This is a genomic window from Enterobacter sp. ENT03 (genome assembly GCF_019218745.1).
Lineage (GTDB): Bacteria > Pseudomonadota > Gammaproteobacteria > Enterobacterales > Enterobacteriaceae > Enterobacter_D.
Genome location: NZ_JAHUXA010000010.1, coordinates 1 through 57,671 on the forward strand (window position 1 = coordinate 1; position 57,671 = coordinate 57,671).

51 protein-coding genes, 1 pseudogene and 1 riboswitch (1 of these 53 running past the window's edge) are annotated in these 57,671 nt (G+C 55.1%); of the genes and pseudogenes, 25 read left to right on the forward strand and 27 right to left on the reverse strand.

All coding sequences use genetic code 11. The annotated features are described in order from the left end of the window. Positions 1-320: 320 nt before the first annotated feature. Together murI and btuB are read right to left on the reverse strand one after the other, a co-directional pair. Entirely contained in the window at positions 321-1,202 is an 882-nt protein-coding gene (gene murI / locus KW828_RS13535) for a glutamate racemase (protein ID WP_218336844.1), read from the reverse strand. After that, positions 1,147-2,997 (reverse strand): TonB-dependent vitamin B12 receptor BtuB, encoded by a 1,851-nt coding sequence (gene btuB / locus KW828_RS13540; protein WP_218336845.1) that lies wholly within the window; start codon positions 2,995-2,997, stop codon positions 1,147-1,149. Before btuB ends, murI begins: the two co-directional genes overlap by 56 nt. A gap of 65 nt (positions 2,998-3,062) precedes the next feature. Continuing rightward, a riboswitch (cobalamin riboswitch) is annotated at positions 3,063-3,238 on the reverse strand. A 116-nt stretch (positions 3,239-3,354) separates the two neighbouring features. Between btuB and trmA the strand changes: the two genes are divergently transcribed. Then, a complete protein-coding gene (trmA, locus tag KW828_RS13545; protein ID WP_218336846.1) occupies positions 3,355-4,455 on the forward strand; it encodes a tRNA (uridine(54)-C5)-methyltransferase TrmA in 1,101 nt (366 codons plus the stop codon). A gap of 5 nt (positions 4,456-4,460) precedes the next feature. Here the strand turns inward: trmA and KW828_RS13550 are convergent, their stop codons facing one another. Both KW828_RS13550 and fabR read right to left on the reverse strand, forming a co-directional pair. Continuing rightward, positions 4,461-4,820 (reverse strand): YijD family membrane protein, encoded by a 360-nt coding sequence (locus KW828_RS13550; RefSeq protein ID WP_218336847.1) that lies wholly within the window; start codon positions 4,818-4,820, stop codon positions 4,461-4,463. A gap of 10 nt (positions 4,821-4,830) precedes the next feature. Further along, a complete protein-coding gene (gene fabR, locus KW828_RS13555) occupies positions 4,831-5,469 on the reverse strand; it encodes an HTH-type transcriptional repressor FabR (protein ID WP_218336848.1) in 639 nt (212 codons plus the stop codon). A 196-nt stretch (positions 5,470-5,665) separates the two neighbouring features. Between fabR and sthA the strand changes: the two genes are divergently transcribed. Next, positions 5,666-7,066, forward strand: coding sequence for a Si-specific NAD(P)(+) transhydrogenase (gene sthA, locus KW828_RS13560; protein WP_218336849.1), 1,401 nt, complete (start codon positions 5,666-5,668; stop codon positions 7,064-7,066). Here the strand turns inward: sthA and oxyR are convergent. The 4 genes from oxyR to argC all read right to left on the reverse strand — a co-directional run bounded on the left by oxyR (position 7,049) and on the right by argC (position 11,640). Next, the gene (gene oxyR / locus KW828_RS13565; RefSeq protein ID WP_218336850.1) at positions 7,049-7,966 is read right to left on the reverse strand and encodes a DNA-binding transcriptional regulator OxyR; all 918 of its coding nucleotides are present in this window, start codon (positions 7,964-7,966) and stop codon (positions 7,049-7,051) included. The two genes, sthA and oxyR, sit on opposite strands and share 18 nt — an antisense overlap. Positions 7,967-8,361: 395 nt before the next feature. Next, a complete protein-coding gene (gene argH / locus KW828_RS13570; protein WP_218336851.1) occupies positions 8,362-9,735 on the reverse strand; it encodes an argininosuccinate lyase in 1,374 nt (457 codons plus the stop codon). Between the two features lie 116 nt (positions 9,736-9,851). Then, positions 9,852-10,628, reverse strand: a complete 777-nt coding sequence (gene argB / locus KW828_RS13575) for an acetylglutamate kinase (RefSeq protein WP_099458830.1) — start codon at positions 10,626-10,628, stop codon at positions 9,852-9,854. 7 nt (positions 10,629-10,635) lie between these two features. Beyond that, positions 10,636-11,640: an N-acetyl-gamma-glutamyl-phosphate reductase gene (gene argC, locus KW828_RS13580; protein ID WP_129364083.1), complete on the reverse strand. Its 1,005-nt coding sequence runs from the start codon at positions 11,638-11,640 to the stop codon at positions 10,636-10,638. A gap of 88 nt (positions 11,641-11,728) precedes the next feature. Here argC and argE point away from each other — a divergent pair, with 88 nt between their 5' ends. The 3 genes from argE to KW828_RS13595 all read left to right on the forward strand — a co-directional run bounded on the left by argE (position 11,729) and on the right by KW828_RS13595 (position 16,866). Continuing rightward, complete coding sequence (argE, locus tag KW828_RS13585) at positions 11,729-12,880, forward strand: acetylornithine deacetylase (RefSeq protein WP_088222121.1); 1,152 nt, start codon at positions 11,729-11,731, stop codon at positions 12,878-12,880. A 412-nt stretch (positions 12,881-13,292) separates the two neighbouring features. Continuing rightward, a complete protein-coding gene (ppc, locus tag KW828_RS13590; RefSeq protein ID WP_218336852.1) occupies positions 13,293-15,944 on the forward strand; it encodes a phosphoenolpyruvate carboxylase in 2,652 nt (883 codons plus the stop codon). Positions 15,945-16,005: 61 nt separating this feature from the next. Then, positions 16,006-16,866 (forward strand): AraC family transcriptional regulator, encoded by an 861-nt coding sequence (locus tag KW828_RS13595; RefSeq protein WP_218336853.1) that lies wholly within the window; start codon positions 16,006-16,008, stop codon positions 16,864-16,866. On the opposite strand, the gene KW828_RS13600 is transcribed toward KW828_RS13595, so the two are convergent. Genes KW828_RS13600 through KW828_RS13620 form a run of 5 tightly spaced genes read right to left on the reverse strand, consistent with a single transcriptional unit; the run spans position 16,853 to position 21,779 of the window. After that, complete coding sequence (locus tag KW828_RS13600; RefSeq protein WP_218336854.1) at positions 16,853-17,206, reverse strand: PTS fructose-like transporter subunit IIB; 354 nt, start codon at positions 17,204-17,206, stop codon at positions 16,853-16,855. The two genes, KW828_RS13595 and KW828_RS13600, sit on opposite strands and share 14 nt — an antisense overlap. A 5-nt stretch (positions 17,207-17,211) precedes the next feature. Then, a complete protein-coding gene (locus KW828_RS13605) occupies positions 17,212-18,096 on the reverse strand; it encodes a [formate-C-acetyltransferase]-activating enzyme (RefSeq protein ID WP_218336855.1) in 885 nt (294 codons plus the stop codon). Further along, the gene (locus KW828_RS13610) at positions 18,062-20,359 is read right to left on the reverse strand and encodes a formate C-acetyltransferase (RefSeq protein WP_218336856.1); all 2,298 of its coding nucleotides are present in this window, start codon (positions 20,357-20,359) and stop codon (positions 18,062-18,064) included. Before KW828_RS13610 ends, KW828_RS13605 begins: the two co-directional genes overlap by 35 nt. 52 nt (positions 20,360-20,411) lie before the next feature. Beyond that, positions 20,412-20,732 (reverse strand): PTS fructose-like transporter subunit IIB, encoded by a 321-nt coding sequence (locus KW828_RS13615; protein WP_218336857.1) that lies wholly within the window; start codon positions 20,730-20,732, stop codon positions 20,412-20,414. Positions 20,733-20,747: 15 nt separating this feature from the next. Then, positions 20,748-21,779: a PTS fructose transporter subunit EIIC gene (locus KW828_RS13620; RefSeq protein ID WP_256350171.1), complete on the reverse strand. Its 1,032-nt coding sequence runs from the start codon at positions 21,777-21,779 to the stop codon at positions 20,748-20,750. Between the two features lie 354 nt (positions 21,780-22,133). Here KW828_RS13620 and ptsP point away from each other — a divergent pair, with 354 nt between their 5' ends. From ptsP to KW828_RS13640, 4 genes are all read left to right on the forward strand, one after another. Continuing rightward, positions 22,134-24,635 (forward strand): phosphoenolpyruvate--protein phosphotransferase, encoded by a 2,502-nt coding sequence (gene ptsP / locus KW828_RS13625; RefSeq protein WP_218336858.1) that lies wholly within the window; start codon positions 22,134-22,136, stop codon positions 24,633-24,635. A gap of 17 nt (positions 24,636-24,652) precedes the next feature. After that, a complete protein-coding gene (gene fsa, locus KW828_RS13630; RefSeq protein ID WP_218336859.1) occupies positions 24,653-25,315 on the forward strand; it encodes a fructose-6-phosphate aldolase in 663 nt (220 codons plus the stop codon). Between the two features lie 11 nt (positions 25,316-25,326). Continuing rightward, complete coding sequence (locus KW828_RS13635; protein WP_218336860.1) at positions 25,327-26,430, forward strand: glycerol dehydrogenase; 1,104 nt, start codon at positions 25,327-25,329, stop codon at positions 26,428-26,430. Positions 26,431-26,623: 193 nt separating this feature from the next. Next, complete coding sequence (locus KW828_RS13640; RefSeq protein ID WP_218336861.1) at positions 26,624-28,357, forward strand: phosphoethanolamine transferase CptA; 1,734 nt, start codon at positions 26,624-26,626, stop codon at positions 28,355-28,357. Between the two features lie 37 nt (positions 28,358-28,394). On the opposite strand, the gene metF is transcribed toward KW828_RS13640, so the two are convergent. From metF to metB, 3 genes are all read right to left on the reverse strand, one after another. Further along, positions 28,395-29,285 carry a methylenetetrahydrofolate reductase gene (metF, locus tag KW828_RS13645; RefSeq protein ID WP_218336862.1) on the reverse strand — a complete coding sequence of 297 codons (891 nt, stop codon included), beginning with the start codon at positions 29,283-29,285 and terminating at the stop codon, positions 28,395-28,397. Positions 29,286-29,482: 197 nt separating this feature from the next. Next, positions 29,483-31,915 (reverse strand): bifunctional aspartate kinase/homoserine dehydrogenase II, encoded by a 2,433-nt coding sequence (locus KW828_RS13650; RefSeq protein ID WP_218336863.1) that lies wholly within the window; start codon positions 31,913-31,915, stop codon positions 29,483-29,485. 2 nt (positions 31,916-31,917) lie between these two features. Then, on the reverse strand, positions 31,918-33,078 hold the full coding sequence (metB, locus tag KW828_RS13655; RefSeq protein WP_088222128.1) for a cystathionine gamma-synthase: 1,161 nt from the start codon (positions 33,076-33,078) through the stop codon (positions 31,918-31,920). Between the two features lie 276 nt (positions 33,079-33,354). Between metB and metJ the strand changes: the two genes are divergently transcribed. From metJ to KW828_RS13670, 3 genes and pseudogenes are all read left to right on the forward strand, one after another. Beyond that, a complete protein-coding gene (metJ, locus tag KW828_RS13660; protein WP_072571323.1) occupies positions 33,355-33,672 on the forward strand; it encodes a met regulon transcriptional regulator MetJ in 318 nt (105 codons plus the stop codon). 59 nt (positions 33,673-33,731) lie between these two features. Continuing rightward, positions 33,732-34,347 (forward strand): annotated as a pseudogene (locus KW828_RS13665) (YiiX family permuted papain-like enzyme). A gap of 6 nt (positions 34,348-34,353) precedes the next feature. Then, positions 34,354-35,037 carry a TIGR02117 family protein gene (locus KW828_RS13670; RefSeq protein ID WP_218336864.1) on the forward strand — a complete coding sequence of 228 codons (684 nt, stop codon included), beginning with the start codon at positions 34,354-34,356 and terminating at the stop codon, positions 35,035-35,037. 164 nt (positions 35,038-35,201) lie between these two features. Here the strand turns inward: KW828_RS13670 and KW828_RS13675 are convergent, their stop codons facing one another. From KW828_RS13675 to rpmE, 3 genes are all read right to left on the reverse strand, one after another. After that, the gene (locus KW828_RS13675; RefSeq protein ID WP_218336865.1) at positions 35,202-36,626 is read right to left on the reverse strand and encodes an MFS transporter; all 1,425 of its coding nucleotides are present in this window, start codon (positions 36,624-36,626) and stop codon (positions 35,202-35,204) included. A 79-nt stretch (positions 36,627-36,705) separates the two neighbouring features. Further along, entirely contained in the window at positions 36,706-37,386 is a 681-nt protein-coding gene (locus tag KW828_RS13680) for an oligogalacturonate-specific porin KdgM family protein (RefSeq protein WP_218336866.1), read from the reverse strand. Positions 37,387-37,838: 452 nt separating this feature from the next. Next, positions 37,839-38,054 (reverse strand): 50S ribosomal protein L31, encoded by a 216-nt coding sequence (gene rpmE / locus KW828_RS13685; protein WP_218336867.1) that lies wholly within the window; start codon positions 38,052-38,054, stop codon positions 37,839-37,841. Between the two features lie 211 nt (positions 38,055-38,265). On the opposite strand from rpmE, the gene priA reads away from it, so the two are divergent. The 7 genes from priA (at position 38,266) to rraA (ending at position 46,273) form a co-directional block, all read left to right on the forward strand. Beyond that, positions 38,266-40,461, forward strand: coding sequence for a primosomal protein N' (gene priA, locus KW828_RS13690; protein ID WP_218336868.1), 2,196 nt, complete (start codon positions 38,266-38,268; stop codon positions 40,459-40,461). Positions 40,462-40,609: 148 nt separating this feature from the next. Next, positions 40,610-41,635, forward strand: a complete 1,026-nt coding sequence (cytR, locus tag KW828_RS13695) for a DNA-binding transcriptional regulator CytR (protein ID WP_218336964.1) — start codon at positions 40,610-40,612, stop codon at positions 41,633-41,635. Between the two features lie 92 nt (positions 41,636-41,727). Then, entirely contained in the window at positions 41,728-42,735 is a 1,008-nt protein-coding gene (ftsN, locus tag KW828_RS13700) for a cell division protein FtsN (RefSeq protein ID WP_218336869.1), read from the forward strand. Between the two features lie 90 nt (positions 42,736-42,825). After that, the gene (hslV, locus tag KW828_RS13705) at positions 42,826-43,356 is read left to right on the forward strand and encodes an ATP-dependent protease subunit HslV (protein ID WP_072571328.1); all 531 of its coding nucleotides are present in this window, start codon (positions 42,826-42,828) and stop codon (positions 43,354-43,356) included. 9 nt (positions 43,357-43,365) lie between these two features. Further along, positions 43,366-44,697 (forward strand): HslU--HslV peptidase ATPase subunit, encoded by a 1,332-nt coding sequence (hslU, locus tag KW828_RS13710; RefSeq protein WP_088222133.1) that lies wholly within the window; start codon positions 43,366-43,368, stop codon positions 44,695-44,697. A 68-nt stretch (positions 44,698-44,765) separates the two neighbouring features. Beyond that, complete coding sequence (menA, locus tag KW828_RS13715; RefSeq protein ID WP_218336870.1) at positions 44,766-45,695, forward strand: 1,4-dihydroxy-2-naphthoate polyprenyltransferase; 930 nt, start codon at positions 44,766-44,768, stop codon at positions 45,693-45,695. Positions 45,696-45,787: 92 nt separating this feature from the next. Further along, on the forward strand, positions 45,788-46,273 hold the full coding sequence (rraA, locus tag KW828_RS13720; RefSeq protein WP_218336871.1) for a ribonuclease E activity regulator RraA: 486 nt from the start codon (positions 45,788-45,790) through the stop codon (positions 46,271-46,273). Positions 46,274-46,311: 38 nt separating this feature from the next. Here the strand turns inward: rraA and KW828_RS13725 are convergent, their stop codons facing one another. The 3 genes from KW828_RS13725 to zapB all read right to left on the reverse strand — a co-directional run bounded on the left by KW828_RS13725 (position 46,312) and on the right by zapB (position 47,706). Then, a complete protein-coding gene (locus tag KW828_RS13725) occupies positions 46,312-46,707 on the reverse strand; it encodes a hypothetical protein (RefSeq protein WP_218336872.1) in 396 nt (131 codons plus the stop codon). Then, positions 46,704-47,372 carry a hypothetical protein gene (locus KW828_RS13730; RefSeq protein ID WP_218336873.1) on the reverse strand — a complete coding sequence of 223 codons (669 nt, stop codon included), beginning with the start codon at positions 47,370-47,372 and terminating at the stop codon, positions 46,704-46,706. Before KW828_RS13730 ends, KW828_RS13725 begins: the two co-directional genes overlap by 4 nt. An 88-nt stretch (positions 47,373-47,460) precedes the next feature. Beyond that, positions 47,461-47,706, reverse strand: coding sequence for a septal ring assembly protein ZapB (zapB, locus tag KW828_RS13735; protein ID WP_088222135.1), 246 nt, complete (start codon positions 47,704-47,706; stop codon positions 47,461-47,463). A 392-nt stretch (positions 47,707-48,098) separates the two neighbouring features. Here zapB and KW828_RS13740 point away from each other — a divergent pair, with 392 nt between their 5' ends. From KW828_RS13740 to fpr, 4 genes are all read left to right on the forward strand, one after another. Then, positions 48,099-48,950 carry an MIP/aquaporin family protein gene (locus tag KW828_RS13740; RefSeq protein WP_218336874.1) on the forward strand — a complete coding sequence of 284 codons (852 nt, stop codon included), beginning with the start codon at positions 48,099-48,101 and terminating at the stop codon, positions 48,948-48,950. Between the two features lie 23 nt (positions 48,951-48,973). Then, complete coding sequence (gene glpK, locus KW828_RS13745) at positions 48,974-50,482, forward strand: glycerol kinase GlpK (RefSeq protein ID WP_129364092.1); 1,509 nt, start codon at positions 48,974-48,976, stop codon at positions 50,480-50,482. 158 nt (positions 50,483-50,640) lie between these two features. Next, positions 50,641-51,651 (forward strand): class II fructose-bisphosphatase, encoded by a 1,011-nt coding sequence (glpX, locus tag KW828_RS13750; protein ID WP_218336875.1) that lies wholly within the window; start codon positions 50,641-50,643, stop codon positions 51,649-51,651. A gap of 96 nt (positions 51,652-51,747) precedes the next feature. Next, positions 51,748-52,494 carry a ferredoxin--NADP(+) reductase gene (gene fpr / locus KW828_RS13755; RefSeq protein ID WP_129364094.1) on the forward strand — a complete coding sequence of 249 codons (747 nt, stop codon included), beginning with the start codon at positions 51,748-51,750 and terminating at the stop codon, positions 52,492-52,494. Here fpr and KW828_RS13760 read toward each other — a convergent pair whose 3' ends face one another. Continuing rightward, positions 52,495-52,914: a DUF805 domain-containing protein gene (locus KW828_RS13760; RefSeq protein ID WP_218336876.1), complete on the reverse strand. Its 420-nt coding sequence runs from the start codon at positions 52,912-52,914 to the stop codon at positions 52,495-52,497. It abuts the gene before it with no gap. 167 nt (positions 52,915-53,081) lie between these two features. Here KW828_RS13760 and KW828_RS13765 point away from each other — a divergent pair, with 167 nt between their 5' ends. Together KW828_RS13765 and tpiA are read left to right on the forward strand one after the other, a co-directional pair. Beyond that, positions 53,082-53,627, forward strand: coding sequence for a DUF1454 family protein (locus tag KW828_RS13765; protein WP_371316127.1), 546 nt, complete (start codon positions 53,082-53,084; stop codon positions 53,625-53,627). Positions 53,628-53,733: 106 nt separating this feature from the next. Further along, positions 53,734-54,501, forward strand: coding sequence for a triose-phosphate isomerase (gene tpiA, locus KW828_RS13770; RefSeq protein ID WP_218336878.1), 768 nt, complete (start codon positions 53,734-53,736; stop codon positions 54,499-54,501). 82 nt (positions 54,502-54,583) lie between these two features. Here the strand turns inward: tpiA and KW828_RS13775 are convergent, their stop codons facing one another. From KW828_RS13775 to KW828_RS13790, 4 genes are all read right to left on the reverse strand, one after another. Beyond that, positions 54,584-55,888, reverse strand: coding sequence for an SLC13 family permease (locus KW828_RS13775; RefSeq protein ID WP_218336879.1), 1,305 nt, complete (start codon positions 55,886-55,888; stop codon positions 54,584-54,586). Positions 55,889-55,962: 74 nt separating this feature from the next. Then, positions 55,963-56,700 (reverse strand): CDP-diacylglycerol diphosphatase, encoded by a 738-nt coding sequence (locus tag KW828_RS13780; protein WP_218336880.1) that lies wholly within the window; start codon positions 56,698-56,700, stop codon positions 55,963-55,965. 52 nt (positions 56,701-56,752) lie between these two features. Continuing rightward, on the reverse strand, positions 56,753-57,595 hold the full coding sequence (locus KW828_RS13785) for a hypothetical protein (protein WP_218336881.1): 843 nt from the start codon (positions 57,593-57,595) through the stop codon (positions 56,753-56,755). A 10-nt stretch (positions 57,596-57,605) separates the two neighbouring features. Then, positions 57,606-57,671 carry the 3' portion of an oxidoreductase gene (locus tag KW828_RS13790; protein WP_218336965.1) on the reverse strand. The gene runs 972 nt beyond the window's last position, so only the last 66 of its 1,038 coding nucleotides appear in the window; its start codon lies beyond the right edge, outside the window; the stop codon is at positions 57,606-57,608.

Below are 57,671 nucleotides of genomic sequence, written 5' to 3' on the forward strand. Positions count from 1 at the left end.
GAATTACGTATGTTCACTCCAGAGACTTGGTATTCATTTAGCGTCCGAGGACGTTTAAGAATCCATGTCCTTGAGTGCCCACACAGATTGTCTGATAAATTGTTAAAGAGCAGTTGCGACGCGCTTTGGCGCTGTGTCGCGAGGTCCCGTATATTACGTTTTCCCCGTTCAGAGTCAAGCGATTATTTTGCTTTTCTCTGCCGGTCATTCCCGGAGGAAGACCTCCTGACCCGGTGGCCTGTAAGCCGTTGTTCCGTGTCAGTGGAGGCGCATTATAGGGAGTTATTCCGGGCTGACAACCCCTAATTTCAAAAAATTTATCAACCGTCTCTTTTTTGGTCGAAATCGTTCTGGACCGGCAGTTTTTCGAGCATTCTGAAGCCGTAACGCTGCAAAACGGGCAATAACTGTACAGCTTCAGGCGTGGCCTCCATACAAAATGCGATATTTTCATCCGCAGATTTTGCGTCCGGCGCGTCATGCTCTAATAACCAGGCTGTGCGGCGAGCAATAGCAGCCCCGGAATCCACCAGTCGCGTGCCATCCGGTAATACCTGCAGCAGCTCTTCGCGCAGTAGCGGGAAATGCGTACAACCTAACACCACGGTATCCGGCGGCTCTGGCATCCGCAGCCACGGGCGCAGAATACGCTTCAGGTTTTCAAGCGGAACCGGCTGACCGTGCAGCTTTGCCTCAGCCAGTTCGACCAGCTCCGACGATCCCAGCATCTCTATATGGCATTCATTTGCGAAACGCTGGATGAGTTCATGCGTATAAGGACGCTTTACCGTACCGCGCGTGGCCAGTAAACCCACGATGCCATTGGCCGTCAGTCGCGCCGCAGGTTTGATGGCGGGAACAACGCCCACAACCGGGAACTGAAACTTTTCACGCAGAGCAGGAAGGGAAACTGTGCTGGCGGTATTGCAGGCAATGACAGCCATAGCCAGGGGGTAGCGCGCCTGAACGGCAGAGACAATGTTCAGCACTCGCTCGACGATAAAGGTTTCGCTTTTTTCCCCATAAGGAAAAGCGACGTTATCGAAAGCATAAATGTAATGCAGATCCGGCAGCAATTGCCGGATCTCATCATAGACCGATAACCCACCGACGCCGGAGTCAAACACCAGCACGGTAGGTTTGAGGTCAGAAGGTGTAGCTGCCAGACAAGTTGTATTCTCGCCCTGCAGTTTGATAGCCATAAACTGTCTCGTAATCTTTATCGAACAGGTTAGCTATTTTACCACGAACTGTCAGGTGTGAGGTGACAGGATATGAAACGGCCACATCCCACAGGCTTACACCGCCCATTTTCACACGTTCTGTCGAATAGGTATTCGGATCTACGGCTACGTCATAGCGAGTGCCTAAATAACGGTAAGCCAGGTTCCAGTCGAGATCCCAAACCTGCCAGTCAAGTTGATATTTAACCTGCTGCTTAGAGCGGCGGGCCAACACTTCGTTAGTTTTCGCATTGCGTGGATCAACATAATCATAGGAAATCTGATGCGCTACCGGACCGGTGTCGAACTGTGCCGTGGCCTCGACGCCTTTGATGCGGGCTTCGTTCACATTGTAGAAGCGATAATTAGCGTCATAGCCGATCAGGTTATCAATGTCGTTACGATAACCCGTCACACGCCAGTTCACCGGGCCTGTTAAGCCTTCAAAACCGCCTTCCCACTGTTTGCTCTCTTCAGGCTTAAGGTTCGGGTTACCATAATTTTCGCTGTGGATCTGACTCATGGTCGGTGCTTTGTAAGCAGTACCATAAGACCCGAGAATGCGATAACCCTCGACGAACTCCCAGGCAGCGCTGGTTTGCCAGGTGCTATGATTGCCAAAGTTGGAGTTATCATCATTACGGGCAGCGGCTTCCAGCGTGACACTATTAAGCTGCTGCATAGCCGAAAGGAACACACCGGTGTTGTGCTGATCGTAACCATTTGTCATCGATCCCGTACCGGCTTCAGTTTTTTGCTTCTGCCAATCCAGGCCCGCGCCAATATTACCGTGGCCAACTTCAACCGTATTCAGCCACTGAGCGGTGTACTGCTTCACATCGTCAGTCGTTGCAGAAGAAGAATAGCGACCTTTGGTCGGATCATAGTTCTGATCTTTGCTGCGACCGTAACCAGCTACCAGCTGAGATTTGAAAATGCCCTGGTTATAACGCAATCCTGTATCCCAGTTCTGGCTATAGAGTTGGCGAGTATCCGGCCGTCCATCGATCATGAAGTTTGCATCATAGTGATCATAACCGTCATACGCTGAGCGATTGTCATAACCGAAGCCACGGAAGAAACCGCTCACGCTATCGCTAATCTGCTGCTCCACCGAACCATACAGCGATTTACTCATAAAACCGTCACGGTCCGGCTGGCGCGGTGCATCTTTTGCACCAATATCAAAACCGCGGGTATAGGTGTAGTTACCTGCCATCGTGATTTTGGTTTTATCCAATACCTGCTGGAAGGAACCCTCATAGGATTGATAACCCTTCGATCCGACTCCCGCCGTAATTTCTGCGCCCGGCTTATCACGGCCAGTAATGATGTTGATCACTCCGCCTATCGCGTCGGAACCATACAACGCCGAACGAGGGCCCCGGATATACTCGATGCGCTGAATCAATGAAGTAGGAATTTGACTCAGATCGGGAACGTTACTGATACCCGCGTTGTTCAGAGGAATGCCATCAATCAACACCAACACATGGCGGGATTCAGTGCCGCGAATAAAGGTAGAAGAAGTCGCCCCCAAACCGCCGCTTTGCGCGATGTCCACACCAGGCAGACGTGACATAATTTCAACAACGCTTTTTGACTGCCAGCGATCAATATCTTCCCGCGTCACCACTGACGTGGGTGCCAGAACGGTATTAGCAGGTTGCTCAAAACGGTTTGCAGTCACCACCAACGAGTCAGCGCTACCCTGCGCCCAGCCCGAAAATGCCGTGACGGACAATACCGTCAACAGCGATACTTTTTTAATCATTGTTAAAGCATCCATAAAATAAGAAGGATGCCGCAGGCTTCATCTATAGCACGCGATGATGAAACCAAATGCGACGTGATCCCGGCAGGTCTTCGGGCTCGAAGTACAACAGATGATGACTTCCCACCTTACGGCAGTGTCTGCTTTCGCTATCACCTTTAACTTCTTACCGCTGCGCGTCAGCTCCAGATTTGCACTGGATTCCCTTTTAACTCAGGAGACCGGAAACCGGATGCTACATTTAGTTACATATAGATGTCCAGACTGCTAATTAAGAAATCCAAAAACGCCAGGGCTGGACAATACGCGCACAATCCCTACAATCCCCGCGTAATTCCTTCTTACTCAGGACGCACCATGACCCCAGAACACCTCCCGACAGAACAGTACGACGCGCAACTGGCTGAAAAAGTCGTCCGACTGCAAAGTATGATGACGCCCTTTGCCGCGCCGCTTCCGGAGGTGTTCCGTTCCCCGGTCAGCCATTACCGCATGCGTGCCGAATTCCGCATCTGGCATGACGGTGACGACCTGTATCACATCATCTTCGACCAGCAGACGAAAAACCGTATTCGCGTCGACAGCTTCCCGGCGGCCAGCGAACTGATTAACCATCTGATGCGCGCCATGATGGACGGGGTACGGCAAACGCCGGTGCTGCGCCATAAGCTGTTCCAGATCGATTATCTCACCACCCTCAGCAACCAGGCCGTGGTGTCGCTGCTCTACCATAAGAAGCTGGATGATGCCTGGCGCGAGCAGGCCGAAGCCCTGCGCGATGCGCTACGGGCGCAAAACCTGAACGTGCACATTATTGGTCGCGCCACTAAAACGAAAATCGCGCTGGATCAGGATTACATCGACGAGCGGCTGCCCGTCGCCGGTAAAGAGATGATCTATCGTCAGGTGGAGAACAGCTTCACGCAGCCCAATGCGGCGATGAATATTCAGATGCTGGAATGGGCGCTGAACGCCACCAAAAATTCGACGGGGGATTTGCTGGAGCTGTACTGCGGAAATGGCAACTTCTCGCTGGCACTGGCGCGTAACTTCGACCGCGTACTGGCGACGGAAATTGCCAAGCCATCGGTGGCGGCCGCGCAATATAACATTGCCGCAAACCACATCGATAACGTGCAGATTATCCGCATGGCGGCAGAAGAGTTTACCCAGGCGATGAACGGCGTGCGGGAATTTAACCGCCTGCAGGGTATCGATTTGAAAAGCTATCAGTGCGAGACAATTTTCGTCGATCCCCCGCGGAGCGGGCTGGACAGCGAAACTGAAAAGATGGTGCAGGCGTATCCGCGCATTCTGTACATTTCCTGCAATCCGGAAACCTTATGTAAGAATCTCGAAACGCTGAGCCAGACGCACAACGTTGAACGTCTGGCCCTGTTCGATCAGTTCCCGTACACCCACCATATGGAATGCGGCGTACTCTTGACCCGTAAGTAAGCGGCTTATTCCGGCAATTCATGCCTGCGGTTACGCAGGCGATAGCCGATCCAGAATACCAGCGCCACGGAGAGTACCGCAGGCACAAAGTTAGAGCCGATAGCCGGATACTCTGCGCGCACCACGGCGCTGTAAAGCAGCACGCCAAGAATGAAACACGCTGCCGCCACACCCGGTAAACCCACTGGCATCGTACGGTTCTGATAACGCTGATGCAGACAGTACACCGTCAGCACCAGCGCGATAATCGGGAAGATGGAAAACGGCACTACAGAACTGAAAATAGCGGTAAAGGCGCCATTGATGGATAAGCCAGCGAGCAGCGCCAGCAGCAACGTACCTTTATCTAGACCTGACTGTTTCATTACTCATCCTTCACTCTGCGGGTTGTTGCGAAACCTTCTCTTGTTCACGGCGATACCAGTAATACGCGCCTTTGGAAATCATCCGCAGCTGTAATACCAGTCGCTCTTCTAATTGCCGACGTTGTTCCACGCCAATATCTAAGGCTTCAGCGCCAGCGTTAAAGACGATAGTGACCATCGCATCGGCCTGTGCCTCGGTAAACGCCCGCGGCATATGGTTTTCGAGTTCGAGATAGTCGGCAAGTTCCGCAATAAAGTGCTGGATTTCACGCGCCACAGCAGCACGGAACGCGGCCGACGTGCCAGAGCGTTCCCGCAATAACAGGCGGAAAGCATTGGGATTATTGCCGATAAATTCCATAAAGGTGGACACCGAGGTGCGGATCACGCTGCCGCCTTTGGCGATACGCTGGCGCGCCTGGCGCATCAACTGGCGCAGCATCAGCCCGCTCTCATCCACCATGGTCAGACCAAGTTCATCCACATCGCGGAAATGACGATAAAATGATGTCGGCGCAATACCCGCCTCGCGCGCCACTTCGCGCAGGCTGAGGCTGGCAAAACTACGCTCAGCGCTTAATTGACTAAATGCCGCTTCTACCAGCGAACGCCGGGTGCGTTCTTTTTGTTGCGCTCTAACGCCCATCACGATGTCTGAATCCTTCCAAAGGCCCGATGGCACTATACCAGACAATAAAACTAATCGGTTTACATTGCTTTGTGAATGATTGTTTACGGGCAGTTTGTGCTTTGCCTTCGCAAAAAAGCACAACGATAATTGGGTTAAAGCGAGGCAAATGTTATCATTGTGTTTATTTTGTGTATAAAAACAGGTGAGTAATACCATGTCACATTCCTGGGATTACGATGCAATAGTGATAGGTTCCGGCCCCGGCGGCGAAGGCGCGGCAATGGGTCTGGTTAAGCAAGGAGCTCGGGTCGCGGTTATTGAACGCTACCACAACGTCGGCGGCGGCTGTACGCACTGGGGGACCATCCCTTCCAAAGCGCTTCGCCATGCCGTCAGTCGTATTATCGAATTCAATCAAAACCCGCTCTACAGTGATCACTCCCGCCTTCTTCGCTCCTCTTTTGCCGACATCCTCAATCATGCCGACAGCGTGATTAACCAGCAGACCCGCATGCGTCAGGGCTTTTATGAACGCAATCATTGCGAGATTTTGCAGGGCAACGCGCACTTTGTGGACGATCATACGCTGGCGCTGGAGTGCCCGGATGGCTCAGTGGAAACGCTGACCGCCGAAAAATTCGTGATTGCCTGCGGTTCGCGCCCGTACCATCCGGCGGACGTCGATTTTTCTCATCCGCGCGTCTACGACAGCGACTCTATCCTCAGCCTCCAGCATGAACCGCGCCATGTGATCATCTATGGTGCCGGGGTGATTGGCTGTGAATATGCATCGATCTTCCGGGGAATGGACGTCAAAGTTGATCTGATCAACACCCGCGACCGCTTGCTGGCCTTCCTCGATCAGGAGATGTCCGACTCACTTTCCTATCACTTCTGGAATAACGGCGTGGTTATTCGCCACAACGAAGAGTACGAACGCATCGAAGGCATGGATGACGGGGTGATCATGCACCTGAAATCCGGCAAAAAACTCAAGGCGGATTGCCTGCTGTATGCGAATGGCCGTACCGGTAACGTGGACTCGCTGGCGCTGGAAAACATCGGCTTACAGGCGGATGGCCGCGGCCTGTTGAAAGTGAACAGCATGTACCAGACGGCGTTGCCGCACGTGTATGCGGTCGGCGATGTGATCGGCTACCCGAGCCTGGCTTCTGCCGCTTACGATCAGGGACGTATCGCCGCCCAGGCGCTGGTCAAAGGCGAAGCCAGTGCGCATCTGGTGGAAGACATTCCTACCGGCATCTATACCATCCCGGAAATCAGTTCGGTGGGAAAAACAGAACAGCAGCTCACCGCCATGAAGGTGCCTTACGAAGTGGGCCGTGCGCAGTTTAAACACCTGGCACGGGCGCAGATCGTCGGCATGAGCGTTGGCACGCTGAAAATTCTATTCCACCGCGAGACGAAAGAAATTCTGGGGATCCACTGCTTCGGGGAGCGCGCTGCCGAAATTATTCATATCGGCCAGGCGATTATGGAGCAGAAAGGTGGCGGTAACACGATTGAGTACTTTGTTAACACCACCTTTAACTACCCGACCATGGCGGAAGCCTATCGGGTAGCGGCGCTGAACGGCTTAAACCGCCTGTTTTAATACGCGGTCAAAGTGGCCATCCATAGTCGTACGGATGGCCTCTGCCAGCTGCTCATAGCGGCTGCGCAGCGGCGAGCCTGGGCGATAAACCAGCCCAACGGTACGACGCGGCTCTGGTTTAATGCACGGCAGATAGACCACGCCGTCACGCTTGCGCTCTGGCGGTACTGACAGCGCCGGCAGCAGGGTAATACCACTTCCCGCCGCCACCATATTACGCAGCGTTTCCAGACTGGTGGCGCGAAAATGCGTATCTTCATCGGCCCCGGCTTCAAAGCAGAAACCCATCGCCTGATCGCGCAGACAGTGTCCGTCTTCCAGCATCAACAGCTTTTCACCTGCCAGATCGCCCATCGGTACACGATCGCGGTTCGCCCACGGGTGATCTTCGTAGATCGCCAGCAGCATCGGTTCGTCAAAAAGCGGGACTTCAATAAAAGCCTCGCTCTCTTTAACCAGCGCGAGGATCGCGCAATCGAGCTTGCCGCTGTCCAGTTGCGTCAGCAACTGATGCGTCTGGGCTTCGTGCAGATACATTTCCAGTTTCGGGAAGGTCTGGTGCAACAGTGGAATAATCTGCGGCAGCAGATACGGCCCTACGGTGGGGATCAGGCCAATGTGCAGCGGACCGGACATAGCCTCGCCCTGCTGACTGGCCATTTCTTTAAGCACTTTGACTTCACGCAGCACCGTGCGCGCCTGATCCACCAGCAGCAGACCGGATTGGGTAAAGAGTACTTTGCGGCTGGTGCGCTCCAGAAGCATGACGCCAAGCTCATCTTCCAGCTTACGGATCTGGCCGCTCAGCGTAGGCTGGCTGACATGGCAGGCGTCTGCCGCGCGGCGAAAGTGACGGTGTTCAGCTAACGCAACCAGATATTCAAGATCGCGAATATTCATTCTTCATCCTCCGACGCCATGATAGCCCATGGCGATAGATAGAATAGCAATGAACGATTATCCCTATCAAGCTCTCTGTACAATAATTAGCAGTAGAAACGAGGCGGCATCTCAAAAATCCCTTGAAGCCACTCGCCTTGTTTTGAAATAACTAAAGCCAACGTGAACTATTTAGCGGACCTCTGTGTCCGCTTTTTTTTGCCTGTCACAATGCCGGTAAAGGTAACAAATATAGGGGGCATACCCAGAAGTCGGTGATGTCATCACCCTGGAGGAAGAGGTTAAAGGTACAGAAACTGTGCTGAAGACGTTCACCATCACAGAAGAGATGCTTAAGCTCACATAAGCCGTTACCAAAACCAGAACCCCGCCGTTGGCGGGGTTCTTTTTTATTTTTATGCCAGTCGCGCCCGGGCACCGGCAATGGCACTTGCCACCTGCGTCGGTGACACCCCGCCTTTCGCCGCGCGCTTATCAAGGCAGGACTGTAGCGACAGGATCGGATACACATCCTCACCTATCACGCTGCTGAATTTCTGCAGATCCGCAAGCGCCAGATCTTCCAGCGGTTTACCTTGCGCAATGGCTTCCACGACCGCCTCACCGACAATATGGTGCGCTTCACGGAACGGCACGCCTTTAGCAACCAGATAATCCGCCAGTTCGGTGGCATTGGCGTAGCCCTGCTGCGCCGCTTCCTGACAGCGTGGACGTTTCACCTGAATACCGTCCAGCACCAGCGTTGCCATGTGCAGGCAATCCAGCCAGGTGTCCAGCGCGTCGAACAGCCCTTCTTTGTCTTCCTGCATATCTTTGTTATACGCCAGCGGCAGCCCTTTCAGGGTCATCATCATGCCGGTCAGCGCGCCCTGTACACGGCCACATTTGCCGCGGATCAGCTCCAGCGCATCCGGGTTTTTCTTCTGTGGCATTAAGGACGAGCCGGACGTAACACGATCGGACAGTTCAACAAAACCCGCTTCACCGGTGTTAAAGAAGATCAGATCTTCAGCGAAACGCGACAGATGCACCATGCCGATAGAGGCGTCGGACAGCAGCTCCAGCACGTGATCGCGATCCGATACGCTGTCGAGGCTGTTACGGGTCGCCGACGCAAAGCCCAGCCAGCCGGCCAGCTGTTCACGGTCGATTTCATACGCTGTGCCTGCCAGCGCGCCGCAGCCTAACGGGCTGACGTCCATCCGCTTGAGCGCATCCTGTAAACGACTTTCATCACGGGCCAGCATCTCAACATAGGCCAGGCACCAGTGGGCAAAGGTCACCGGCTGCGCACGTTGCAGGTGCGTGTAGCCCGGCATCACCGCATCCTGGTTCGCCTGCGCGGTTTCCACCAGCGCAGACTGCAACTGCCGGTTCGCGCCGAGCAGCTCGCTCACCTGCTCTTTGCACCACAATTTCAGATCGGTCGCCACCTGGTCATTACGGCTACGCCCGGTATGCAGTTTTTTACCCAGCGCGCCCACTTTGTCGATGAGCTTGCCTTCCACCCAGCTATGAATATCTTCGGCATCGCTGGTAAGGATTTGCTGCGGATCGAGGCGTACCTCTTCCAGCAGGATCGTCAGCGCTTCTTCGAGTTGCTGCTGTTCCTGCGCCGTCAGCACGCCGACCGTTACCAGCGCCTTAGACCAGGCCACAGAGCCAACAATATCCTGCTCCGCCAGGCGGTAGTCAAAGCGCAAAGAGTCGTTGAACTGTTTGAACCGTTGATCCGCTGCCTGAGTAAAACGCCCGCCCCAAAGTGCCATAACATTCTTCCTTTCTTCGTGATTTTGCGCCGGGTGGCGCGTTGCTTACCCGGCCTACAGGTTAAAACGGTTTGTAGGCCGGATAAGCGCAGCGCCATCCGGCAATGTATTAAATCTTACGCCAGAATACGGGTGCCAATCGGCGTGCCATTGAACAGCGCCGGAAGTTGTTCCGCATGACGCCATGACGCGATGTCCACCGGACGGCCCAGCGTGCGGGCGGCATCCAGCGCGGCGTTCACTTTCACGATCATGCCGTCGGTAATAATCCCCTGGTCGATCAGCTGCTCGGCTTTCGCCGCGGTCATTTCCGCAATGCGCTGACCTTTACCGTCAAGAATACCGCTCACATCAGACAGCAGGATCAAATCCGCGCCCAGCGTCGCCGCCAGCGCGGTAGCCGCCTGGTCTGCGTTGACGTTCATTAACTGCCCGTCGTCGGTCACGCCAATTGAGCTGACTACCGGCAGGAAACCGCCGTCCAGCAGAGTGTTGATAAGTTTCGGCGAGCCAGGTTTAGCGTGGCCCACGTGGCCCAGTTCTTCGTCGAGCTGCGTCACGCTCACGCTGTCGCCATCGCCGAGGTACAGGCCAACTGAGGCGATATGGTGTTTCTTCGCCCATGCCAGCAGCGTCTTGTTAGCGGTACCCGCCAGCGCGCCGGTGATAATGTCGATCTGATCGGCTGGCGTGACGCGCAGACCATTTTTCTTGGTGACCGGCAGGTTAAGCTGCTTCATCAGCTCATCCACCACGCAGCCGCCGCCGTGCACGATCACCAGCGGGCGCTGATGGGACTCACGATAATTCACCAGCGCCGTAAACAGGCGCTCCAGCGCTTCTTCGCTATCCAGCAGTACGCCACCCAGCTTGATAATTAATGGATTCATCATTGCACCCTTAAATAAGAGACTGCGTTTCAGCATAGCCGAAACGAATGTTTGCACACTGCACTGCCTGCGCCGCCGCACCTTTCAGCAGGTTATCTTCGGTCGCCACCACGATGAGATGCTGATCCGACACCGCGAAACCAATGTCGCAGAACGGCAGGCCCACCACGTTTTTCAGCGCCGGGACGCCTTTGTCATACAGACGCACCAGCGGTTTATCCGCATACGCCTGCTGAAAAGCCTGAGCGATCTGCGCGCTGTCGACGCCAGGTTTCAGGCGGCAGGTGATGGTTTCCAGAATGCCACGCGGGAAGTTGCCCAGATGCGGCGTAAAGATCACCTCTGCGCCCAGATGAGTGGTGATTTCCGGGTGATGACGGTGATTAAACACGCCATAAGGTTGCAGGCTCACTTCACAAAAACTGTTCGAGATGGCCGCCTTACGCCCCGCACCGCTGACGCCGCTGGTGGCGTTGATCACCGGCCACTGGGAAAGATCCAGCAGCCCGGCGTCGATCAACGGCTTCAGAGACAATTGCGCCGCCGTTGGATAACAGCCCGGCACGGCGATCAAATTGGCGTCTTTCAGCTTATCGGCATTCCACTCCGCCAGGCCATAGACCGCTTTTTCCAGCAGATCCGGATGCTGATGGGTGAAACCATAATATTTTTCGTAGAACCCGGCATCGTTAACGCGGAACGCGCCGGAGAGGTCGAACACCACGCAGCCCGCCGCCAGAAACTGCGGCGCAAGGTCATGGCTGACTTCATGGGCGGTGGCCAGAAACACCACATCCACGCCGTCGGTGAACTCGCTGATGTCGGACATCGGCTGTAAAGGCAGATCAACAATGCCTTTCAGCTGCGGATGCAAATCGGAGATGCGCTTTCCCGCATCATTGCTTTGCGCTGACACGGTCAAAGCGGTTATGTTCATATGAGGATGGCGATTCACGTAGCTTACAAGCTCAGCGCCCGCATAACCGCTAGCGCCCACAATCAGCGTATTCAACATCGGGTTCCTTTACGATCAACGTTAATGTATTTTTATTCACATTTACTGCATGAATATTGATACTATCACGACCTAAGGTGTGTCAACAATGAAAATGAGTCTACCGCCGTTTATCGAGATTTACCGCGCCCTGATAGCCACACCGTCTATCAGTGCAACGGAAGAAGCGCTGGATCAGAGTAATGCGACTTTAATCAATCTGCTGGGCGGCTGGTTTGGCGATCTCGGGTTTAAAGTGGACATCCAGCCGGTTCCCGGCACACGCAATAAATTCAATATGCTCGCCAGCGCGGGCCAGGGATCGGGCGGTTTACTGTTAACCGGTCACACCGATACCGTGCCGTTTGACGATGGTCGCTGGACGCGGGATCCCTTTACCCTCACCGAGCATGACAACAAACTTTACGGCCTCGGCACTGCCGACATGAAAGGCTTTTTTGCCTTCATTCTTGATGCGCTGCGTGACGTGGATGTGACGACGCTTAAAAAGCCGCTCTACGTACTGGCAACCGCCGATGAAGAAACCAGCATGGCAGGCGCGCGTTACTTCGCAGAACACGCGGAGATCCGCCCGGACTGCGCCATTATCGGTGAGCCGACATCATTGCAACCGGTACGCGCCCACAAAGGGCACATCTCGAATGCCATCCGCATTCTCGGTCAGTCCGGTCACTCCAGCGATCCGGCACGCGGCGTCAACGCTATCGAACTGATGCACGAGTCCATCGGCCATATCCTGCAACTGCGCGACACGCTGAAAGAACGCTATCACTTTGACGCCTTTACCGTGCCTTATCCGACGCTCAACCTCGGCCATATTCACGGCGGTGACGCGGCGAACCGCATTTGCGCCTGCTGTGAACTGCATATGGATATTCGTCCGTTGCCGGGCATGACGCTTAACGATCTGGAAGGACTGCTCAATGAAGCGCTGGCACCGGTAAGCGAGCGCTGGCCGGGTCGCGTCAATATCGCCGAACTGCATCCGCCGATCCCCGGCTACGAATGCCCGCCGGATCACCAGCTGGTCGAGGTCGTGGAAAAACTGCTCGGCACGCAAACCGAGGTGGTGAACTACTGCACCGAAGCGCCGTTTATTCAGACGCTGTGCCCGACGCTGGTGTTAGGCCCCGGCTCGATTAATCAGGCTCACCAGCCGGATGAATATCTGGAAACGCGCTTTATTAAGCCAACCCGGGAGCTCATCACCCAGGTTGTGCATCACTTCTGCTGGCATTAATTTCTTCCCCTCACCTGCGGGTGAGGGGTGATTTTTGTCACATTCCCATAAGCTTTACTTATCAGCATCGACGCCCGTTAACTTTCATAAATTCTCGTCATTTATTCGTTTGCTGAACCGTTTTCGCAGCAATTGACGCAAGGGGTTTTACGTGGCTTTATAAAAGACGACTACAAAACAATGTCCGAAAGATTTCGAATCACAGCAAGGCGGCAAACGCACACATCCCAGGGAGCTTACATAAGTAAGTGACCTGGGTGGGTGACAAATCTGTCTGGAACAGATTTGAACGCTGCTGGCAGCGGCCCGTAAGGGCGAGGCTCATGGATGAGCCGAGTAACATGCAGCCAACGCCGCTGTGGTTTGAAAGATACAGGACATTTACAAAATGAGATGGGGTGTCTGGGTTAACATGAACGAACAATATTCCGCTTTGCGTAGTAATGTCAGTATGCTCGGCAAGCTACTGGGAGATACCATCAAGGACGCACTGGGAGAGAACATTCTCGACCGCGTTGAAACGATCCGTAAGCTCTCAAAATCCTCCCGTGCAGGTAACGAAGCCGACCGCCAGGAACTGCTCACCACCTTGCAGAACCTGTCCAACGATGAGCTGTTACCCGTGGCCCGCGCCTTCAGCCAGTTCCTGAACCTGGCGAATACCGCCGAGCAATACCACAGCATATCGCCAAAAGGCGAAGGGGCCAGCAATCCGGAAATCATCGCCCGCACCCTCAGAAAGCTGAAAGACCAGCCCGAACTCAATGAAGACACCATCAAGAAAGCCGTGGAGTCCCTGTCGCTGGAGCTGGTGCTGACCGCCCATCCGACAGAAATCACCCGCCGCACGCTGATCCACAAAATGGTGGAAGTGAATAACTGCTTAAAGCAGCTTGATAACAAAGACATTGCCGATTACGAGCGTAACCAGCTGATGCGCCGCCTGCGCCAGTTGATCGCCCAGTCGTGGCATACGGACGAAATCCGTAAACATCGCCCAAGCCCGGTGGACGAAGCCAAATGGGGCTTTGCCGTGGTGGAAAACAGCCTGTGGGAAGGCGTCCCGAATTACCTGCGCGAGCTGAACGAACAGCTGGAAGAAAACCTCGGCTATAAGCTGCCGGTGGATTTTGTCCCGGTACGCTTCACCTCGTGGATGGGCGGCGATCGCGACGGCAACCCGAACGTCACCGCCGACATTACCCGTCACGTCCTGCTGCTGAGCCGCTGGAAAGCCACCGATCTGTTCCTGAAAGATATTCAGGTGCTGATCTCTGAACTGTCGATGGTGGAATGCACCGACGAACTGCGTGAAAGGGTCGGCAGCGAAGGCGCGCAGGAGCCGTACCGCTATCTGCTAAAAGGGCTGCGCAGCCAGCTGATGGCTACTCAGGCCTGGCTTGAAGCCCGTCTGAAAGGCCAGCGCCTGCCGAAACCCGCGGGCCTGCTGACCAATAACGAACAGCTGTGGGATCCGCTGTACGCCTGCTATAAATCGTTGCAGGCCTGCGGCATGTCCATCATCGCGAACGGCGAACTGCTCGACACCCTGCGCCGCGTCAAATGCTTTGGCGTACCGCTGGTGCGTATTGATGTGCGCCAGGAAAGCACCCGCCATACCGAAGCGCTGGGCGAACTGACCCGCTACCTCGGCATCGGTGATTATGAAAGCTGGTCAGAGGCCGACAAACAGGCGTTCCTGATCCGCGAACTGAATTCCAAACGTCCACTGCTGCCGCGTAACTGGGAGCCAAGCGACGACACCCGTGAAGTGTTTAATACCTGCAAAGCGATCGTCGATGCGCCGCAAGGATCCGTCGCCGCCTATGTGATCTCGATGGCGAAAACGCCGTCTGACGTGCTGGCCGTGCATTTGCTGCTGAAAGAAGCGGGTATCGGCTTCGCGCTGCCGGTGGCGCCGCTGTTTGAAACCCTCGACGACCTCAACAACGCCAATGACGTCATGACCCAGTTGCTGAACATCGACTGGTATCGCGGCTTCATTCAGGGCAAACAGATGGTGATGATTGGCTATTCCGACTCCGCGAAAGATGCGGGCGTGATGGCGGCCTCCTGGGCGCAATATCAGGCACAGGACGCGCTGATCAAAACCTGCGAAAAAGCGGGCATCGCGCTGACGCTGTTCCACGGACGCGGTGGTTCCATTGGTCGCGGCGGCGCACCGGCACACGCGGCGCTGCTCTCGCAACCGCCGGGCAGCCTGAAAGGCGGCCTGCGCGTGACCGAACAGGGCGAGATGATCCGCTTTAAATACGGCCTGCCGGACATCACCATCAGCAGCCTGTCACTCTATACTGGCGCGATCCTCGAAGCGAACCTGCTGCCACCGCCGGAGCCGAAAGACGCCTGGCGCCATATCATGGACGAGCTGTCTGACATCTCCTGCGACATGTACCGTGGCTATGTGCGCGAAAACGAAAGCTTTGTGCCCTATTTCCGTTCGGCGACGCCGGAGCAGGAACTCGGCAAACTGCCGCTGGGTTCACGCCCGGCCAAACGTCGCCCGACCGGCGGCGTCGAATCGCTGCGCGCTATTCCGTGGATCTTCGCCTGGACGCAGAACCGCTTAATGCTCCCCGCCTGGCTGGGCGCAGGCGCGGCGCTGCAAAAAGTGGTGGAAGACGGCAAGCAGAGCGAGCTGGAAGCCATGTGTCGTGACTGGCCGTTCTTCTCTACCCGTCTGGGAATGCTGGAAATGGTCTTTTCGAAAGCCGACCTGTGGCTGGCGGAATATTACGATCAGCGTCTGGTTAAACCGGAGCTGTGGACGCTGGGCAGCGAACTGCGTGATCAGCTGGAAGCAGACATCAAAGTGGTGCTGGATATTGCCAACGATTCGCACCTGATGGCCGACCTGCCGTGGATTGCCGAGTCTATCCAGTTGCGTAACATCTATACCGATCCGCTCAACGTTCTGCAGGCCGAACTGCTGCACCGTTCGCGTCAGGCGGAAGAAGCAGGTAAAGAAGCGGATCCGTGCGTGGAACAGGCGCTGATGGTCACCATCGCCGGCGTCGCTGCCGGTATGCGTAACACCGGCTAATCTGCACGACATCCCCGCCCGGTGGCACAATGCTGCCGGGCTGCGCGATAACAGGTAAAACATGCATCATGACATCACTCGTCTGTTGACGAGGCTGCTTAATGGTCCTCTTCCTTTACAGCATATCCGTTTTACCGGTACGAGCGGCACGGTGCCCGAGCTGGCGTATCGCGTCGATTTTCCGCGTCTGGAAATTGTGCTGGAAGGCCAGGTAGACGACGGTGGCGTTACTGGCGCATCAACAAGGCTGGCAGAACATGATGTGCTGTTTATACCTGCGGGCGGCTGGAATCAGCCGCGCTGGCAGTCGCCTGTCACCACACTCAGTATTTTGTTCGGCAAGCAGCAACTGGGATTTAGCGTGCAGCACTGGGATGGTGCAACGCTGCAAAATCTTGCCAAAGAGCATGTCGCCCGGCGTGGCCCGCGTATTGGCTCGTTTCTGTTGCAGTCGCTGGTAGAGATGCAGATGCAGCCTCACGAACAGCAGACCGCACGAATGATTGTATTAAGTCTGTTAAGCCACTGCGCCGATCTGCTGGGTAGCCAGATCCAGACCGCATCGCGTAGTCAGGCGCTTTTCGACGCCGTTCGAAGTTATATTGATGAAAACTATGCCGCGCCGCTGACGCGGGAATCTGTCGCCCAGGCGTTTTATATTTCCCCCAACTACCTGTCGCATCTGTTTCAAAAAACCGGCGCGATTGGTTTTAACGAATATCTCAACCATACCCGGCTGGAACACGCGAAAGCGCTACTGAAAAACTATGATTTAAAAGTGAAAGAAGTGGCCCACACCTGCGGGTTTGTTGACAGTAACTACTTTTGCCGCTTGTTTCGTAAAAATACCGAGCGCTCCCCTTCCGAATACCGCCGGCAGTACCACAGCCAGCTAACCGAAAAGCCGCTTACGGAAGAATAAGCTGCGTTTGCTGCGGCGCAGAGAGCAACCTGCGCACCGCCCCCATCACCTTTTGCGGCTCACGTAAAAAGGTATGGATGCCGGACTGCACGCTGCGGCAATGAGAAAAGCGTTCTGCGCCAGCCAGATCAATATCGGTGATCAGCAGCACCACCTCCGCCCGGCAGATCTCGTCTTCACTGAGGGCATTTTCAGTACCCAGCGCGCCCTGGGTTTCAATTTTGATCTGCCATTTTTCCTGCTGGCAAAGCTTTTCAAGCCGTTCCGCTGCCATATAAGTGTGGGCGACGCCGCTGACGCAGGCCGTGACCGCTACCAGATACCGCGCTTTTGTCACCATGATCGTTACCCCCCAACCGTGACCTGCAGGCCAGCGCGTTCGGCCATGCGGCAGACACGGGCAATGTCAGCGTCGGTGGGTGGGGACGTCTCAGCCATCGCCCAGCGCTGCCCCAGAAGCCGGTATTTTGGTTCGCCATACTGATGAAAAGGCAGCAAATGCACGACGTTAATACCTGTCAACACTATTGCTGCCAGCGCCTGCGCGACATTATCGTCGCTCAAGGTAAACCCCGGGATGAGAGGTAAACGAGGGATCACCGTTACGCCCTCGGCCACCAGCCGCCTGAAATTTTCCCGTACGCGGGGCTGGTTCATGTTCACCACCTGCGCCGCCCGATCGGCTGCCATAATTTTCAGGTCAAATAATACCTCGTTGCACTCCCGCGCCAGACGCAGTAAACGCTCTGTGGGGGCGTCGCCTGCCGTTTCAATCGCCGTGTGCACGCCGTAATGACGCAGGCGGGCCAGAAAACGCGTGGCGAAAACGGCCTGCATCAGCACTTCGCCGCCGGACAGCGTCACCCCGCCACCGGAAGCCCGAAAGAAGACGTCATCCTTCATCACCTCGCGCTCCAGCGCATCCAGCGTGACATCACGCCCGATACGCCTGAACGCGCCGGACGGGCATTGGTCAGCATCCTGGAGACAGGGGCCGCAGTGCAGACATTTGCTTTCGCGCCGCACGGTTTCGATGCGCGGGGAGATCGACTCCGGATTCGCGCACCACGGACAGGTATGCGGGCAGCCTTTAAAAAACACCACCGTGCGAATGCCCTGCCCGTCGTTGAGTGAGTAACGCTGAATATCGAATATCCGCGCTACCCCGGCGCGGCTTTCCGTTATCTCCGTCACGTCACAGCTGATGCGCGGTGCGGCGAATGATGTCATCCTGGATCTCCTGGGACAGCTCCACAAAAAACGCGCTGTATCCGGCGACGCGCACCACCAGCCCGGCAAAATCCTGTGGCCGCTGCTGTGCCTCGCGCAGAGTTTCCGCATTCAGGACGTTAAACTGGATATGCTGCAGTTTAAGCTGGGTAAACGCGCGCAAAAAATCCGCCAGCTTATGCAAACCGCCCTGTCCCTCAAGCGTAGCTGGCGTAAATTTCACATTCAGCAACGTCCCATTCGACAACAGCATATTGTCCAGCTTACTGACCGATTTCAGCACTGCCGTTGGGCCGTTTACGTCCTGCCCCAACATCGGTGACAGGCCGCCATCCGCCAGTTGCTCCCCGGCCAGGCGACCGCCCGGCGTCGCGCCAACCACCGAGCCGAGCGGCACGTGCGCAGAAACCGTATAGGAGCCAGGCGTGAAAATGCCGCCGCGAGGATTGCGGTACTTCTCCACTTCCTTACAGTAAAAACGCAGCAGATCGGCGCTGATGTTGTCGACTTCATCGACATCATTGCCGTATTTTTCAAAGCGGTTGATCAGTCTGGCGCGTATTTTTTCCCCCTCTGCGGTAGCAAAGTTCGCCTTCAGTACCGCCATCAGTTCGTCAAAACTCAGACGCTGCTGCTCAAATACCAGCCCTTTTAGCGCATATAAGGCGTCGCTGAGATTCGCGATGCCAATACCCTGTACGCCTGAAAAGTTATAACGCGCGCCGCCATCCGTTATGTCTTTGCCGTTATGCAGACAATCGCTGATAAACGATGACAGCAGCGGCACTGGTGCCCGATCCCGATGGCCAATATCACAAATGTTGCTGCCCTCCACCATCAACCGGATGTAATGGCTGATGTTGCTACGGATCCTTTCCAACAGGCTTGTCCAGGTTAGGGTGGGCTGGTTTTCGCTTTCGTAGAGGGTAATTTCCATTACTTTGAGCAAGTTAAACATCGCGATGTCATGCAGCCCGTAGGTTTTGCCAGGAATGGACAGCTCCACGCAGCCGACCACCGCGTAATCACGGGCATCCTCCAGCGACACGCCGCGATTCAAAAAGGCGGGCACCACCACTTCATCGTTAAAGATCTGCGGAATACCCGTGCCGAGGCGGATGGTTTCGGCGGTTTTCAGTAAAAAAGATCGGTCGATCAGCTCATTCACCCGGACGCCAAGATTAGGCTGCGGTAGCTGCACGCGCTGATAAGCCTCCAGACACAGCGAGGACAATGCATTCACTGCGCTGCGTCCGGTATCCGTCAGCCCACCGAGCAGCGCGGTATAGCCAGTGGGGAAACCCGCAAAGTAGCGTGCGCTGCTGGCGGAGCGCAGCAATACCACGTCGTTACATTTGATCCACAGCGAGGCCAGAAGCTCCTGTAAAAACGCTGCATCATCGCCCTGTGCCAGCGACGCCTGGTAAAACGGCAGCATGTACTGGTCGAAGCGGCCCAGCGACAGCGAGCTGGCATTCGATTCGTATTGCAAAATGATGTTCATAAACCAGAACAGCTGGCACGCCTGCCAGAAGTTCTCCGGGGGATGCACGGCGTTGTGCCGGGCGTTTGCCGCAATGGTCAATAATTCCTCGCGACGACGGGCGCATTCACACTTCGCCGCCATCTCATCGGCAAGATGCGCATATCTCAAAATATGCCGCGCAGATGCCTCCAGCAGTAACAGCGCCGCCTGATAAAAGGTATTTCCGGGAGCCTGCGCACAGAGCGTCTGCAACTGTGCCACCCGTGCGGCGAGGCCATTTTTCAGTAAATCAGGGTAATCAATGATGATATGCCCCTGTCCTTTATCGGTCTGGTTGACGCTGAAAATCTGTGTTGCCACCGCCTCTTTGACCTCAGCGGTCATCTGGCCGTTAATAAAATCTTTCATTGAGCGCGCTGCCCAGTACGGGTAAAGCTCGTTACGGTAGATGCGCTTGTCGTTATCGCTGATGGCAAAGCGATCCTGTGGACGTGTCGGGAAATCATCCAGCTCGTCCAGCAGCCAGTACGGATCCATTTCCGGCGAAACGATGCCTGCCCGCGGTTTTACCGTGCGGTTACCGGCAATCAGTTCATCATCACGGATCGCAATTTCAACGTGATCGAGGATCCAGGCAGTGGCTTTTGCCCGTCGCAGCATGACCGGCTCGCCTTCGGTTTGCTGGTGGCTGGCGGTGTACAACAGCGCACGTTCAAGGGAGATCTCTCGGGGTTGACTGAAAAGCGCCGCTTTCAGGCGCTGGATACGATTCGTCATGCAGAACCTCCATAAAGACGTAACATCCCGCTCCTCTGAGCGGGAAAGATGATCAGGCGATGTGCGCCAGATGCGCGTCAATTTTGTTCATGATGGCGTCTGCACGTTTTACCGCATCGCTGATATTCACCCGCACGATGGTTTTGCCCGCAAAGCGCTCTTCAAATTTGATGCCAATGTCTTTGGTCAGAATGACAATATCCGCCCCGGCGATGTCGCTGGCCGTCAATTCATTCTCCAGCCCAATCGAGCCCTGGGTTTCGACTTTGACGTCCCAGCCTTTGGCTTTTGCCGCCCCTTCCAGCGCTTCTGCCGCCATGTAGGTGTGCGCGACGCCCGACGGGCACGCCGTTACCGCGATTATCCTGGTCATGCTCTGTTCCCTCTGTTAGTTAATTTCGAAATCCAGATCCAGGTCGTCCTGCTCGCTCACTGGCGGCTGGCGTTTATGCGCCAGACTTTTAAGCAGATTGACGCACAGGGCGGTAATGACCGCACCGACGGCGACCGACGCGATATAACCCACCTTGCCCTCAACCACCGGCAGCACAATCAGACCGCCCCATCCGGCGTAACACTCCGCGCCCAGCACCGCAGCGGTGGCCGCGCCACAGGCAGAACCCAGCATAATGGAGGGGATAACACGCAGCGGATCGGCGGCCGCAAAGGGGATGGCACCTTCGGTAACGCCCACGCAGCCCATCACCAGCGCGGCCTTACCCGCTTCGCGCTCTTCCGATGAGTACATTTTCCGGTTCAGCAGCGTTGCCAGCCCCAGCCCAAGCGGGGGAATGCAAATGGCCACGGCAGCAATCGCCACGACGGTGTAAACCCCCTGCGCTACGCAGATCAACATGAATGCATAGGCCACTTTGTTAACCGGCCCACCCATGTCAAACGCCAGCATCAGCCCCATAATAATGGCCAGCACAATGATGCTGCCCTGCTGCATTCCCTGTAGCCAGCTGGTCAGACTGGCGGTCAACGCGCCAACCGGTTCGCCCAGGCCCCACATCATTACGCCAGCGGTAATAAAGGTGCCGATTATCGGGATCACGAAAATAGGCATCACCGAGCGCAGTACTTTCGCAACCGGCACTTTTTTCAGATAATAGACCACGATGCCGCCAATCAGCCCGGCGATAATGGCCCCAAAGAAACCCGCGCCAAAGCTGTTACCCACCCATGCGCCGATGGCACAGGGGGCCAGCGCGGCGCGCTCGGCAATGGAGTAACCGATATAGGCCGCCAAAAAAGGCACCATTAACGTCAGTCCGGCGACGCCAATATCAAACAGCTTTTTCAGGTTTGGATCGCTTAAGGGGTCCGGCACCGCGCCTTTGCCATACAACATGACAGACACCGCCAGTAAAATGCCGCCCGCCACCACAAACGGGATCATATGTGACACACCGGTCATTAAATGCTAACGGGTGTTTTTCAGGATCTGTATCAGCTCTTTCATCAGTCAGTCGCCCCAGGGCCGCTTGCCCATGTCCACATGGAAGTTGTGGCAACAATAGGCAATCCCGTGACCGTCAGACAGTGGACAAAAAGGCCATTTACTGGACTTTTGTAATATGAACGGAAAAATGCGATCCGCCTCATAAGTTAAGTTTTGCGAGGGGAATTCCAAAAGTAATGCAACATGTGAGGCAACGCCCACTTTCATACAGATGTTACATTTGTCCAGTTTTTGGCAGAAATGTCACATAGCGCCTTTTCCTCCTTCGCTTTTATGCTGGACGCCTCATATTGATTCAGGAGAAGGGCAATGGCTCTGGTGGTGGAATTTGTCTGTGAGTTGTCAAATGGCGTCCATGCACGCCCGGCAAGCCAGGTTGAAACACTGTGTAATACCTTCCAGTCACACATCGAATGGCACAACCTGCGTACTGGCGCGACAGGCGATGCCAAAAGCGCGCTGGCCTTAATCAGCACCGATACGCTGTCGGGTGATGCCTGCCAAGTGGTGATCAGCGGCAGCGACGAACTGGCCGCACACCAGCGACTTAGTCAGTGGTTTAAACAAGAGTTTGCGCACTGCGATGCGCCACTCACCGCGCCGGTCGACACCGCAGAGTGTGTGCTTCCTGAATCTTTAACGCGCCTGAATCCCGCGCTTTTCCGTGCCCGTCCAGTATGCTCAGGCAGCGCCGGAGGTATGCTGCTGCGCCTTCGCGCGCTCGATCTCAATGAACTGAGTGCATTACCGACCTCACGCGGTGCGGAAGTGGAACAGGCCGCCCTCGAAAATGGGCTGAATTTATTAAGCAGACATCTCGATTTTCGTTTGCTGGACAGCGATGGCACCAGCCGCGCGATCCTCGAAGCCCACCGCTCGCTCGCCAGCGATACCACGTTGCGTCAGCATGTGTTGCAGGGCATCGCGGACGGAATGAGCTGCGCAGAGGCAATTGTGCAAAGTGCAGCGCATTTTTGCGCCCAGTTTTCCCGCTCTGCCAGCGCGTATTTGCAGGAGCGAACGCTGGATGTGCGCGATGTCTGCTTTCAGCTTTTGCAGCTGATTTACGGCGAACAGCGCTTTCCCGCGCCGGGTCAGTTGACGCAACCCACAATTTGCATGGCACATGAACTTACGCCGGGTCAGTTTCTTGAACTGGATAAAACGCTGCTTAAAGGCTTATTGCTGGAAAGCGGCGGTACCACGTCCCACACGGTGATCCTTGCCCGCTCGTTTGCAATTCCGACGTTAGTGGGCGTAGAGATTAACGCCCTGGCCGCGTTTGAAAACACACCCGTGTATATCGACGGTAACGCCGGGGCGATAGTGGTTACACCCGACGACACCGTGATCCGCTACTACCAGCAGGAAGCACGGGTCGCCGATGCGTTGCGTCAGCAGCAAAGCGTCTGGCTCACGCGCTCGGGGCGCAGTGCTGACGGCATTGGTATGGAAGTGGCGGCCAACATCGCCCATGCCGTGGAAGCGGAGGCGGCATTTGCGCAGGGCGCGGAAGGGATTGGGCTATTTCGTACCGAAATGCTGTATATGGATCGCAGCAGCGCGCCCTCTGAAGACGAACTCTACAATATTTTCTGCGCAGCGCTGGCGGGTGCTGATGGACGTAGCATTATTGTGCGCACCATGGATATTGGCGGCGATAAGCCTGTGGATTACCTGTCTATTCCTGCCGAAAATAATCCGTTTCTCGGCTACCGGGCGGTACGTATTTACGCAGAATACGCCACGCTGTTTAACACGCAGCTGCGCGCGATCCTGCGCGCCTCCGCCCACGGGAAACTCAAAATCATGATCCCGATGATCTCCTCCATGGAAGAGATCCTGTGGGTGAAAGAAAAACTCGCGGAGGCGAAACAGCAGCTGCGCCACGAGCAAATCCCCTTCGATGAAAAAATTCCTTTCGGCATCATGCTGGAAGTGCCGTCGGTGATGTTCATCATCGACCAGTGCTGCGAAGAGGTGGATTTCTTTAGCATCGGCAGCAACGACCTGACACAGTATTTGCTGGCCGTGGATCGTGATAACGCCAAAGTGACCCGGCATTACAATAGTCTGAATCCGGCGTTTCTACGGGCGCTTGATTTTGCCGTGCAGGCCGTGCATCGCCAGGGAAAATGGATTGGGCTGTGTGGCGAACTGGGCGCAAAAGGCTCGGTATTACCGCTGCTGGTCGGGCTGGGACTGGATGAGATCAGTATGAGCGCGCCGTCGGTGCCCGCCACCAAAGCACGGCTGGCGCAGCTCGACAGCCGCGCCTGTCGGCAATTACTCAACCAGGCGATGCAGTGCCGCACCTCGCTGGAAGTGGAGCATCTGCTGGCACAGTTCCGCATGGCGCAACAGGATGCGCCGCTGATCAGCACCGCCTGCATTACGCTCGATAGCGACTGGCGCAGCAAAGAAGAAGTCATCAAGGGGATGACGGATAACCTGCTGCTGGCGGGTCGCTGTCGTTATCCCCGGAAGCTGGAAGCCGATCTCTGGGCGCGCGAGGCGGTATTTTCTACCGGCCTTGGCTTTAGTTTCGCCATTCCACACAGTAAATCTGAGCACATTGAGCAATCGACCATCAGCGTCGCCAGACTTAACGCGCCGGTACGCTGGGGTGAAGAGGAGGCGCAGTTCGTTATTATGCTGACGCTGAACAAACATGCCGCAGGCGACCAGCATATGCGTATTTTTTCGCGTCTGGCACGGCGCATTATGCACGACGACTTCCGCAGTGCGCTGGTCAGCGCGACGTCAGCACAGGCGATAGCCGGGCTACTGCAACGTGAACTGGAACTGTAATTAACCGAGGAAATGTTATGGAACTCTATCTGGACACCGCCAATGTGGCCGAAGTCGAACGTCTGGCGCGCATTTATCCGCTGGCGGGCGTGACCACCAATCCGAGCATTATCGCCGCCGGTCAGCAACCGTTGCAGGACGTGTTGCCGCGCCTGCAACAGGCCATCGGCCCGGACGGTACGCTGTTTGCCCAGGTGATGAGCCGCACGGCAGAGGGCATGGTGGCAGACGCCCGACGCCTCAATGACATGGTGCCGGGTATCATCGTCAAAGTTCCGGTCACCGCCGAAGGGCTGGCGGCCATCAAAATATTAAAAAAAGCGGGCATTGTGACGCTGGGCACCGCGGTGTATAGCGCGGCGCAGGGTCTGCTGGCGGCGCTGGCGGGGGCGAAATACGTCGCGCCCTACGTTAATCGCGTGGATGCACAGGGCGGCGACGGCATCCGCATGGTGCAGGAGCTGCAAAGCCTGCTCGAAATGCATGCCCCCGACAGCATGGTGCTGGCCGCCAGTTTTAAAACGCCACGCCAGGCGCTCGACTGTCTGCTGACCGGATGTCAGGCAATTACGCTACCCTTAGAGGTAGCGCAACAGATGCTCGGTACGCCAGCCGTCGAGGCGGCGATAGCGAAATTCGAGCAGGACTGGCAAAACGCCTTTGGCACGTTAACGCTGTAAAGGAGACAACGATGGACCACATTATTCAGTCACCGGGTAAATACATTCAGGGTGCTGATGTGCTCACCCGTCTGGGAGACTATCTGAAACCGCTGGCGGAAAGCTGGCTGGTGGTCGGTGATAAATTCGTTCTGGGCTTCGCGCAGGAGACGCTGGAAAAAAGCTTTGATGACGCCGATCTGAGTGTCGATATTGTTCCCTTCGGCGGCGAATGCTCACAAACGGAAATCGACCGTCTGCGCGCGCTGGCTGAAGAGGCAGACTGCACGGCGGTGCTGGGTATTGGCGGCGGTAAAACGCTGGATACCGCTAAAGCGCTGGCGTATTACATGCATCTGCCGGTGGCGATTGCGCCGACCATCGCCTCAACCGATGCGCCGTGCAGTGCGCTGTCGGTGATTTACACCGAGGCCGGTGAATTTGAACGTTATCTGATGCTGCCGAAAAACCCGGATCTGGTGATTGTCGATACCAAAGTGGTGGCGGGCGCGCCTGCGCGTCTGCTGGCTGCCGGGATCGGCGATGCGCTGGCGACCTGGTTTGAAGCGCGCGCCTGCGCCCGCAGCGGGGCGACGACCATGGCGGGCGGCCAGTGCACCCAGGCGGCGCTGGCGCTGGCCGAGCTGTGTTACAACACGCTGTTGGAACAGGGTGAAAAAGCGATGCTGGCCGCCGAACAGCATGTGGTTACCGCGGCGCTGGAGCGCGTGGTGGAAGCCAATACCTATCTCAGCGGTGTCGGCTTTGAAAGCGGCGGGCTGGCGGCAGCCCATGCGGTGCATAATGGTCTGACGGCGATCCCGGACGCGCATCATTTCTATCACGGTGAAAAAGTCGCGTTCGGTACGCTGACGCAGTTGGTGCTAGAAAATGCCTCGGTTGAGGAGATAGAAACCGTGGCGTCACTGTGCCACAGCGTCGGTTTGCCGATTACCCTCGCCCAGCTGGACATTAAAACCGATATTCCGGCGAAAATGCGGCGCGTGGCGGAGACGGCCTGTGCAGCAGGGGAAACCATTCACAATATGCCGGGCGGCGCTACGCCTGATGAAGTGTACGCCGCGCTGATCGTCGCCGATCAGTACGGTCAGCGTTTCCTCGAAGAGTGGGAATAAACCGTTGCCGGATGCATAACGCCGGCTAACGCTCCCACTTCACATCACCTTCGTGCTATTCACGAGGGTGATGTGAAATACTCCTTTTATAATATTCACGCTTTAAATATATTCCTGTCTGCTTTTCCCACTTCAGATCTTATTAAGGTTTAGTCGCTATATTTAGCGCCACTAATAAAGACAGGTCGATAACATGCAATCTACACACATCCAGTCCAGGCCCGCTTTTAGCGGAAAAGCCCTCGGCTGGGCACTCCTTTACTTTTGGTTTTTCTCTTCATTATTGCAGGTCATTATTTATGTGACCGGTTATAGCGGCTTCAACGGTCTGCGCGACTCGCTGCTGTTTAGCTCGTTATGGTTGATCCCGGTACTCGTGTTCCCGAAACACATCCGCCTTATCGCCGCTATCATCGGCGTGGCGCTGTGGGCCGCCTCACTGTCGGCGCTCAGCTATTACCTCATTTATGGCCAGGAATTCTCGCAGAGCGTGCTGTTCGTTATCTTCGAATCCAACGCCAACGAAGCTGGCGAATATCTGAGGCAATATTTTAATCTGAAGATTATTCTTGTCGCGCTGGTCTATACCGCGGTCGCCATTCTGTTGTGGACGCGCCTGCGCCCGGTTTATATTCCTTCGCCCTGGCGCTACCTGGTATCCTTTGCCCTGCTGTACGGCCTGATTTTGCATCCTGTTGTGGTCAATTCAGTGATCCACCATAAACCCATTAAGAACACGCTCGATGGCCTTGCCTCACGTATGGAACCGGCGGCCCCCTGGCAGTTTATCTCCGGGTATTATCAGTATCGTCAGCAGCTTAACTCGTTGAACAGCTTGCTCAACAAGAACGATGCGCTGCCGCCGTTGGCTCACTTTAAAGATAACTCCGGCGATGCCCCGCGCACGCTGGTGCTGGTTATCGGTGAATCCACCCAACGTGGGCGCATGAGTCTGTACGGTTATCCGCGCGACACGACGCCGGCGTTGGACGCGCTGCATAAAACCGATCCGCAGCTGACCGTGTTCAATAACGTCGTGACTTCACGTCCGTACACCATTGAGATCCTCCAGCAGGCGCTGACCTTCGCTAACGAAAAGAACCCGGATCTGTATCTGACGAAACCGTCGCTGATGAACATGATGAAACAGGCGGGATATAAAACCTTCTGGATCACTAACCAGCAGACGATGACCGCCCGTAATACCATGCTGACGGTGTTTTCGAAGCAAACCGATAAGCAGTTCTACATGAACCAGCAGCGGACCCAAAGTGCACGGGAATATGACAGCAATGTTCTCGCGCCTTTTAAACAGGTGCTGGCTGACCCGGCGCCGAAGAAGTTCATCATCGTGCATCTGCTGGGTACGCATATAAAGTACAAGTTCCGCTACCCTGAAAATGAGGGTAAGTTCGACGACAAAACCGATAATGTCCCGGCGGGTCTGAGCGATGAAGAGCGGGAGTCGTATAACGATTACGACAATGCCAACCTGTACAATGACTCAGTGATTGCCAGTCTGATTAAGGATTACAAGGCGACCGATCCGAACGGCTTCCTGCTCTACTTCTCCGATCATGGCGAAGAGGTGTATGACACGCCGCCGCATAAAACGCAGGGGCGTAACGAAGACAACCCGACGCGTCATATGTATACGATCCCGTTCCTGCTGTGGACATCAGAAAAATGGCAGGCAGCGCATCCGCGTGATTTCTCAGCAGATGTCGATCGTAAGTACAGTAGCTCTGAACTTATTCACACCTGGTCTGATTTAGCGGGGTTAACCTACGATGGCTACGATCCGACGCGCTCCCTGATCAACCCACAGTTTAAAGAGATAACGCGCTGGATTGGCAACCCGTACAAGAAAAATGCCCTGATTGATTACGATACCTTGCCGTATGGCGATCAAACCGGCAATCAGTGATATGCATTCTGCCGGGCAGTGATGCCCGGCGTTTTGATTACAGCGCCGGGCGAACGCCCAGCGTATGGCAAATGGCGTAGCTCATTTCGGCGCGGTTCAGCGTGTAGAAGTGAAAATCCTTCACCCCTTCGCGGCTTAAAATCTTCACCATGTCCATGGCGATATTCGCGCCTACCAGCTTGCGGGTTTCGGCATCATCATCCAGTCCGTTGAACATCTGTGACATCCACGCCGGAATACGCACGTTGGTCATGTCGGCAAATTTTTTCGCCTGCTTAAAGTTAGAGACTGGCAAAATGCCCGGAATAATTTCCACGTCGATGCCGGTCGAGGCGCAGCGGTCGCGGAAACGCAGGTAGCTTTCCACATCAAAGAAAAACTGCGTAATGGCGCGGTTAGCCCCGGCGTCGATTTTGCGTTTCAGGTTCAGCAGATCCGCCTGCGCGCTTTTCGCTTCCGGGTGAACTTCCGGGTAGGCGGCAACGGAAATATCAAAATCGGCGACCTCTTTTAACAGCGCAACCAGATCGGTGGCGTACATATCCGGCTTACCGCCGCCCGGCGGCAGATCGCCGCGCAGCGCCACGATATGACGGATGCCGTTGTTCCAGTAATCCTGGGCGATGGTACGCAGCTCGTCGCGCGTCGCGTCAATACAGGTCAGATGGGGAGCGGCTTCCAGGCCGGTTTTATCTTTGATGCCTTTAATAATGCTGTGCGTGCGGTCGCGCTCGCCAGAGTTGGCGCCATAAGTCACGGAGACAAATTTTGGCTTCAGGCTGCTCAGGCGATCGATGGACTGCCATAAAGTCTGTTCCATTTCACTGGTGCGCGGCGGGAAAAACTCAAAAGATACATTAATTTGCCCCTGCACTTCTGCCAGGCTCTGATTCAGGGCTTCCCGCTGGTTGGCGTGAAAAAAGCTCATACCTTACCTCATCAATCGCGTGTCGTTGTTTATTGTAATGTGAACTTCTATACGTTTAGACGTCCAGATGTAAAAATGACGGAAAAGCGATTTGGCGTCAACAGAATTATCATTAATCTGGGTGAGGAATGTTCAGGGAAGATGAAAAAAATTCAGGATGGAAAGCCCCCTCACTGTGGCAGTGAGGGGGATAAACACTACAGCAACTGTGCCAGACGATTAATGTCTGACTGGATGGCCCCGGCGGTGACATCGCGCCCCGCACCAGGCCCGCGGATCACCAGCGGGTTATCGCGATACCAGCGGCTTTCGATGGCAAACACGTTGTCGCACGGCAGCAGGGCCGCCAGCGGGTGCTCAGGGCGTACCGCTTCCACACCCACGCGCGCTTTACCGTTGGCATTGAAGCGCGCCACGTAACGCAGCACAAGGCCCATTTCCCGCGCCGCTTCCAGCCGCTGCACCATCTGGTCGTTCAGTTCATCGCCGTTCTCAAAGAAGTGATCCACCGATCCCTCTTCACAGCCTTGTGGCACCAGCGACTCCACGCGCACCTGATCCGGCTCGATGTCATAACCCGCTTCACGGGCGAGGATCACCAGCTTACGCATCACATCTTTACCGGAGAGATCGACGCGCGGATCCGGCTCGGTCAGCCCCTGCTGCCAGGCCTGATCCACCAGCTCCGTAAAGGGCACGGTGCCGTCAAACTGCAGGAACAGCCAGGAGAGCGTACCGGAGAAAATCCCGCTGATGGCGAGAATGGAGTCGCCGCTGTCGATCAGATCGCGCACGGTATGGTTCACCGGTAAGCCCGCGCCCACGGTGGCGTTATACAGCCAGTGACGGCCCGTTTTTTCGAAGGCGTCGTAGATCTGGCGGTATTTATGGCTGGTGCTTGCCCCGGCCAGTTTATTGGCGCTGATGACGTGGAAACCGTGGCTGGCGAAATCCAGATACTGATCGGCCAGCTGTTCGCTGGCAGTCACGTCCAGCACCACTAAGTCATCATAGGGATGGGCGCGCATCCACAGGAACAGCGACTCCTCATCCTGCTCGACGGCTTCATCATTGAAGAACGCCAGCGCGCGACTGGCATCCAGCCCGTCATAGCTCAGCAGGCTGCGGCGGCTGTCCACCACGCCTGCCAGCACAAATTCAAAACCGGTACGCGCCGACAGCGCGCCCTGCTCGCGGGCAAACAGCTCCAGCCAGCGCGAGCCGATATTGCCTTTGCCAAACAGCACCAGGCCGATACGTTTTTCCGCGCGGAACAGCGACTGGTGCAGGCCCTGGATCAGGCTTTCCGTCGGCCCGGCGCGCAGCACGGCCACCAGGCTGATGCTATCGTCGGACTGCCAGATAAACTCCACCGGCTGCCCCTTTAACTGCTGCCAGAAGCGATGGCTGTGCAGCGGATTACGGCATACGCCCGCCCCCACCAGCGCCACCAGCGCCAGTCCCTGACGCAGACGCAGTTCGCCCGTCAGCCCGGCGTCCTGTAGTAGCTTGAGCGCACTGTCGACCACTTCCGAGGTGTAGCAAAGTTGCAGCAGGTTGCGATCGTTATGAATGCCGACCGCCAGCGGACGCAGCTGCGCGCGCTTGAGGATCAGATCCACCTCTTTATGCGCCAGCGCGAAATCCTGGCTCGCCGGGACCTGGAACTCGATCAGGCAGACGTCATCATGACTGGTGACAATGCGCGCTCCGGTGCCGGACGCCAGCACGCGCTCAATGCGCGTGGAGCCTTGCTCCGGGTTGTAGCTGCAACGCAGTTGCAGATCGATGTCGCTGGCAGAAACCGGCTGTAACGTTCGGGCGTGGAGCACCGGCGCGGCCAGACGGGCCAGTTCGCTCGCTTCATCCAGGCGCAGCAGCGGCAGCAGGCAGGCATCTTTCACTTTACGCGGGTCGGCGCTGTACACCCCGGCCACGTCGCTCCAGATGGTCACGCGGGACACGCCGCCCAGCGCGCCGATTTGCGTCGCCGAATAGTCAGAGCCGTTACGGCCCAGCAGCACGGTTTCCCCGGCGTCGTTGCGGCAGATAAAGCCCGTCACCACGGTACGTTTATTTGGATGCTGTACCAGCAGTTGCTGCAACAGCGGATAGGATAAGCCTTCATTTACCTGCGGCTGCGGGCCGCGCTCGGCGCGCAGGAAATCGCGCGCATCCAGCCACGCGGATTCCATGCCCTGTAAATTGAGCACGGCAGACATCAGGCGCGCAGACCAGATTTCACCGTGCCCCACCACTTCCGCATAGACCGCGTCGGTGATGCCGCGATCGAGCAGCGCCGCCAGGCGCTCCAGATCGTGAATAAAGGCCTGGGTGAGCGTGTCGGCCATATCCGCAGGCAGCAGGCCGCTGATCAGATCGCTTTGATAGCGACGTAGCGCCTGTTGAACCTGATGCGCAGAGAGTCTGTCGGTCTGGCTTAACTTCAGCCAGCTGATCAGTTGGTTGGTGGTGCTGCCCGCCGCCGAGACGACCATCATGTCGCCAGGCTGCGAATATTCCGCCATGATACCCGCCACGCGCAGGTAACATTTCACGTCAGCCAGACTACTCCCACCAAACTTATGCAGTTGACGACCCTTCGTCCCTGCCTGCGCAATCACACTCATGTTTACCCCTTGTTTGCTGCCCGGAAGCCATTTTCCAGGTCGGCAATTAAATCTTCGCCATCTTCGATGCCGGTGGAAATACGCAGCAGCGTTTCGGAAATGCCCGCCGCGGCCCGCGCTTCTGGTGCCATGCCTGCGTGTGTCATGGTGGCGGCGTGAGAGATCAAACTTTCAACTCCCCCTAACGACTCCGCCAGCGTAAACAGTGACAGCCCGCTTAAGAAACGACGTAATGTTTGTTCATCGCCATCCAGTTCAAAACTGAGCATGGCGCCAAATCCTTTTTGCTGACGTGCAGCAATCTCGTGGCCCTGATTATCCGGCAACGACGGGTGATACAGTTTTTTCACCAGCGGCTGCGTTTTAAGGAAATCCACAATTCCCTGGGCATTGCGTTGCGCCACTTCCATACGCGGCGACAAGGTACGCAGTCCGCGCAGCAGCAGATAGCTGTCAAAGGCGCTGCCGGTGACGCCGATATTATTCGCCCACCATGCCAGTTCGGTGACGGTCGCCTCGTCTTTGGCAATCACCACGCCCGCTACCACGTCGGAATGGCCGTTCAGATATTTAGTGCATGAATGTAAAACCAGATCGGCACCCAGCGCCAGCGGGTTCTGCAACGCCGGGCTTAAGAAGGTGTTATCCACCACGCTTACGGCACCGGCTTCACGTGCCAGCTGACAGATTTTCGCAATATCCACGACGCGCAACAATGGGTTGCTTGGACTTTCCACCAGTACCAGTTTCGGTTTTTCGGCCAGCGCCGATTTTAATGCCTGCTCGTCCCCCTGATCGACAAATAAAACGCGATAACAGCCGCGTTTTGCCAGACTGTCGAACAGACGGTAGCTGCCGCCGTAGCAATCGTGCGGTGCCACCAGCAGATCGCCGGGCTTCAGGAAAACGGTAGTCACCAGGTGGATCGCCGACATGCCGGTATTGGTCATCACCGCGCCTGCACCGCCTTCCAGCTCGGCCAGCGCGCGTTGCACGACATCGCGCGTCGGGTTACCGCGGCGGGAGTAGTCATGGGCACGTGGTTCGTTGAATCCGGTGAAATTATAGGTGCTGGAGAGATGAATCGGCGGGACAACGCAGCCGTACTGCTCGTCATCATTCAATCCGCTACGCACTGCGATGGTGGCCTGTTTACGCGTCATGGGAAGGCTTCCTGGCTTAAGGGATGAAAAGTCAGCCATCAGAATAGCATTGTAATTATGGACGTCAATACATCTGGACATCTAAACTTCTTTGCGTATAGATTGAGCAAATGCATAATAGCCGTTAAAATTATATGCGTTAGCGCATGGCCGCCGATTCGATACTCCGTGTCACGGTGTCGTCTCTACGGTAAACTACGCGAGATTACGGTGCGGTACCTGCGTTTGATCAGGTTTCGACCTTTTACTAATGACTGAGAGGATTAAAGGTATCTCATGGCTGAATGGAGCGGCGAATATATCAGCCCATACGCTGAGCACGGTAAGAAGAGTGAGCAAGTAAAAAAAATTACGGTTTCCATTCCTCTGAAGGTGTTAAAAATCCTCACCGATGAACGTACTCGTCGTCAGGTGAACAACCTGCGTCACGCCACTAACAGTGAACTGCTGTGTGAAGCGTTCCTGCATGCCTTTACCGGTCAGCCTTTGCCGAACGATGAAGACCTGCGTAAAGAGCGCAGCGATGAGATCCCGGAAGCGGCGAAGATCATCATGCGTGAACTGGGTATCGACCCGGATACGTGGGAATACTGATAAAGAGCGGCGCTGGTATCATGGCCGCCTTTTTAGTTATATAACAAGGATGTAATGTCATGAGACATGGCTTATTGCTTTGCGCTCTGTTGATTACTGCCCCCGTTTTTGCCTGGCAACCCCAAACCGGCGACCTCATCTTTCAGATTTCTCATTCATCCCAAAGCCAGGCTATTCAACTTGCGACCCATTCGGACTACAGCCATATGGGTATGATCGTTATTCGCGCTAAAAAACCCTATGTTTTTGAAGCCATTGGCCCGGTGGTCTACACCCCACTCCCGCAGTGGATTTCACGGGGCGAAGGTAGCAAGTACATCGTCAGACGCGTAAGCGATGGTCTTTCAGAGTTCAGAGTCGCAGCAGCAAAAACTGGCGCATACCGCAACACGCTATCTCGGCATACCTTACGATCTGACTTTTTCCTGGAGTGATAAACGCCAGTATTGTTCAGAAGTCGTATGGAAGGTGTATCAGAACGCCCTGGAAATGCGCGTCGGTAAACTGCAAAAGCTTAAGGATTTCGATCTCACTCATCCTGTGGTGCAAAGCAAACTCAAAGAGCGCTACGGTAAAAATATTCCGCTTGATGAAACCGTTGTCTCCCCGCAGGCCATTTTTGATGCATCACAGTTGGAAACTGTCGCTAAAGAGTGGCCGCTGGTTTCCTGGTGACCAACGATGAACAAACGCCTTATTACTTTAATGGCAACATTGCTATGTGGTTGCTCGACGTATCCACAGACAGTAACGCCCGCCAGGACGAATCAGCAGCCTTCACCGGAACATCAAATATTTATCGTCAGCCACGGCTGGCACACCGGGATTATCGTCTCTGCGCGCGACGTCAACCTCATCCTGCCGCAGCTAAAGACGCGTTTTATGCAAACACAGTGGTATGAAATTGGCTGGGGAGATAAAGACTTTTACCAGGCGCAGGAGATCACCACCCAACTCACCTTACGGGCCATGTTCTGGTCATCCGGGGCGGTCATGCACGTTGTCGCCTTTTCCAACGCGCCTGAGCGCTACTTTTCCGCCAGCGATGTCCAGTCCCGGTTCATTAACAACAGCCAGTACAGTGGGCTAATGCGCTACATTGGCCGCAGCTTCGCCCGTGACGACGCTGGCGATCTTATTCCGTTAAAAAAGGGAATTTATGGTGACAGCCAGTTCTATGTCGCAAATGGTCGTTATGGCATTCTGAATACATGCAACAAGTGGACTGCCAAAGGGATGCAAAGCGCCGGAATAGCGATAAATCCGATGCTAAAACTCACGGCGGGAAGTGTCATGCGCGCAGTGCAGGCCAATACGACCTGCCTGAATAAGACCTGTTTTCTAATGAGCCAGTCACCAGATTGACCAGCCAAAGGCTGGCCTCCGGCGAGAGACAGGATACCTCTCACCAATCCCGCTAAACTTGCGCATGTCAACAAAGAAGCCGCCTGAAAGACGACGGGTATATAAAGATGAAAAGAGGCGGGATTACTCCCGCCTCTTCCCGAACCGTTCATACTCTCACCACGTTACTTACTAATACCATTGAATTTATTCAGCGTTTCTTCCATTTTGAGCGTTTCTTTACGGTTCAATGGATAGAAATAAATCAGAATGACCGCCGCCAAAAACAGGCATAAAGCCGGTATGAGATTCGCCATCGTATAAATATTTTCCTGCACAACGCTGGTTTGCACCGCGCCGCCCGTTGACGAGGATTGATAACCAATAATGGCCAGCATAAAATCGCCAATGGCCCCTGCGCACGCCTGACCAATCTTGCGGGCAAAGAAGTTCACACCATAAACGGTGCCATCCTCACGATCACCGGTGACATACTGGTGATAATCACAGACATCAGTCATAAACGCCCAAATCATCAGGTTGAATAACCCTGCCCCCAGTGTCGCCAGAAACAGGAAAACCAAATAGACTTTCGCGTCCGTAATATGGATGAAGTACATCAGTAGATACATCATCACCGCAAAGAGTAACGCACCTACGCTGGCCTCTTTTTTACCAAACCGCGTCGTAAGCCAGGATGCCGATGGGGCCAGCAAAATCAGGGAGCCAAAGGTAAACAGCAACGCGACAGACATTGCCTCTTTATTGTGGAAGTAGTCATTAAACAGGTAAGTCATATTGGTGCCGGAAAGCCCCTGATTAATCACGATAAGCAGATCCACAACAACTAAAACAATCAGTGCTTTATTACGTAACAACCCCTTCAGCAGCACCGAAACGGGCATGCTCTCTTTTCTCTCCACGCGCACGCGTTCTGTCGTTAACTGGCAGGTCAACGTTAAGAAGATAAAGCCCAACACTGCGCAACCAATGGCGATCCAGAAGAAGTGCTGCCCGGAAATCACCTGGCTTCCATCCACCAGGGTGGTGTACATCAGGATAGGAATAAAAAAGCCGGTTGCCCCGCCGCCGATTGCTGACCCTACGCTGCGGTAAGTCGAGAGTGACACACGATCTTCCGGGTTTGAGCTAATCGCCGCAGACATAGCGCCATAAGGAATACTCACAGTCGATAACAGTGAACCGTAAATAAAATAGGAGCAGCAGACGTAGATAATTTTCGCCGTATACGAAAAATCATGCACAAATGGCAGGAACAGGACGACTGCAATGATACAGAACGGATACTTCATGCGACGCACCCAAGGATTAAAACGCCCATGAACCGTCAACTTAGAGGTATCACATAAGCGCCCTACGCCAACATCGACAAACGCATCAAAGAGTTTGGTCACAAAATAGAGTGAGCCGACAATAACGCCGGAAATGCCGAGTACATTAGTGTAATAAATCATTAAAAAACTATTAACCAACCCAAGAATAAAACAGGTTCCCAGGTCACCACACAAATAACCAATTTTATCTCTGAATCCGAAAGGCCTGACAGCAATGCTGTTATTGCTTCCGGTCATAGTTCCATCATTAGACATGATGTCAACCCCTTGACCATATTGTGCACGCAAATTATGTGGACATCCTGAAATACACCGACATGTTGAGTATTAACACTCAGAAGTTATAACCAATACCAACACGATAACGAGTCTGGCGATCGGATGTGGTTGTCGTGTTATAACCCGAGGAGACGTTACCGACCTCAACAAAAGGAACCCAAGAACCAAACTTATGGGCTACGCGGAAGTTATATTCATAATCCTCTTTTTTGTTGTTATACAAATCTTCGCTATCGGCGATCTTATAAATACCGTTTAGTTCAAACATCCAGTTGTTGAGGTTATAACCGAGCCATACTTCAGGGCGATAGACCATACGGTCATCTTTACCGTCAGCATTTCTGCGCATGTACTCCTGACGATAGCGGAACGCAGTCCACCAGGAGTCATTGATATTGTACTGTACGCGAAGATAAGGCTTATAAATTGTGATGTTATCGCCTGTTTCGACTGCGATACCTGGTTGCCAGATGAAGTCCTGCCAAGTGAACTGGTAGCTTGCCGTATACTCGTTACCGTTACTTTCCATATTGTTCCACGCATCATTAGATTGCGAATCATCGGAACGTGAAATGGCTTCGACTGCCACGCCAAAACCCGTGGCAAAACGGTGAGACATATAAACACGATCATAGTTACGCCCATCGTCATAATATTCATGACGATAATCGACATAACCCGCGTGTGCGGCCGCAGATAATAATGGAATAAGTAATAGCGCCAATTTGAATTTCATAACCATCCCTCTTTAATACACAATTAGCTCCCCTGAAAAGGAGAAAGTGAAGCGAGTCTATAAATAATTTTCAACTTCTCAAAAAGTGTATTTAAGCAAGAGCGATAAAACCTTCTTGATTTTGCCAAAAAAAAGAAATAAATGGCAAAAACGTGAAGATGAAAATGATGAAGATCACCAGAAGAAACATTTTATTGATAAAACAAAAATAGTGTTTCATTGAGGGTATGCTTCAGGTTGCATATGCGTTGGCTCGGCTCGGTCTTTGGCCTCAGCCCTCCAGAGTCAGCGCCGTTCAACACGCGAATCCTTTTTGTCCTGCAACTTGAAAGACGACGGGTATAGTTATTAAAATAAATTATTTATTCAACAAACAAATTAATATTTCAATTCTGAATTACAGAAGCAAAAAAAAAAGCGCCTTTCGGCGCTTTTTTTCTGACAGCGGATACTTATTTGCTGCTGCCTGGCAGGCTGAAGCGCTTGTTAAAGCGGTCAACACGGCCACCGGTAGCAACGTCACGCTGCTTGCCAGTATAGAACGGGTGGCACTGGCCACACACGTCCAGGTTCAGATCGTGACCCACAGTAGAGCGGATTTTGATCACATTACCGCAAGAACAGTTTGCAGTAATTTCAGAATAATTCGGGTGAATACCTTTTTTCATGGGAGAAACCTCAGTTTAAGGCCGCGTCGCTCTTCCAGCCCTAACGCCAGACACCACGCGATGTTTAAAGTAGTTACGTTCTCTTTGACGCGATCAAAACACATCAAAGGCGGCGAATCATACAGAAAATAACCAGCACATGCAAACTGATCCGCGTCCGGCTCTTCTAATGTGTATACTAACCCGCCAGTTTTCAAGTCAGGATGATTCAATGCCCGTCGCTCACGTAGCCCTGCCCGTCCCGCTACCCCGTACGTTTGACTACCGTCTGCCAGAAGGCGCTGCGGTCAACGCGGGGTGTCGCGTGCGCGTGCCATTTGGTAAGCAGGAGCGGGTCGGCATTGTGGTTTCCGTCAGCGAGAAAAGCGAACTGCCGCTGGACGAATTGAAAAGCGTCGTCGAAGTGCTGGACACCGATCCCGTGTTTACCCCCTCCGTCTGGCGATTGTTGCTGTGGGCTGCCGATTATTATCATCATCCGCTGGGGGATGTGCTGTTTCACGCGCTGCCGATCCTGCTGCGTCAGGGTAAGCCCGCCAGCGTCGCCCCGCTGTGGTTCTGGTACGCCACCGAGCAGGGCCAGGCGGTGGACATCAACAGCCTGAAACGATCGCCAAAGCAGCAGCAGGCACTGGCCGCGCTGCGCCAGGGGAAAATCTGGCGGCATCAGGTACAGGATCTGGAATTTAACGATGCAGCCTTGCAGGCCCTGCGCGCCAAAGGCTTGAGCGATCTCAATAGCGAAGCCCCGGCCCTGACCGACTGGCGGGAAAATTATGCCATTCCCGGCGAGCGGCTGCGCCTGAACACCGAGCAGGCTACCGCCGTGGGCGCCATTCACAGCGAGTCTGACACCTTTTCCGCCTGGCTGCTGGCGGGCGTTACTGGCTCCGGTAAAACGGAAGTCTATTTAAGCGTGCTGGAAAATATCCTCGCCCAGGGCAAGCAAGCGCTGGTGATGGTGCCGGAAATTGGCCTGACGCCGCAGACCATCGCGCGTTTTCGCGAGCGGTTTAACGCGCCGGTGGAAGTGCTGCACTCCGGGCTTAACGACAGCGAACGTCTGAGCGCCTGGTTGAAAGCGAAAAATGGCGAGGCGGCGATTGTTATCGGCACCCGTTCGTCGCTGTTCACGCCGTTTAAAAACCTCGGCGTCATTGTCATCGACGAAGAGCACGACAGCTCGTATAAACAGCAGGAAGGCTGGCGCTATCACGCCCGCGATCTGGCGGTCTACCGCGCCCACAGCGAACAAATCCCGATTATTTTAGGCTCGGCCACTCCTGCATTGGAAACGCTGCACAATGTGCGGCAGCGCAAATACCGCATGCTGCGCCTGACGCGCCGGGCCGGTAATGCACGCCCGGCCACGCAGCATGTCCTCGATTTAAAAGGGCAGCAACTCCAGGCGGGGCTGGCACCCGCGCTGATCGCCCGTATCCGTCAGCATGTGCAGGCGGATAATCAGGTGATCCTGTTCCTGAACCGCCGGGGTTTTGCGCCGGCGCTCCTGTGCCATGATTGTGGCTGGACGGCGGAGTGCCCGCGCTGCGATCACTATTACACGCTGCATCAGGCGCAGCGCCAGTTACGCTGCCACCACTGCGACAGTCAGCGCCCGGTACCGCGCCAGTGCCCCTCCTGCGGCTCCACACACATGATGCCGGTGGGTCTGGGTACCGAGCAGCTTGAACAGGCTTTAGCGCCTTTCTTCCCCGGCGTGCCCCTGTCGCGTATCGATCGTGACACCACCAGCCGCAAAGGCGCGCTGGAGCAGCATCTGGCAGAAGTGCATCGCGGGGGCGCGCGGATCTTAATCGGCACGCAGATGCTGGCGAAAGGGCACCATTTCCCGGACGTAACGCTGGTGGCGTTGCTGGACGTTGACGGCGCGCTGTTCTCCGCCGATTTTCGCGCCGCCGAGCGCTTTGCCCAGCTCTATACCCAGGTGTCTGGTCGTGCTGGTCGCGCGGGCAAGCAGGGCGAAGTGGTACTGCAAACGCACCATCCGGAACATCCTTTATTACAGACCCTGCTGCATAAAGGCTACGACGCCTTTGCGGATCAGGCGCTTGCTGAGCGGCAGACGCTGCAACTGCCGCCGTGGACCAGCCACGTGATCATTCGTGCTGAAGATCATAACAACGAGCAGGCGCCGGTTTTCCTGCAACAGCTGCGCAATCTGCTACACGCCAGCCCGTTGCTGGACAACAACACCTGGATTTTAGGGCCGGTGCCCGCACTCGCGCCAAAGCGTGGCGGTCGCTATCGCTGGCAGCTGCTGTTGCAGCACCCTTCACGCGTTCGCCTGCAACATCTTATTAGCGGCGCGCTGGTGCTCATTAATACCCTGCCGGAAGCGCGCAAGGTGAAGTGGGTGCTGGATGTCGATCCCATCGAAGGTTAAGGTTGCGAGGCGGATCGTAAAATTCAACACCCGTCACACTTTTCATGAAAATACTGTAACCGAAACGAGTAACTATCTGATAAAAATGTGTCTGATGTCAGACACAGAGGATGTGGCTGCGCCTGCGTCGGCATGCGAGGAGAAAGTGGTGAAGGCTAAGAAAGAGGTTGCTGCAGCGACCATGAAAGACGTTGCCGAGAAAGCGAAGGTCTCTACGGCAACGGTGTCCCGTGCGTTAATGAATCCGGATAAAGTCTCGCAATCGACCCGCAACCGGGTAGAACAGGCCGCCCTTGAAGTGGGCTACTATCCGCAGGCGATGGGGCGCAACGTGAAGCGCAATGAGTCGCGTACTATCCTGGTCATCGTGCCGGACATCTGCGATCCATTTTTTAGCGAAATCATCCGCGGCATTGAAGTGACGGCGGCGGAACAGGGTTATCTGGTGCTGATCGGCGACTGCGCTCATCAGAATCAGCAGGAAAAAACCTTTATCGACCTGATTATTACCAAGCAGATCGACGGTATGCTGCTGCTCGGCTCGCGCCTGCCGTTTGACGCCAGTATCGAAGAACAGCGTAATTTGCCGCCGATGGTAATGGCGAACGAATTCGCCCCTGAGCTGGAACTGCCGACGGTGCACATCGATAACCTGACTGCGGCCTTTGATGCGGTGAATTATCTGCGTGAACAGGGCCACAAGCTGATCGGCTGTATTGCCGGGCCGGAGGAGATGCCGCTGTGCCATTATCGTTTGCAGGGCTATGTGCAGGCGCTGCGTCGCACCGGGATCACCGTTGACCCGCACTATATTGCGCGCGGCAACTTTACCTTTGAAGCGGGCAGCACGGCGATGGAGCAACTGCTGGCGCTGCCAAAACCGCCCACCGCGGTGTTCTGTCACAGCGATGTGATGGCGCTGGGGGCGTTATCCTGTGCAAAACGGCATGGCCTGAAAATTCCCGACGATCTGTCTATTATTGGTTTCGACAATATTTCGCTCGCCCAGTTTTGCGATCCGCCACTGACCACCGTGTCGCAACCCCGCTTCAAAATCGGGCGGGAAGCGATGCTGCTTTTACTGGATCAGCTGCACGGGCAAAACGTCAGCAGCGGTTCGCGGCTGCTGGACTGCGAGTTAATCATCCGTGGGACGACACAAGCCATTACCTAAGTAATTGGCTTTAAGACTCCCACTTCTGGTCAAAGCCCCGTCGCTTAAGTAACATGACGGACTGACAAACGAATAATTACAGCGAAACGATAGTGGCACAACGAGATTATGTACGCCGCAGCCAGTCGGCTCCTTCGCGGCGAAAAAAGAGCACGTCAAAGAAAAAACAACGTAGCCCATCTGTTGTATCGCCCGCCATGGTCGCCATTGCGGCCGCTGTGCTGGTGGCATTTATCGGTGGTCTGTATTTTATTACGCACCATAAGAAAGAAGATGCAGAGACGCTGCAAAATCAGAAGGTTGCGGGGAACGGGCTGCCGCCGAAACCGGAAGAGCGCTGGCGCTATATTAAAGAGCTGGAAAGCCGTAAGCCTGGCGTACGCGCACCGACAGAACCTTCTGCCGGTGGCGAAGTGATGAACCCAAACCAGCTGACGAATGAACAGCGTCAGTTGCTGGAGCAGATGCAGGCGGATATGCGCCAGCAGCCTACACAGCTCAACGAAGTACCGTGGAATGAACAAACGGCGGAACAGCGGCAGCAAACCCTGCAACGTCAGCGTCAGGCGCAACAGCAGGTACAGCTACGTCAACAGCAACAGCAGCAGCAACAGCAGACGTACACGCAGCCCGTGCAGCAGCCGAGAACGCAGCCGCGCGTGACGGAACAGCCGTATCAGCAGCCGCGCACGGTGCAAACCGCCCCCGCGCAGCCAAAGCAGGTACAGCAGCCGAAGCAGACCGCGTCCCAGCAGCCTTATCAGGATCTGCTGCAAACGCCTGCGCATACCGATGCCGCGCCGCCAAAAGAACAGGCAGCGCCGATCACGCGTGAGCCAGAAGCGCCAAAGAAAACGGCAGAGAAAAAAGACGATCGTCGCTGGATGGTACAGTGCGGTTCCTTTAAAGGCACAGAGCAGGCTGAAACAGTACGCGCGCAGCTGGCGTTTGAAGGTTTTGACTCCCGCATCACCACCAATAATGGCTGGAATCGCGTGGTCATCGGGCCGATCAAAGGCAAAGATAATACCGACGGCACCCTTAACCGCTTGAAGATGGCGGGCCACTCAAACTGTATTCGTCTCGCCTCCGGGGGTTGAAACCCCCAAAATCCCCCCCATCTATAATTGCATTCAGCCCCGTACACTGTGCGGGGCTTCTAATCCGTTTATGCAACAAGGGGTCTGCTCGTGACAACAATCGTAAGTGTACGCCGTAACGGCCAGGTGGTAATTGCTGGCGACGGCCAGGCCACGCTGGGCAACACCGTAATGAAAGGCAACGTGAAAAAAGTGCGTCGTCTGTACAACGACAAAGTGATCGCCGGTTTTGCAGGCGGCACTGCCGATGCCTTCACGCTGTTTGAACTGTTTGAACGTAAGCTGGAAATGCACCAGGGTCATCTGGTGAAAGCCGCCGTTGAGCTGGCAAAAGACTGGCGCACCGACCGCATGCTGCGCAAGCTCGAAGCATTGCTGGCCGTGGCGGATGAAAATGCGTCGCTGATCATCACCGGTAATGGCGATGTGGTACAGCCGGAAAACGATCTGATTGCTATCGGATCCGGTGGGCCGTACGCCCAGGCCGCCGCCCGCGCACTGCTGGAAAATACCGATCTTAGCGCGCGCGACATTGCTGAGAAGGCGTTGGGCATTGCAGGCGACATCTGCATTTACACCAACCACTTCCATACCATCGAAGAATTGTCCTCTAAGGCGTAAGGATCTCTAATGTCTGAAATGACCCCACGCGAAATTGTCAGCGAACTGAATAAACACATCATTGGCCAGGATAACGCCAAGCGTTCCGTGGCCATTGCCCTGCGTAACCGCTGGCGTCGTATGCAGCTCGATGAAGAGTTGCGCCACGAAGTTACCCCGAAAAATATTCTGATGATCGGCCCGACCGGTGTCGGTAAAACCGAAATCGCCCGTCGTCTGGCGAAGCTGGCGAACGCGCCGTTCATCAAAGTGGAAGCGACCAAGTTCACCGAAGTGGGCTATGTAGGTAAAGAAGTGGATTCTATCATCCGCGATCTGACCGACGCCGCGATCAAAATGGTACGCAGCAACTCCATTGAAAAACATCGCTACCGTGCGGAAGAAATGGCGGAAGAGCGCATTCTTGACGTGCTGATCCCGCCGGCGAAAAACAACTGGGGCCAGCCTGAGCAGCCGCAGGAGCCGTCCGCCGCGCGCCAGTCCTTCCGCAAAAAGCTGCGTGAAGGCGAGCTGGACGATAAAGAAATCGAAATCAACCTCTCTGCCGCGCCGATGGGCGTTGAAATCATGGCCCCTCCGGGCATGGAAGAGATGACCAGCCAGTTGCAGTCCATGTTCCAGAACCTGGGCGGGCAGAAGCAGAAGCCGCGTAAACTGAAAATCAAAGAAGCGATGAAGCTGCTGATTGAAGAAGAAGCGGCGAAGCTGGTGAACCCGGAAGAGCTGAAGCAGGACGCTATCGATGCTGTTGAGCAGCACGGTATCGTGTTTATCGATGAGATCGATAAAATCTGTAAGCGCGGCGAATCCAACGGACCGGACGTTTCCCGTGAAGGCGTACAGCGCGATCTGCTGCCGCTGGTGGAAGGCTGTACCGTTTCCACGAAACACGGCATGGTGAAGACCGACCACATTCTGTTTATCGCCTCTGGCGCATTCCAGGTAGCGAAACCGTCGGATCTGATCCCGGAATTGCAGGGTCGTCTGCCGATCCGCGTTGAATTGCAGGCGCTGACCACGGAAGACTTCGAGCGCATTCTGACTGAGCCAAACGCGTCAGTTACCGTGCAGTACAAAGCGCTGATGGCGACCGAAGGCGTGAACATCGACTTTACCGAAGATGGTATCAAGCGCATTGCGCAGGCTGCCTGGCAGGTAAACGAAACCACAGAAAACATCGGTGCCCGTCGCCTGCATACCGTGCTTGAGCGTTTGATGGAAGATATTTCCTACGACGCCAGCGATCGCAATGGTGAATCCATCACTATTGATGCGGCTTATGTGAGCAAACACCTGGATGAGCTGGTTGCAGATGAAGATTTGAGCCGTTTTATCTTATAATCGCGCACATTGCACTTTCATCACTATCGATGGGGCTGAATAGCCCCATTTTTTATTGGCTAAAAACTATGACTGACTCGCGCCCATTGAGCCGCACCCAGGCCTGGCTGGAAAGCCTGCGTCCCAAAACTCTCCCGCTGGCCTTTGCCGCCATTGTGGTCGGCACGACGCTGGCCTGGTGGCAGGGACATTTCGATCCGCTGGTTGCCGTGCTGGCGCTTATCACCGCCGGACTCCTGCAAATCCTCTCCAATCTGGCGAACGATTACGGCGATGCGGTGAAAGGCAGCGATAAACCCGACCGTATCGGGCCGCTGCGCGGTATGCAAAAGGGCGCGATCACCCAGGCGCAGATGAAACGCGCACTGCTCGTGACGGTGATCCTGAGCTGCGTGTCCGGGCTGGCACTGGTGGCGGTGGCGTATCAGACGCTGGCGGATTTTGTCGGCTTCCTGGCGCTGGGCGGCCTGTCGATTCTGGCGGCCATCACCTATACCGTCGGGCGTCGTCCGTATGGCTACATTGGGCTGGGTGATATTTCCGTGCTGCTGTTCTTTGGCTGGCTAAGCGTGATGGGGAGCTGGTATTTACAGGCGCACACCCTGGTGCCGGTGCTGTTTCTGCCCGCCACGGCCTGTGGCCTGCTGGCGACGGCGGTGCTGAACATCAATAATCTGCGCGACATTAACAGCGACCGTGAAAACGGTAAGAACACGCTGGTGGTGCGTCTGGGGCCGATCACCGCCCGCCGCTATCACGCCTGCCTGCTGGCGGGTGCCTGGCTGTGTCTGGCGCTGTTCAACCTGATTTCACTGCAAAGCGTGTGGGGCTGGCTGTTTGTGCTCGCCACGCCGGTGCTGGTGAAACAGGCGCGTTATGTCCTGCGGGAAACCGACGCCAGCGCGATGCCGCCGATGCTGGAACGTACCGTTAAAGCCGCACTTTTGACTAACCTGTTGTTTGTATGCGGAATAGTGCTGAGCCAGACGTCATTTTAACTGACAAATATCAATTAACATTTGATGATTTTGCCAACAGCGCGTTATGCGCGATATACTGACAGCTCTCGCGGCAACTGAACGTAAATCCTATGAAATATGATACTTCTGAGCTTTGTGACATCTACCAGGAAGATGTCAACGTCGTGGAACCGCTGTTCTCCAACTTTGGTGGACGGTCGTCTTTTGGCGGACAAATCATCACGGTCAAATGTTTCGAGGACAACGGGTTGCTGTATGATCTGCTCGAACAGAATGGTCGTGGGCGCGTTTTGCTGATTGATGGCGGCGGTTCGGTACGTCGTGCGTTAATCGATGCGGAACTGGGACGCCTTGCCTTACAGAACGAATGGGAAGGCATTGTGGTCTACGGCGCAGTACGCCAGGTGGATGATCTTGTAGAGCTGGACATCGGCATTCAGGCAGTCGCCGCTATTCCGGTAGGCGCTACCGCTGAAGGGGTTGGCGAAAGCGACATCCGCGTTAATTTCGGCGGTGTGACCTTCTTCTCCGGCGACCATCTCTATGCCGACAACACCGGCATTATCCTTTCCGAAGATCCGCTGGATATTGAGTAAATGAAAAAGGCCATCGTTACGACCGATGGCCTTTAATTTCAGGTGTTATCATTCGTCTCATAGTAAACGATACGTAATTCATATTTCTTATCGGATGATGTAGTAAAGACACTCAGGATGGCATTGTCATCTGGATAATTATCTATAAAGCTCTCAAGTTGCCCTAACCTCAAGTCAATTTCAGATATTGGGATCTCTTTAAAAATAAGCTCGCTTTTTTGAAGACCGTTTACTTCCTGTGCATGTGCAATAAAATACCATTTATCTGAAACGCGTGGAGCTTTCTTTAATGGTCCTGGCGTCAATAATATATAGCGAAAGTAATCATGTTGTGTATATTCTTCATCTACAAATACTCTTGTCATAGAATAAAAATAGAAGAGTGGGAGTGATACCATGAAAAAAAAAGCTAATATCAACCTGAATTTTTTCATGAGAAAATCTCTCTTATCCACTCTGGGTTTGCCATTGGACTTATCGTACTCATAAATGCTGGCAAGTGCCCTGTATAAGGCTGACACTTAACTTTGTTATCTATAGGATCCGGGAATAGGAGAGGAAAAACACTTTTATTTTTAAATTGCCCAACGGGGCCATAGTAGTCCCAGATACGATAAGCTTTCTCTTTAGGGCAAATATCAAGGAATGGGGTATAATCCGTACAATCTACAGCCTGATAGAAACCAAAAAGATTTGAGACCAGATCCTCAGCGCTAAAACCGCTATCTGTTACTAGAACATAAGGCCAAAAATCTTGTAAGGTTTCAAATCGCCGGGAAGTACCCATGAATATCGACAGCGCCACTCCTTTCAAATCGCGATCATTCAATCCTCTGCGTACTAAAAATCGCCGGTATATACCCGTGACAGCATTGATACCATAGATGCCTTTTTTCATATCCTGATAATAGTTGACTTCAAAGTATTGATTATTACCCCCACAAGGCATTTCCATTTGATGCCAAAGTCTTTCTGCACCAGAGGGGTTTGCATGTCCTAAATCAATCCAACCTAAGTTTTCCGTATAGATTAACCCCGACCTAATCTCCCGCGTGATATATCGATCCGTATTATCAATAATGTCCGCCCTCTTTGTCATTTCACATTCCTTGAGAAATTAAAGAGTTCATACTACTACTGTAAAATTAAAAAAAGCATCCTAGGATGCTTTTTTTAATGATGATAAATCAGACTTCTTCCATGCGGCCTAACAGCGCCTGCAGACGATCCTGCCAGCCAGACTGTTGTTCTCTCAGCTCGTGGTTTTCACGCTCCAGCTGCTCGCGGGAGTGCTGTGCGGACTGCATTTCCTGTGACAGCGAGTTGTTCTTCTCTTTCAGCTCTTCGATTTCCATCTGCAGCAGGGTGATGGTATCAATCGCCTGCTGTACTTTCGCTTCCAGCTTCTCAAACACTTCTAATGACATAGTCATACCTCTCCTGAATTCCGATTTGCAAGGCGACGCCCGTATCAACGCGCACTCTATCCCCCCGATTGTATGGAGCGACCACGCGTGTGTCCAGCGACAACCCTTGTAGATCGCGCTTTGCAACACTTTTAAGCATAGACCTGGTGCGTTTGGCGAAACTACCCCTAAATTGTTAACGACTTCGTTAATGAAATGATTCAGCTCACGTTTCGCATTGCTGTTAAAACGCGCTTTATAGCGCGAAAACGCTCATTTTATTGACGGAGCACACACATTTCGATTTCGATATTTCTCGTTTTTGCTCGTTAACGATAAATTAACACCATGTCTACAGGACATCGTGGCGGTCACTGCGTCGCGTAAACAATAAACATTAAACTCTTCAGGATCCGATTATGAGTCAAACATCAACCTTGAAAGGCCAGTGCATCGCCGAATTTCTCGGAACCGGGTTGTTGATTTTCTTCGGTGTCGGGTGTGTTGCAGCGCTGAAGGTGGCCGGTGCCACTTTTGGGCAGTGGGAAATCAGTATTATCTGGGGTTTGGGCGTGGCGATGGCCATCTACCTGACCGCAGGGGTTTCCGGAGCACATCTTAATCCGGCGGTAACCATTGCGTTATGGCGATTTGCCTGTTTCGACGGGCATAAAGTTATTCCTTACATTGTTTCTCAATTTGCCGGGGCTTTTTGCGCGGCTGCTATCGTTTACGGGCTTTATTACAATCTTTTCATCGACTTCGAGCAAACGCATCAGATGGTGCGTGGCAGTGTCGAAAGTTTGGATCTGGCAGGCATCTTCTCAACTTATCCAAATCCACATATCAATTTTGTGCAGGCTTTCGCGGTTGAAATGGTGATTACCGCTATTCTGATGGGCGTGATCATGGCGCTGGGCGATGATGGTAACGGCATCCCGCGCGGTCCGCTGGCACCGCTGTTAATCGGCCTGCTCATTGCAGTGATTGGTGCCTCTATGGGGCCGCTGACCGGCTTTGCGATGAACCCGGCGCGCGATCTGGGTCCAAAAACCTTCGCCTGGCTTGCTGGCTGGGGCGACGTCGCCTTTACCGGCGGCAAAGATATTCCTTACTTCCTGGTGCCGCTGTTTGGGCCAATTGTCGGCGCGTCGCTGGGTGCGTTTGGCTATCGTAAGCTGATTGGCCGCCATCTCCCCTGCGATACCTGCGTAGTGGAAGACGAGAAGGCCACGGCCAGCACCACTGCACAACAAAAAGCTTCGCTGTAATGTGACTACGGGACAACATACTTATGACTGACAAAAAATATATCGTTGCGGTTGACCAGGGAACCACCAGCTCCCGTGCCGTTGTAATGGATCACGACGCCAATATCATCAGTGTCGCGCAGCGCGAATTCGAACAAATTTATCCTAAGCCGGGCTGGGTTGAGCATGACCCGATGGAGATCTGGGCGAGCCAGAGCTCGACGCTGGTAGAAGTGCTGGCGAAAGCCGACATCAATGCCGATCAGGTTGCCGCCATCGGGATCACCAACCAGCGCGAAACCGCTATCGTGTGGGATAAAGAGACCGGTAAACCGATTTATAACGCCATCGTCTGGCAGTGCCGCCGCACGTCCGACATCTGCGAGCATTTAAAACGTGATGGTCTGGAAGATTACGTGCGTCAAACCACCGGCCTGGTGATTGACCCGTACTTCTCCGGCACCAAAGTGAAGTGGATCCTTGACCACGTGGAAGGCTCCCGCGAGCGCGCTAAACGCGGTGAACTGCTGTTCGGCACCGTGGATACCTGGCTTATCTGGAAAATGACTCAGGGACGCGTACATGTTACGGATTACACCAACGCCTCGCGTACCATGCTGTTCAACATTCACACGCTGGAATGGGACGCCAAAATGCTGGAAGTGCTGGATATTCCGCGCGAAATGCTGCCGGAAGTCCGCAAGTCTTCTGAGGTGTACGGCCAGACCAACGTTGGCGGTAAAGGTGGCACGCGTATTCCTATCGCCGGTATCGCCGGTGACCAGCAGGCGGCGCTGTTCGGCCAGCTGTGCGTCAAAGAAGGGATGGCGAAAAACACCTACGGCACCGGCTGCTTTATGTTGATGAACACCGGCGAAAAAGCGGTGGCGTCCGAGCATGGCCTGCTGACCACCATCGCCTGCGGCCCACGCGGCGAAGTAAACTACGCGCTGGAAGGCGCAGTGTTCATGGCGGGTGCCTCCATCCAATGGCTGCGCGATGAAGTGAAGCTGATCAGCGATGCTTTCGACTCTGAATATTTTGCCACCAAAGTGAAGGACACCAACGGCGTGTATGTCGTGCCGGCCTTTACCGGTCTGGGCGCCCCTTACTGGGACCCGTATGCTCGCGGCGCAATCTTCGGCCTGACCCGTGGCGTGAACTCCAACCACATCATCCGTGCGACGCTGGAATCCATCGCCTATCAAACCCGCGATGTGCTGGAAGCGATGCAGGCCGACTCCGGTATTCGTCTGCACGCCCTGCGCGTGGACGGCGGCGCGGTCGCTAACAACTTCCTGATGCAGTTCCAGTCCGATATTCTTGGCACCCGCGTGGAGCGTCCGGAAGTGCGTGAAGTTACGGCACTGGGCGCCGCCTATCTGGCGGGTCTGGCAGTGGGCTTCTGGCAGAATCTGGATGAGCTACAGGAAAAAGCGGTGATTGAGCGTGAATTCCGTCCGGGTATCGAAACCACCGAACGTAACTATCGCTACAGCGGCTGGAAGAAAGCGGTGAAACGCGCCATGGCGTGGGAAGATCGCGAAGAATAATTCTCCCCTCCCCCTAACCCTCTCCCCATGGGAGAGGGGATCATTTGCTGCCCCGCTCTTGTCCTTCTCCCTCTCCCCAGGGAGAGGGCCGGGGTGAGGGTGGTATCTCCTCTCTCTGTGTTAAACTTCAGGCAATTTCTTTTTTAAACGAGTCTGTGATGAAACGAGAACTTGCCATCGAATTTTCCCGCGTAACCGAAGCTGCCGCGCTGGCGGGCTATAAATGGCTGGGCCGGGGCGACAAAAACGTTGCCGATGGTGCAGCGGTCCACGCCATGCGCATCATGCTCAATCAGGTCAATATCGACGGCACCATCGTGATTGGCGAAGGCGAAATCGACGAAGCGCCGATGCTCTACATCGGTGAAAAAGTCGGTACCGGTAAAGGCGATGCGGTGGATATTGCCGTGGATCCTATCGAAGGCACCCGCATGACGGCGATGGGCCAGGCCAATGCGCTGGCCGTGCTGGCCGTCGGCGATAAAGGCACGTTCCTGAACGCGCCTGACATGTACATGGAAAAGCTGATCGTCGGGCCTGGCGCGAAAGGCGCCATCGATTTGCATCTGTCGCTCGAGCAAAACCTGCGTAACGTCGCCGCCGCGTTGCAAAAGCCGCTTTCTGAGTTGACGGTCACTATTCTGGCGAAACCGCGCCACGATGCGGTGATCGCGGAGATGCAAACGCTCGGCGTGCGGGTGTTCGCCATTCCCGATGGCGATGTGGCCGCGTCTATTCTCACCTGTATGCCTGACAGCGAAGTTGACGTGTTGTACGGCATCGGCGGCGCGCCGGAAGGCGTAGTGTCGGCGGCGGTTATTCGTGCGCTCGACGGCGATATGCAGGGCCGCCTGCTGGCGCGTCATACGGTGAAAGGCGACAGCGAAGAAAATCGCCGCATTGGTGAGCAGGAACTGGCGCGTTGTAAAGCGATGGGTATCGAAGCAAACACCGTGCTGCGTCTGGATGATATGGCGCATAACGACAACGTGATTTTCTCCGCTACCGGGATCACCAAAGGCGATCTGCTGGACGGCATCACCCGCAAGGGCAATATGGCGACCACCGAAACGCTGCTCATTCGCGGCAAATCGCGCACCATTCGCCGCATCAAATCCATTCATTATCTGGATCGTAAAGACGTCGACGTGCAGCGACATATTCTCTGAAATCATTTGATCAAATGAGCTTTCCGGCCCGCACGGGCTGGAAATGTCAGGGTTGAGGAACGAAGATAAGGCATCGCATCAGAACAGGAGAAGATCATGGCGGATTGGGTAACAGGAAAAGTCGTAAAGGTTGAATTCTGGACCGATGCGCTGTTTAGTCTCACCCTTCATGCCCCCGTTAATCCCTTCACCGCCGGTCAGTTTGCCAAGCTGGGGCTGGAAATTGACGGCGAGCGCGTACAGCGCGCCTACTCTTACGTGAATGCCCCCTCCGATCCCAATCTCGAGTTCTATCTGGTCACCGTGCCGGAAGGCAAACTCAGCCCGCGCCTGGCGGCGCTGAAACCCGACGATGAAGTGTTAATCGTTGCTGAAGCCGCCGGATTCTTTGTGCTTGATGAAGTGCCGGACTGCGACACCCTGTGGATGCTGGCGACGGGCACGGCGATTGGTCCTTATCTGTCGATGTTGCAGGAAGGAAAAGGACTGGAGCGCTTCAAAAATCTGGTGCTGGTGCATGCCGCACGTTATGCCGCGGATCTCAGCTATCTGCCGTTAATGCTGGAGCTGCAAAAACGCTACGAAGGGAAACTGCATATTCAGACGGTGGTCAGCCGGGAAACGGTCTCCGGCTCGTTGCATGGTCGTGTGCCGGCGCTGATTGAAAGCGGTGAACTGGAAAAAGCGGTGGGACTGCCGATGGATACCGCGACCAGCCATGTGATGCTGTGCGGTAATCCGCAGATGGTGCGTGATACCCAGCAGTTACTGAAAGATACCCGGCAGATGACCAAACATTTGCGTCGCCGTCCGGGTCACATGACCGCTGAGCATTACTGGTAATCAGCGATACTTCACGTCCAGCGTGTCTTTGCCGAATTTATTCTCGCCCTGGGTGCCCACAAACGCGCCCAGCTCGATCAAGAGCATCACCATGATCAGGGTCGGAATAAAACGTCCGACCGCCCAGACCCAGACGCCGCCCAGCACTGCCCAGTTACCGGCCAGTAAGATCCACGCCACGACCATCAATAACGCCCACAGGCCGGATTTGTTGCGGTCATGCAACCGTTTGACGGTCACGCATGCTGTCGGCCATATCAGGCACACCAGCATAAAGGCGGCCATTTGCAGATCCACCAGCCCGTTACCGGCAAGCGAGAACAGTAATATCATGGCCAGCGCCCAAAGCACGATCCAGATCCAGAAGTCACGACGCCCAATACGTCCTTTAAATGAGAATAACCACTGCTGTATGGTCATGTAAGGTTCCTTATAATCGTAGTGCCGCGTAGTTTACCCTGGTCGGCTGCGTTTTTGACAAGCGGGACGGTTATCGTTTTAATCGGCAACACATTGCACAGAGGACGATGTTGATGAAGATATGGAATTTACGGGTTTGCCTGTTGCTTTCCCTGCTGCTGACCAGCATGGCTGGCCGCGCCGTGGATGCGCCACTGGCGGCAACCGCCCCTTATCTGGTCGCGGGCGCCCCCACGTTCGACCTCTCTATCAGCGCGTTCCGGGAAAAATTTAATACTGCCAACCCAGGTCTTACGCTGAACGAGTTTCGCGCTATTGATTCGCGTACCGATCGCACCAGCCTGACGCGAGCCGCCAGCAAGATTAACGATAATCTCTATGCTTCTACCGCGCTGGAACGGGGAACACTGAAGATCAAATCGATGCAGATCACCTGGTTGCCCATTCGCGGACCGGACCAAAAAGCCTCCAAAGCGAAAGCGCAGGAATATATGGCCGCGGTGCTGCGCGTTTTCAACCCGGTACTGACCAGTTCGCAATGTCTGCAAAAACTGCAAAAAATCCTCTCCCGTGGCAAAGGCAAAGCCTATTACGCCGAAACAGAGGGCGCATTACGCTATGTTGTGGCAGATAACGGTGAAAAGGGGCTGACCTTCGCTGTTGAACCGATTAAGCTGGCGTTATCCGAGACCCCCGCCGACAACAATAAATGACAAAAAGCAAAGCCTTTGAGGGGATGAATCTCTATACTGTTCACAGACCATGCTGCCCTGAACGGCAGCCATATTCCTTGATTCGCTTAATGCGTGGAGAATGAAAATGCGACATCCTTTAGTGATGGGTAACTGGAAACTGAACGGCAACCGCCACATGGTAAATGAGCTGATTGCTAACCTGCGTACCGAGCTGGCTGGCGTGACCGGTTGTGGCGTGGCCATTGCGCCGCCGGACCTGTACCTGGATCTGGCGAAACATGCCGCAGACGGTAGCCACCTCATCCTCGGCGCGCAGAACGTCGACGTTAACCTGTCTGGCGCCTTCACCGGTGAAACCTCCGCCGCAATGCTGAAAGACATCGGTGCAAAATACATCATCATCGGCCACTCTGAGCGTCGTACTTACCACGCCGAATCCGATGAGTTCATCGCTAAAAAATTCGCTGTGTTGAAAGAACAGGGTCTGATCCCGGTATTGTGCATCGGTGAAACCGAAGCGGAAAACGAAGCGGGTAAAACGGAAGAAGTCTGTGCACGTCAGATCGACGCGGTGCTGAAAACCCAGGGTGCTGCTGCTTTTGAAGGCGCTGTGATTGCCTACGAACCGGTCTGGGCTATCGGTACTGGCAAATCCGCGACCCCTGCGCAGGCTCAGGCGGTACACAAATTCATCCGCGACCACATCGCTAAAGTGGATGCGAACGTGGCTGAGCAGGTCATCATCCAGTACGGCGGTTCTGTTAACGATAAAAACGCCGCCGAGCTGTTCGCTCAGCCGGACATCGACGGCGCACTGGTTGGCGGCGCTTCTCTGAAAGCTGACGCGTTCGCCGTGATCGTGAAAGCCGCAGAAGCAGCTAAACAAGCGTAAAAAAACTTTGCGGCGGGTGGCGCTTCGCTAACCCGCCCTGCGGTTCTGTAAGCCCGGTAAGCGCCAGCGCCACCGGGCTTTTTTACAGCCGTCCCAGAATACTGAACCACGCATAATCCAGCGGTAACAACACCAGATACGTGGCGATCGCCAGCGCCAGGCACAGCAGCATCCCCGCCCGCGCCGGTACTTTCCCCAGCGCCATCGCCACCACAATAGGCGACGCCTGATACGGCAGCAGCGGCGTTGAATACCCCAGCACCTGGATCATGATCACCGACAGCAGCGGGAAGCCCGTCGCATCAGCGAAACTCTGCGCCAGCGTGGTGTACAGCGCCGGTACGCCGTTAGCGGTCATAATAAAGTTTAACGCCGTGGTGATGCCGGTCAGGGCAAGAAAACTGGTGAAAGGATTATCGGGGTCGAGGGGCATCACGTGCAGCAGCGCGCCGCCCACGGCGCTGCCGATGCCGGTCTGGGTCACCGTGATCGCAAGCCCCAGGATCCCCGCCACATAGATACAGGTGCGCATATTCACGCCGCTGGAAAACTCGTCGCCGGTGATGAAGCCGACGCGCGGCAACAGGGTGACACACGCCGCCGCCAGCCCGGTCCACGCCGGGCCGATACCGTGCCAGCTTTCGCTCACCCACATGATCAGCACCACAGCCAGCAGCCAGGCGAGACGTTTTTCCTCCCGGCTCATTGGTCCGGCGGGAGTGAGATCGCGCGGCGCATGGGGTTTACCAGGAAACAGCCAGCAAATCAGCCCGATCAGCACCAGGCCTTTCAGCAGGCCGAGTACCGGCGTGTGCAGCAGCAGATACGGCAGATAGTTAAGATGAATGCCGTAAGAGCCTTCCGCCGCCCCGCTCATCACCAGGTTCGGCACGTTGGCGGGCAGAATAGTCGCCGACAGCTGGAAGGTGCCGAAGCCCACCGCCAGCGCCAGTCCGTACCAGGCGCGCGTGCCGTCGTTGATCCCGGCCCGCGCCGCCATCGCCGCAACAATCGGCATCAGCAGTGCGATACGCCCCATGTTCGACGGCATGACAAACGCCAGCGCGTAGCTCAGCAGTACCACGCTGCCGACCATCAATGGCCAGGAGTCGGTGAGTCTGGCCGACAGCGCCCTCGCCGCACGATCCGCCAGCCCGGTTTTGCGGATCGCCACGCCGAGCACAAATCCGCTGAACACCAGCCAGAAGGCCGAAGAGGCGAAGCCGCCAAAAATGACCTCCGGCGGCGCGATTTTTGCCACCATCGCCGCTGCAAAAAACAGCAGCGCGGTAATAAACTCCGGCAGCAGTGACGTCGCCCAGAGCAAAATGGTCACGCCAACAATCAGCGACGGAAGAAAAAGCGGGTGGGTAAACCAGAGCGACATGCCTGTCTCCTGACGATTTTTTCAGCAAGTCTACGGCGACAACCCTGCCCCGTAAACGCTAAATATTTGCGGGTTTATTTTAAGATGGCGCACGCATGGTCCTGAATTTCCTCGGCGGAGGCGCGGTTAAGCAACAGCAGGTTGCGCCCGGTCGCCAGCAGAACAAAGGAGCCGTCCGCCTGTTTCACCATCGCCAGCCCGTAGCGGCCCATGTGCTCACGCGCATCGGGCACCTCTTCCGCCAGCATTAAAAACGGGCTGCGCTTCACCAGTTCATTTTCCGTGACGCGACGGGCCAGATAATCATGTCCACGCAATCCACCAGGGAACGGCAACCAGCGGCTGCTGATGGCGGCGCTGTGTTCATTCAGCAACGTGCGAATATCGGGCCGCAAACAAGAGATATGAATATGAAAATGATCCTGAGTGCGTCCACTACGGGCGTTGATCGCCAGCGACACCGCCTCATCGGGAACCGGCGCGCCCCGGCGTTCGCTCATAAACCGCCGCGCGCTCCACGCCTGCCAGAAAAAGTTCGGTGTTTGCGGCTCCAGCAACAGCGGGCTTTCGGTGCCATTGATCTTGTACGTGGGCATCAACAGGTACTGCAACGGGCCGTTACGATCTTTGAATACCACATAGCCGCTGCTGAGATTCACCTCAGCGCAGGGTTGCTGATGGGGGATGCACTGTTCAGTGACGATCTGCCGCAGTGCATTGGGATTACCGGCCTGTCGCCACAGCCAGAGGCCTGTAACGGCAGCCAGAATAAGAATAAACAACAGAAGGAGAAGATAGCGAAGTCGTTTCATCGGATCCCATAACCCTTTTTCTGTATCGGGTGCGTACTGCACCCGATACATGTTAACGATGAAGGGATGCTGCCATTCTTACCCAGGTATGTCGACGCCCACGAACTGCCATGGAGAGGGTATATACCGCCTGAGGATCGGCCATGCCCGCCACGCCCGCATCGCCAAAGTTAACCATATCCGCGCCACAGCGTTTACTGGCAAGGCCGATAAGACGCACCGTTTCAGCGTCGGCCCCCTCCTGGCTACTGCTGATCGTGGCGATCGCCAGCGCTCCGGCCTCACGCACGGCTGCGATAGCCTGTTCAACCCGTCCTTCAGACGCACCACGGCAGCTGGCAGGCGCAGGGATCATCACGCCATCAGCACCGGTTGCAGCGTACTGCGCATATTCCTGCGACGGCGCTAACCCTGAGGCGTAAAATTTCGCGACGAGGATCATTTTGTCGGTTCGCGCACGCAGCTGCGTGATCGCCTCGCACACCCGCGACGCAGTAACGCCGGGCTTATCATAAGCCGTCAGACAGAAGAAATCGGCATCAGCAACATGAGCAAAATTTCCCGCATTCCAGGCGCATGGATTTCCTGCGGCATCATCCGCCAGCACTTCCAGGCTGACTCCCGTCAGGCGTCCAGTGAGCTGTTTCAGATGGCGGAAATTATCACACCCCTGAATGACCTGGGTATGACAGTCCATTCCTTTTATCAGTAACAGATCGGCACCAAACGCGCTTAGCAGTTCGCCATTCGTCACCTCGCTGTAGAGCGGCGTCGCGCCTGCCGCCACTTCCACCATAATTACCCGCCCCTCAGACGCTTTGATTGCGGCTTTTAGCGCGGCCCCGCTGACGGGCTGACAAAAATCACTGGTGCGACAATTTAATAAACGCTGCATATGCATATCCTTATGACAGGCTAATAAGTGACGGCGACGGCTGATGAAAGGCGCGCTCCAGTATTTCCAGGTTGGT

Excerpts from the sequence above, each read along its gene's own strand:
- murI (WP_218336844.1), bottom strand. The coding sequence starts at position 1,202 with ATGGCTATCAAACTGCAGGGCGAGAATACAACTTGTCTGGCAGCTACA.
- btuB (WP_218336845.1), bottom strand. The coding sequence starts at position 2,997 with ATGATTAAAAAAGTATCGCTGTTGACGGTATTGTCCGTCACGGCATTT.
- trmA (WP_218336846.1), top strand. The coding sequence starts at position 3,355 with ATGACCCCAGAACACCTCCCGACAGAACAGTACGACGCGCAACTGGCT.
- KW828_RS13550 (WP_218336847.1), bottom strand. The coding sequence starts at position 4,820 with ATGAAACAGTCAGGTCTAGATAAAGGTACGTTGCTGCTGGCGCTGCTC.
- sthA (WP_218336849.1), top strand. The coding sequence starts at position 5,666 with ATGTCACATTCCTGGGATTACGATGCAATAGTGATAGGTTCCGGCCCC.
- oxyR (WP_218336850.1), bottom strand. The coding sequence starts at position 7,966 with ATGAATATTCGCGATCTTGAATATCTGGTTGCGTTAGCTGAACACCGT.
- argH (WP_218336851.1), bottom strand. The coding sequence starts at position 9,735 with ATGGCACTTTGGGGCGGGCGTTTTACTCAGGCAGCGGATCAACGGTTC.
- argB (WP_099458830.1), bottom strand. The coding sequence starts at position 10,628 with ATGATGAATCCATTAATTATCAAGCTGGGTGGCGTACTGCTGGATAGC.
- argC (WP_129364083.1), bottom strand. The coding sequence starts at position 11,640 with ATGTTGAATACGCTGATTGTGGGCGCTAGCGGTTATGCGGGCGCTGAG.
- argE (WP_088222121.1), top strand. The coding sequence starts at position 11,729 with ATGAAAATGAGTCTACCGCCGTTTATCGAGATTTACCGCGCCCTGATA.
- ppc (WP_218336852.1), top strand. The coding sequence starts at position 13,293 with ATGAACGAACAATATTCCGCTTTGCGTAGTAATGTCAGTATGCTCGGC.
- KW828_RS13595 (WP_218336853.1), top strand. The coding sequence starts at position 16,006 with ATGCATCATGACATCACTCGTCTGTTGACGAGGCTGCTTAATGGTCCT.
- KW828_RS13600 (WP_218336854.1), bottom strand. The coding sequence starts at position 17,206 with ATGGTGACAAAAGCGCGGTATCTGGTAGCGGTCACGGCCTGCGTCAGC.
- KW828_RS13605 (WP_218336855.1), bottom strand. The coding sequence starts at position 18,096 with ATGACATCATTCGCCGCACCGCGCATCAGCTGTGACGTGACGGAGATA.
- KW828_RS13610 (WP_218336856.1), bottom strand. The coding sequence starts at position 20,359 with ATGACGAATCGTATCCAGCGCCTGAAAGCGGCGCTTTTCAGTCAACCC.
- KW828_RS13615 (WP_218336857.1), bottom strand. The coding sequence starts at position 20,732 with ATGACCAGGATAATCGCGGTAACGGCGTGCCCGTCGGGCGTCGCGCAC.
- KW828_RS13620 (WP_256350171.1), bottom strand. The coding sequence starts at position 21,779 with ATGACCGGTGTGTCACATATGATCCCGTTTGTGGTGGCGGGCGGCATT.
- ptsP (WP_218336858.1), top strand. The coding sequence starts at position 22,134 with ATGGCTCTGGTGGTGGAATTTGTCTGTGAGTTGTCAAATGGCGTCCAT.
- fsa (WP_218336859.1), top strand. The coding sequence starts at position 24,653 with ATGGAACTCTATCTGGACACCGCCAATGTGGCCGAAGTCGAACGTCTG.
- KW828_RS13635 (WP_218336860.1), top strand. The coding sequence starts at position 25,327 with ATGGACCACATTATTCAGTCACCGGGTAAATACATTCAGGGTGCTGAT.
- KW828_RS13640 (WP_218336861.1), top strand. The coding sequence starts at position 26,624 with ATGCAATCTACACACATCCAGTCCAGGCCCGCTTTTAGCGGAAAAGCC.
- metF (WP_218336862.1), bottom strand. The coding sequence starts at position 29,285 with ATGAGCTTTTTTCACGCCAACCAGCGGGAAGCCCTGAATCAGAGCCTG.
- KW828_RS13650 (WP_218336863.1), bottom strand. The coding sequence starts at position 31,915 with ATGAGTGTGATTGCGCAGGCAGGGACGAAGGGTCGTCAACTGCATAAG.
- metB (WP_088222128.1), bottom strand. The coding sequence starts at position 33,078 with ATGACGCGTAAACAGGCCACCATCGCAGTGCGTAGCGGATTGAATGAT.
- metJ (WP_072571323.1), top strand. The coding sequence starts at position 33,355 with ATGGCTGAATGGAGCGGCGAATATATCAGCCCATACGCTGAGCACGGT.
- KW828_RS13670 (WP_218336864.1), top strand. The coding sequence starts at position 34,354 with ATGAACAAACGCCTTATTACTTTAATGGCAACATTGCTATGTGGTTGC.
- KW828_RS13675 (WP_218336865.1), bottom strand. The coding sequence starts at position 36,626 with ATGTCTAATGATGGAACTATGACCGGAAGCAATAACAGCATTGCTGTC.
- KW828_RS13680 (WP_218336866.1), bottom strand. The coding sequence starts at position 37,386 with ATGAAATTCAAATTGGCGCTATTACTTATTCCATTATTATCTGCGGCC.
- rpmE (WP_218336867.1), bottom strand. The coding sequence starts at position 38,054 with ATGAAAAAAGGTATTCACCCGAATTATTCTGAAATTACTGCAAACTGT.
- priA (WP_218336868.1), top strand. The coding sequence starts at position 38,266 with ATGCCCGTCGCTCACGTAGCCCTGCCCGTCCCGCTACCCCGTACGTTT.
- hslU (WP_088222133.1), top strand. The coding sequence starts at position 43,366 with ATGTCTGAAATGACCCCACGCGAAATTGTCAGCGAACTGAATAAACAC.
- menA (WP_218336870.1), top strand. The coding sequence starts at position 44,766 with ATGACTGACTCGCGCCCATTGAGCCGCACCCAGGCCTGGCTGGAAAGC.
- rraA (WP_218336871.1), top strand. The coding sequence starts at position 45,788 with ATGAAATATGATACTTCTGAGCTTTGTGACATCTACCAGGAAGATGTC.
- KW828_RS13725 (WP_218336872.1), bottom strand. The coding sequence starts at position 46,707 with ATGAAAAAATTCAGGTTGATATTAGCTTTTTTTTTCATGGTATCACTC.
- KW828_RS13730 (WP_218336873.1), bottom strand. The coding sequence starts at position 47,372 with ATGACAAAGAGGGCGGACATTATTGATAATACGGATCGATATATCACG.
- zapB (WP_088222135.1), bottom strand. The coding sequence starts at position 47,706 with ATGACTATGTCATTAGAAGTGTTTGAGAAGCTGGAAGCGAAAGTACAG.
- KW828_RS13740 (WP_218336874.1), top strand. The coding sequence starts at position 48,099 with ATGAGTCAAACATCAACCTTGAAAGGCCAGTGCATCGCCGAATTTCTC.
- glpK (WP_129364092.1), top strand. The coding sequence starts at position 48,974 with ATGACTGACAAAAAATATATCGTTGCGGTTGACCAGGGAACCACCAGC.
- glpX (WP_218336875.1), top strand. The coding sequence starts at position 50,641 with ATGAAACGAGAACTTGCCATCGAATTTTCCCGCGTAACCGAAGCTGCC.
- fpr (WP_129364094.1), top strand. The coding sequence starts at position 51,748 with ATGGCGGATTGGGTAACAGGAAAAGTCGTAAAGGTTGAATTCTGGACC.
- KW828_RS13760 (WP_218336876.1), bottom strand. The coding sequence starts at position 52,914 with ATGACCATACAGCAGTGGTTATTCTCATTTAAAGGACGTATTGGGCGT.
- KW828_RS13765 (WP_371316127.1), top strand. The coding sequence starts at position 53,082 with ATGGCTGGCCGCGCCGTGGATGCGCCACTGGCGGCAACCGCCCCTTAT.
- tpiA (WP_218336878.1), top strand. The coding sequence starts at position 53,734 with ATGCGACATCCTTTAGTGATGGGTAACTGGAAACTGAACGGCAACCGC.
- KW828_RS13775 (WP_218336879.1), bottom strand. The coding sequence starts at position 55,888 with ATGTCGCTCTGGTTTACCCACCCGCTTTTTCTTCCGTCGCTGATTGTT.
- KW828_RS13780 (WP_218336880.1), bottom strand. The coding sequence starts at position 56,700 with ATGAAACGACTTCGCTATCTTCTCCTTCTGTTGTTTATTCTTATTCTG.
- KW828_RS13785 (WP_218336881.1), bottom strand. The coding sequence starts at position 57,595 with ATGCAGCGTTTATTAAATTGTCGCACCAGTGATTTTTGTCAGCCCGTC.